Source organism: Reinekea sp. G2M2-21, from assembly GCF_015687175.1.
Taxonomy (GTDB): Bacteria; Pseudomonadota; Gammaproteobacteria; order Pseudomonadales; family Natronospirillaceae; genus Reinekea.
Map to the genome: position 1 here is coordinate 576716 of NZ_JADPQG010000002.1, position 57671 is coordinate 634386.

Consider the following 57671-nt stretch of genomic DNA (forward strand, 5'->3'; position numbering starts at 1 on the left):
TATTAACCGCTTGTTTTGACTCCAACAACGTCAAGAATTTTGATGAGGCCGAATCGCGCCTTAATGACCTTGTGGAAAATACAGTTCAGCCCAGCCGTATAGAGAATCAGTATCGGGCCAATATTAAGCTGAGCTCAACTAACCTGCTGGAACTGCTGCCCGATATTAACGAGTTTGGCATGGCCGTTGACGTTCGTGATAACAGTCAGATAGAGGCTGTGGAGATTTTTACCAGTTCGGAGAAAGCAGGTACCGGTGTTGACGGTATCTATGTGGATCTGGCAAAGCAATTTAACGCTCAGCGTATGAAGCTGCCCAACGGCAAAACCGGCCAGATTGCGGTCCGAAAAATTGCCAGCGGTGCCGCGGCATCATTCCTGTTAGCCAATCAAAATGTGCCCGATGCCTACTCACCTTCAAACCTGCTGTGGGGCCAGATGTTGGCGTCGCAAGGGGTTGCGTTGACCGAAATTGCACGTGCAACCGCGCCCAATGTCGCCGGTGTCGTTGTGCAAACCAAAAAAGTGGATGCCATTACCTCGAACGGCGAGTTGGACATTCAGAAGTTGCTGACAGCAGTAACCAGTGGCCAGTTTGCCATGGGCTACACCAACCCTTATCAGTCGTCGACCGGCCTGAATTTTCTGCTGACCGTTTTGCATGCTTTTGCGCAGGGTGAAGAGCGTCAGATGTTGGATCCGGATGTGGCCAGTGCCTTTGAAGCTTTTCAACGCGGGGTGCCGTTTGTGGCACAAAATACCTTACAAATGCGCGAAGCCACCGTTAACAGCGGTGTGTTAGACGCATTTGTCATGGAGTATCAAACCTTTGTTAATGCCAAGGGGCTCGGGGCCTACGAGTTTGTGCCGTTTGGTGTGCGTCACGATTCGCCGCTGTACGCCACGGCGGAAGCCGACGAAAATGAACGTTTGGTGCTGGAAGCGTTTGCCAAGTTTATTGAAGACAACAAAAATGTCGCGCGGGACTACGGCTTCAATCGTAATCCGAAATACAAGTCAGCCTATGAGTTATCCGAAGGTGCTGTGATTCTCAGCGCGCAACGCCTGTGGAAAGACAAAAAATCCGGTGGTCGACCTATCGCGGCTATGTTTGTTGCGGACGTATCCGGTTCAATGGATGGCGACCGTATCCGAGCCTTAAAAGTGGCCTTGAACGAATCGGCTAATTTTGTGTCATCGCGCAACAGTATTGGGTTGATCACGTTTAACGATCGGGTCAATGTGGATTTGCCGATTCGCGAGTTTGACCTGCAGCAGAAATCGCAGTTCCTGGGCTCGGTTGAGCGCATGAGCGCCGGTGGTGGTACGGCAACGAACGATGCCATCTTGGTTGCCGCGTATGAGTTGTTAAACTTTGCCAAGACACATCCAGAACACAAGTTAACCGTGTTCGTGCTGTCCGACGGTGAGACCCGCAATGGTCTGGCACTGAATGAAGTGGACAAGATAATTCAGATGCTGCAAATCCCCGTGCACAGCATTGCCTATGGATTTGAATCGGCCGATTTGAAAACCGTTTCCGGCTTGGTCGAAGCGTCCTACACCGAATCGTCTACCGGCTCGGCCGCGTACCAGATCGGCAACCTGTTAAACGCACAGATGTAATGGAGCCGCTGGTGGGTAAACTTCTGTCAATTGGACTCGCGGTTATTCTGCAGTTGGGCGGCCTGGTCGGCGCCCATCTCTATTACGATGCGAATCCGCGTGATGTTCTGATTGTGGTGGATTCCTCTTACGGACTCAGTGGGTATCAAAGCCAGATCGAAGATTGGCTCGACGATTTCAGCCGTTCGCAGCGCTACAGCGAATTGCATTTCGCCACGGATAAATCTTATTTGGGTAAAGGGGATGCGAACCGCGACAAACTGTTTCGGGTGAGCTTTGGCAAAATGGACGCCAGTTTGCTGAATCAGAACTATCCGGACAAGCAGTACGATGAACGTGTTTTGTTGACCTTTACTGGCGCGGATGCCAGTGGTTGGGAAGTGGTGTCGTTTAGTCAGTAGTATATTTACCGTTTGTGCTGCTGTGTGCGAGTGAACAGGGCGTATCAGTTTCGGCCATAAAATAGGTATAAATGGGCGCTGCTCCGAATTGCAGTAACTAAGCTTGATTTTAGTGTCCTGAGTCTGAAGTTCGTATCGCTTCAGAGCTAATGGGAAGCGCTAGTACAAGGCGCTCTTCGTAGAGAATATCGGGATCTTTTCAAGAAGAGCAACGCCGTAATAGTGTTTTTCATGAGCTCCCTTGGGGCGCGCCATTCAAGCTCTCTAGCGTTGTTCTGCCTCTTGCCAATGGAATAACCATTGACTGCGAGACACGCCTAGCTATTGAACTTGAATGGCACGCTGAATTCATGCGAACTTCTGACTCAGGACACTAGCTGTAACTATAATATCCGAGTTCAACGGCAGCCTGTTTTAACTGAGTGTCCTTTATCGTTCTTAACGAACGAATCTTTCGGCGGTTTTTTCTTTCCAAGGGGCGATCCCCTTGAACCCCCTTTGTCGCCCACTTTGGTGTTCTGCCATGCCGGACACGTTCTTCGAACGGTCGCTTAAGCGTGCTTCCCTGCACGCGCGGCGCTTGCAAGGGCATCCTGCCCTTGAATCCGTTGCGATGTGCCCGTCATCTCAGCCAAAGCAGATGCGACGAAACAGTTATTTACACCAGTCCTCGGTACATAGAATTTAAAGGTTGGTTTTATCGATCGAGACAGTAACTCTTGCCACGGTATTTCCCGTCTTTCAAACGACCACGCGGAGCGATTTTCGTCTTACAGGTTGGTCAATTAAGGATACTTGCTCAAGTAAGTCAGCCATGGATGGTGGTCACGAATGACCCTGTCAAAGACGAAAATGCCGAGAGAGAATAGTCGTTAGTGGCGGTTTGGGTTGTTAAGTAACAAGCCCGAATCTTCGGACCGTTATGACCCTTGACGGCGAAAATTGCCTAATGAAACCATCTCATTTAGTGATTCAAGTACCTCCGCAGAACGTCTTATGGTCATTGCTTTTCAACTATTCAACAAAGCCCGCAGATCACTGATGGTGTTGGCATTTTTTTCTTTATCCTGAGGCGTACTGTTGTTTTCAGCGCCGACCCAGGTGACATCTCCGGGCGGTAATTCGTCGAGGAACCGGCTCGGTGTGCAGTCGAGAAACTCTCCAAATTGCTTACGCTTGGCGGCAAAGGTCAGGGCCAGCGTTTTTTGCGCGCGCGTAATACCAACATACATCAGGCGACGCTCTTCCTCGATGTCGCCGCTTTCAATGGAGTTACGGTGCGGCAATAACTCTTCTTCGAGACCCATGACAAACACGTGGGGAAATTCCAGACCTTTTGAGGCGTGCAAGGTCATCATTTGCACCGCATCTTCTTCGCTTTCTTCTTCCTGTCGCTCCATCATGTCGCGCAACACCAGCTTGGCAATGGCTTCGCCGATCGCGAGATCGGTATCGTCATCTTCGTTGCCGCGCTCCATCATCGATTGCAAACCATCAATCAGAATGTGCACGTTGGCCAGTCGCTTCTCGGCCATTTTGTCCGTCGTGCTGTCCTGTCGTAACCAAGCTTCGTAGTTGATGTCGGTGATCATTTCGCGGATCACCATGACCGGGTTTTCCTGAGTATGCAGTTTTTCAATGGTACGGTTTAACCAGGAGGTAAACCGCTCCAGACGCTCCCCAGCTTTTGGCGTCAGGTGTTGACGCAGACCGAGCTCAGCACAAGCCGATGACAAGCTGACGCCACGTACCGCGGCATAGTCGTTGAGTTTTTCCAGCGTCGACGGACCAATCTCTCGACGCGGGGTGTTGATGATTCGCAGAAAAGCGGCGTCGTCATCCGGGTTAATCAACAGGCGTAGGTAGCTCATCACGTCTTTGATTTCCGCTTTCGCAAAGAACGACGTACCGCCGTTCATTTTGTATGGAATGCGGTTCTGTTGCAGTTTCATTTCCATGATGCGGGCCTGGTGGTTCCCGCGATACAAAATGGCAAAATCCTTGTAACTGCAGCGGCGCACCAGATGCTGGTGCAAAATTTCATTGGCGATGCGTTCAGCTTCGGCGTCATCGTTTGGCGTGCGGATAATGCGAATCTTGTCGCCTTCTTCCATTTCGCTCCACAGGGTTTTGGTAAACACGTGTGGGTTGTTGTCGATCACCGTGTTGGCCGCTTTCAGAATCAGTTTTGTCGAGCGGTAATTCTGCTCCAGCTTGACCAGTTTCAGGTGCGGGAAATCTTCTTGCAGCTTCACCAGGTTCTCGGGCCGCGCGCCCCGCCAACTGTAAATGGATTGGTCATCATCACCCACCACCGTAAAACGTGGGTCGTCACCCACCAGCAGCTTGACCAACAGGTATTGTGAAATGTTGGTGTCCTGATACTCATCGACCAACAGGTAGCGAATTCGGCGCTGCCATTTCTGCAGCACTTCGGCATGGTTCAGGAACATCAATGTGGGCAAACGGATCAGATCGTCAAAATCCACAGCGTTGTAAGCGCTGAGCATCCGGTTGTATTCCGCGTACATCTCCACGGCCAGTACATGGTTGGCGTCTTCCATTTTGCCGCGCAGATCTTCTGGTTCTTTCAGGTCGTTTTTCCACAGGCTGATCAAATTGCGGAAATAGTCGGCTTCGTCCACGGCATTGGGCGCGGTACGTAATACGATGTCTTTGATCAACGCTTTGGAGTCGTGATCGTCAAACAGCGTGAAATTGCTTTTCAGGCCAATAGCATCGGCCTCTTTGCGCAGAATGTTCAGACCGAGGTTGTGGAACGTAGAGACGATTAACCCATGCGACTGCTTACCCTTAACCAGTTTCCCGACCCGGGCTTTCATTTCCCGGGCGGCTTTATTGGTAAAGGTAACGGCCGCGATGTTATGGGCTTTGTAACCGCATTCCTGAATCAGATAGGCGATCTTTTGTGTGATTACCGATGTCTTACCGGACCCAGCACCTGCCAGCACCAGCAATGGACCGCTGATGTATTCGACAGATTCTTGTTGGCGAGGGTTTAACTTGTTGGCCATAGAGTCTCAGTTGGGTAAAACGGCCGGCGATTTTAGCAGGCTGAAGGTTCAGCCCCAAGATGTCATTTGGATCGACGGGTGTTTGTTTTTTCGCGCAATTCCCTTTCCGCTCAGAGAGCGCACCGCTATAGCGCATTTGCTGCCAAACAAGGCTTTTTCGACGTTTTTTTGGCGATTTTGAGACACAGGTAACCAAATTACGACAGAAAAATGCGTCACAGTTCCTCGGCTTTTCGCAACTTTACTGCATACTTTGTAGTCAATTGAGAATTGATATCAAAGAACTCTATGCTGAACTTCAATCGCTTTTGGAATCCGACCACTCGATTATGGCTGACCTTTAGCGGCCTCGCTCTGCTCGCGGGCTGTACACAGGATCTCACCAATCTGAATGGCGAGAATGTTTTCGCCGACGGTAAAAACCTAACGGAAAATGTCGTGGTGAATTGTACAGAGACCGATCAGGATTTTTTTGATCGTGCCGTCTGGCCGACGCTGGTGACCAGTTGTGTCGGTTGCCATGGCGAAGCGAATGCCAGTGGCAGTGACGCGCCACCTCTGGTGTATCCGGCAAATCGTTCGGACGCCTACGGTATTATCCGCGACTATGTCGAGCGTGAAGGGATCAAGTTAGCCAACAAACCGTCCATGAACGGTGAGGGCCACACCGGCGGTAAGGTTCTCACGTTAAATTCAACGGAAGTGTCCGGGTTAGCGGAGTTCGTGGTACGCGTTCAGGATGGCGGTGCGTCCTGTCTTGATAACGGCGGGCAAAGTGCCCGAGAGGCGGGTTTCAGCGATGTGATCAACATCAGCGCAGCGCGGACGGTACGAAAAGCCGCGATTTTGATGCAGGGCCGCATGCCGACCCAAAATGAGCTGTCCAGTGCGCAAAGTTCCGAGCAAGGATTAGCGGACGTCCTGATGGGCTACTTACAGGGTGACACCTTTGATACCTGGTTAATGAACAGTGCCAACGATCACCTGTTAACCCGTAAGTACGTGACCGGCCAGACCGAAGCTCAGGAAGCCTTGAGTGCGGACACCTATAACTACAGCGGCCTTTATGACCGCACCTCTGCCGCATTCGATGCCGCCGAAGCGGCGGAAGTCGCTTGCGCGGACGCGGGTGGCATGCCTGCCGCCGATGCAGCGCAACCCGAGTGTCGTGAGGCGCAAGCGCTGCGCGCCACGGCAGGCATTATTTACCGAGAGACGCAACGGGCCATCGCGGAAGAGCCTTTGCAGTTGATCCGCCATGTGGTCAGTAACGATCGGCCGTACCGGGAAATTCTGACCGCAGACTACATGATGATGAACCCCTTCACCTACGATGTACTCGACGGTGCAACCTGGTCTGCCGGGTACAATGATATGGACGCAACAGACTGGCGTCCCGGCCACATCCGCCAATACCAAGTGAATTGGAACACCACGCTGCAGGCCAAAACAGGCAAGGCTTATCTGCCGTCCGCTGGGGTGCTGAGTTCTCCGGTGTTTTTACTGCGTTACCCATCGACAGATACCAATCGGAACCGTGCGCGAGCGCGCTGGACCTATTACTACTTCCTTGGCACCGATATTGAGCGCTTGGCAGTGCGCGCCATGGATCCGGAAGAGCTGAAGAACGTGACCAACCCCGGTGCAGAAGGCAGCAGTTGTTTTGGTTGTCACAAGATCATGGACCCGGTTGCGGGGGCGTTCCAGAGTTGGGGCAATGCCAGCCAGTATCTGGTCCGCAACGGTAACGACAGCCTGCCCCAGGTCTATGTCGACGGGGATGAGTACGTGGCTGGAGACCATTGGTACCGTGGACAACTTAAACCCGGATTCAATGGCACCGATATGCCGGTTAACCGCGACTACGGCAGCAACACCACACACGACGACGGTCTGCAATGGTTAGCCGAACAGCTGGTGGCCGATGCCCGTTTTGGTACTGGAACCGCCAAGTTCTGGTTTAAAGGCGTGTTTGGTCGTGATCCGCTGTTAGCGCCCACCGCAACAGAAGACGCCGACTATGAGGCCCGCTTGCAAGCCTATTTGGATGAGCAGGACCTCATTGCCGAATGGGCAGCTGACTTCCGCGCGGCCAATGATAATTTGAAAACTCTGTTAGTGGATATGATGATGTCCCCACTGTTCCGTGGCGAAAGCACCACGGATAGCGATGCTCAACGCCTGGCGGCATTGGATCAGCTCGGCCTTGGACGCCTCTTATCGCCGGAACAACTTGCGCGCAAGCTGGTGGCCACAACGGGATTCAACTGGCGCTGGCCATGGCAGGACAACAGTCAATTGCTGGAAAGCTACTATATGTTCTACGGCGGCATTGATTCCGATGGCATCACCAAACGGCCAGAGGCACTGAACAGTCTGATGTATTCGGTCACTGAACGGATGGCGAATGAGTTGTCCTGTTCAATTGTGGCCAGTGAGTTTTGGCCCGCCATGCCGCGAACCCTGTTCACCGGGGTGGCCATTGAAACAGACCCAAACACCGTAGAAGGCGAAGCCGCCATACGTGGTGCTATCAACAATATGATGTGGCGGTTGTGGGGCGTCAGTGACAGCGATGAACTCGATGCGCTGTGGGGGCTCTACAAAGCGCTTTACGATCAGCGGATTGCCTGGCGCACCGACGACGATCAAAACGGTGGTGTTTACGTCGCTGACTACCTGAGTTATGCCGCAGAATGGGATGGTGATCGTACCGACACCGCGCAGGATGAGTTTTGCCAACTGATCAATGCCGAAGGTGACGAGTATCCGCAGGATTGGGCGGGTATCGCACCGGCGGATTGGGCGAATCCGGCCTTAGTGCGCGAGCATTTGGGCAGCAACTACAACCCCGAGCAAACACTGCGCCCTTGGGTCGGCGTTTTAACCGCCATGCTCACCGACATTCAGTTTTTAACGGAGTAACGCCATGCAACGACGGGAACTATTAAAAGCCATGGCAGCTGCCGGTTTATTGCCCAGTGCCGGCTTGCTCAGTGCGCCGGCGCACGCTGCGGTAACCCGCTACGAAGGTCCGGTGTATATCGTGCTGTTCGCAGAAGGTGGGTGGGATGTCACCAGTCTGTGCGATCCTAAAGACGGATTGATTCGCCCACCGGGCAGTAATGCGGATGTCCGCATTAATCAATGGTCGGCGACACAGTCGATTCAGAGCGCAAACGGTATTTCGTATGCACCGGTGGCCGACAACGGCAGTCTGTTTACCAATCATGGCGCGAAAATGATGGTCATTAACGGGCTGGATGCGCAAACCAACGCGCACTCCGCCAGTGTTCGCCATGTCTTTTCGGGACGTTTTGCCGATGGTTATCCGGCAGTCACGGCGCTGGCGGCTGCACAGCACGGTGCCGGGCTGCCCCTGGCGTTTCTCAGCAACGGTGGCTACCGGGAAACCGCCGGGTTAACTAATTTTTCGTTGATGCAGGACCCAAGCTCGTTGGGTAACCTGATCAATACCAACGCGACGCCGTGGGGACCGACACAATTCCAACGGCCGGAACAGCTGAGCACCGTGCAGGCGTATCGTCAGGCACGGCTCGACCGGTTGCAGGCCCGGCAGGCATTGACCGAGCGCTTAAAACAGTCGGCCCAGTTTCTGGAACAAAGTGCAGCCGGGCGAGATCAACTCAGTTCACTGAATGAATTTATGCCGGAGACGTTAGCGTCCACCACGGACATTGATGGCAACTGGTTTCCTCTGTTGCGTCAGATTCAACTGGTGTTGGTCAGTGCGGCGGCGGGTTTAACCGTTGCCGCAGATGTGGTTCATTGGGGGTTTGATACTCACGCCAATCACGATGCCGACCATGGCGTGGCGTTGCGCAACCTAGCGGCAGGTATCGACTACATCTGGACGGAAGCCGCCGCGATGGACGCCTTACACAGTACCAATCTGGTGAGTCGGCTGCGCGTGGTCGTCGCCTCTGACTTCTCACGTACACCCTGGTACAACGACGGTAACGGCAAAGACCATTGGCCTATCGGTAGTGCCATCCTGATGCAGGATGGTGGCTTTAGCCAATCAGTGGTGGGCGCGACAACAGCGACTCACGACGCATTGGGGCTTAATGCAAATTTTGAAGCACAGCCCGAAGGACAGGGCGCCATCATTACCCCGGCGCACTTTCAGCGCTTGTTACGCCATTGGAGTGGTACGGATACGGCAAACTTCTCAACGCTGTTCCCGCTGGATGACAGTGGCTTAGATTTGCGTAGCTTGGTGTGAAGAAGCAACTTACGTAGCTTAACAAATCGACACCATAACTTACCTTGGTGGTAACGGTGTCGACTACATTGAACGGAAGAATCAGCAAAAGGAGCGTCTGATGATTCCGAAAGCCCTCTATGAAATGTTACCTGGTCTTTATGCCGCTGGTGCGGTGTTAACTCTCGCGATAAACGACTCACCCTTGCGTTTTTTCCCAGCGACGCTGCTGTTGTTTACGGCGGGTCTTGTGTTTTATCTGCGTTACGATTTTCGACACCTGCCGGCGAAAGAACGCGCCCAACGTATGGCCGAGCACTACCGGCAACAGCGGCGTAAACACAGTCTATAAAACAATAGGGCACTTCTGATTAAATCAAATCACCTCAGTCGTCTATCTGAAGGATTCACTGAGGTAGATGGCAATTATTCAGCGTTGCCGCAAGCAACCCGGTGCAGAATGTGCCGGGTTTGTTGTGTCTGTCTTTTTGGAAAAATGATTCAGTCTTACGCATTTATGCATACCGTTTCATTCGCTTGCCATCTATTTTTGCCGAAAAAAGGCAAGCCGAAGAATTTGTTCTAATCTCAGGTAATGTCTTTGATTGTCTTGAACCACCCATGATTCTATTCGTCGTATGCGTGCTTTTTGTCAGCAGCGCAACGTTTGCGCTCAGCCTGCGGTTATTGGTTCGCCAAAGTCACCGTCTTTCTTGGGAAGAACAGCTGACCTCCAAGGGTGGACGTTACCTGATCGCGGCAAACATAGCCTCCGTTGTTGGCATGGTGGGCTCAATCGCTTTTTTTGCCTTGGAAGAAATTCGCTCCGACTTGGAAACCAGCGCCCGTAAATCGTTGGATACCGTCTTGGAAACCACGCATGAAGCCTTCCGGATTTGGGCAGGCGACCAGACGGTGCGCTTGCGTCAGGTCGCCAGCGACCCGGAATTTCAGGACAACGTCCAGCTGTTGATCGCTCGGCATCAACAAAATAAGGGGCAAATTGATTCGACGGCGCTCGCCTTCATTCGTCAGCAGTTTAGGGACATTTCGCAGATTGATGACAGCATCGGTTTCTTTATTATCTCGATAAACGGGATCAATATCGGCTCTATGCGAGACAGTAACCTTGGTGCCGTGAATCCAATCTTGCGGCAGCGCCCTGAATTGTTTTTACGAGTTCTAAACGGCGAGACCGTTATGGTGCACGCGATTGAATCGGATGTGCCGCTGGCCAATCACCAAAACATCAAAGACAAGAACGTGCCGCCGACTATGTTTTTTGCGACGCCGATTCACGATACAGACGGTAAGGTCATCGCGGTGTTAACCGAACGACTGAACCCTCAGGATGCCTTCTCCCGGATATTTGCTCTAGGTCGTATTGGTGACAGTGGCGAAACCTACGCGTTCAATGACAAAGCACAGTTGGTATCGGACAGTCGGTTTTCAGACCAGCTCATTGCCAACGGCACCCTTACCGAAAACGAACAGAGTATCTTATCTATCCGCTTGCTGGCACCGGTGCCGCAAGGGCAGCGTGCGAACTACACGCTCATGGCGCAGAGTGCTCTGCAGAAAGAGCGCAACTTCAATACGCGAGGGTATGCAGATTACCGCGGTGTCAAAGTTATTGGCAGTTGGCTTTGGGATGAACAATATGAGATGGGCATTGCGTCCGAGATCGACTACGACGAAGCGTATCTACCCTACGTAAAAGCCCGTCTCATGATTTTGTTGATTCTGGCCGCAACATTGGGTGTCGCGCTGTTAGGAACCTTTATTGTGTTGAGCCTTGGCATTCGTACCACACGTTTTTTACAGAAAAATTCAGCCGAACTGGAACAACGTGTGCAAGAACGATCCGCAGCGTTGTTGGTTAGCGAGCGTCGACTGCAGACGGTGCTCGACACCATTCCTGCGCTGATTTATCTGAAAGACATCGATGGTAACTACGAACTGGTGAATCGGGAATTCGAGAAAGTGTTCAATGTACGTCGGGAAGATGTCGTTGGTTATTCCATATCGGACTTCGCCATGGTCAGTGAAACCAATGATCAGAAGATCATTCATCAACGGTTAAGCACCTCATTCGAAGAAACGCTGCGCAGCCCGCTGACTCAAAATATTTCCTACTACCAGAGTTTTAAAGCACCGGTGATCAATGAGCAGGATCAGGTCACGGGTGTGGTGGCGGTTTCTGTGGATATCACGCAACGAAAAACAACGGAGCAAGCGTTAAAACGAACCCTGGATGAACTGAATTTTGTGCAATATGCGATCGATAATGCCGCCTATATGGCCTTTTGGGCGGATATTAACAGCGGTCAGCTGATGTACGGCAATATGGCGGCCGAACAGTTTTTTGGTATTCCGCGCGAAGCCTTATCAGATTACAACCTGGTCCAGTTACAGTATCAGGGTCAACACAAATCGCTGGCCGAGGTGGTTAGTGAACTGCAAGCGGGTCCGCAAACCTTTGAGACTCAGTTTGTGGGCAATGATAAGCGCCCCAGAACATTGGATGTCACCTCGCAGATAGTGCGGCTAGGGCAAGTTGAGCGGATCGTGTCTTTCGCGCGGGACATAACCGACTTCAAAGATCTTGAAAAAGAACTGGTGGAATCGAAAGTTCGCGCCGAGGAAGGCAGCCGAGCAAAAAGTGAGTTTCTCGCCAGTATGAGCCATGAAATCCGCACGCCTTTAAATGGAGTACTGGGGATGATCGGTTTAGTCATGCGAACCCACCTGAACCCGGAACAGAAAGAACGATTAAAGATTGCACAGAACAGTGCCAGTTCTTTATTGGAGATCATCAACGACTTGCTCGATTTCTCAAAAATTGAAGCGCACAAACTGGACATTGAGTCGCTCGATTTCAATTTGCGAGACCTGATTGAAGACACTATTAAAACCGTCGCCTACCGAGCGGAAGAAAAAGGTTTGACGTTGTCGGTTGATTTTTCCAAACTGAAGCAAACCAATGTGAACAGTGACCCCACGCGGATTCGGCAAATCCTGCTGAATCTGCTGAGTAATGCGATCAAGTTTACTGATAAGGGCAGCGTGAAAATAACGCCCTATCTGGAATCGAATTGGGATAAAACGTTTTTAACCTGCCACGTCGTCGATACCGGTATGGGCATTGAGCCCGACCAAATGAAATTTCTGTTCGAGAAATTTACTCAGGCCGACAGCAGCACGACTCGCCGTTTTGGTGGCACCGGTCTCGGCTTAGCGATTTGTAAAAAACTCTGTCAGTTGATGAATGGTAATATTCATGTCTCCAGTACACCTGGCGTAGGCACGGAATTTATTTTCTTCGTTGAGGTTGAACAATCTGAAGCCGTCATTCAAACCTTACCTGTGACCAGCCTGAACGATTTGCGCGTGATGATTGTGGATGATCTCGACGTCAACCGCATTATCTTCCGGGCGCAGTTGCAGCAATGGGGCATCGGCGTTACTGAAGTTGCTGAACCTGTTTCGGCGTTTGAGGCATTACGTAGGAACCCGTCCAACCAACCAGATGTGATGTTGATAGATCTGAATATGCCGGGCATGGATGGGCTGACGCTGGTAGAACAGATTCGACAACAGCCGCAGTTTGACGACATTCAAATGCTGATACTCAGTTCCACCACAGAAGTAATGCATGTTAAACGGCTGCAGTCCTTGAATATTGCAGGCTACTTTTCCAAACCGGTGAGTATCAAAGACTTGCAGGATGCCCTTAGCCTAATCAAATCTTATTCCTCGACGCTCAGAGAAAATAAAGTATTGATCAGCAGCGCGTATTTGCAGTCTTTGGACCGAACAACATCGGCCAGCACGCATGAACACTTACCCATTCGGGAAGACCTCAAAATTCTGCTGGTGGAAGACAATCACATAAACCAACTCATTGTGAAAGGGATTTTGGAAGGTGTTGGTTTGCAGTGCGAATCGGCCAGTAATGGGTTGGAAGCCATTGATCGACTCAGCGAACACAGTGCCTCGTCCCCTATCGACCTGGTGTTGATGGATTGCCAAATGCCGGTTTTAGATGGCTACCGGGCAACCGAAAATATCCGGGCCGGTCACGCGGGGGAATGGGCAAAAACGGTTCCCATTATCGCACTCACCGCGCATGCGCTCAGCGGTGATCGGGAAAAATGTATTGCCTGTGGCATGAATGATTTTCTGACTAAACCCATCGATGAATCAGCGTTTTTAAAACTACTGAGTCGCTACTCGTCGCAGAAACCCGGTAAGCCGGAAACTGGTGCCGACACCCAGCGTCAACCTGAAAAAAATAACGTTAAACAAATGAAAGGAGGTGCGTCCGCAATGATGCAATGGCCGGATGATTTACAAAGTATCGATCGGCAGTCACCGCCAGACTTTGCCAAATATGCAAAAGCGTACCTCGCCGCACTGACGATTTTTCGTGACCAGGCAGACAGTCTGGCCACAAATTTGAGAGCCGCGTTCGATGCGGAACAGTTTGAAACGATTCGCGAAAAAACGCACAGCTTGAAAGGCAGTTCGGCCAATCTGGGTTTCGTGGATCTCAGCCAGCTCAGTGCCGATGTTGAGCAGTTGATCAAGCAGGGTAAGCCCTGTTCTGGCGAGCAGATCGACGCAATCTGCCGTGATCTCGGCACAGGTAAGCAGGATGCCGAGCGCATTTTGCAGTTGAATGCCTCCGACGCACCGGCCAGTACTCGTCACTGGCGTGATGTCGCACAGGAAATCCTCACACTGCTCAATGAAAATGCCGTGGTCAGTATCGAACTGGTCGATGAATTAAAAAACAGCCAAGACGACAGCGGGCAACCGGAACAGATGGCAAAAGTGGTGGATCAACTGATGAGTTTTGAATACGACGAAGCACAGAATATTCTAACGAAACTGCTGTAACCGCAGTTGTGTTAGCGTAACCGAGGCTGCAAGCGTTTCTATAATTGGCACCCTTTGGCTTGCGCTCGGCCAGCCTCTTTGGCGAGGTAAAGCTGTTGGTCGGTGGTGTTGATAAAGGTTTCCAGGTCGCACCGTTCAGGTTTCACGCAGCACAGCCCGGTACTGAAAGACACGGTCGGTTTTACCTGTGAGAACTCGTGTACAAGCCCGAGAGACTCAAGCTCTGTTTGAGCGCGTGCGAACAAGGCTTCCGCGTCAGCCAGGTTGGTTTCTGGCAATAACACCGCAAACTCCTCACCGCCATAGCGGGCCACAAAGTCGGCACTGCGGCGGAAGAATCCGCTAAGAAACTGGGCCACGTCGTGCAGGCATTTATCGCCGGCGGGATGACCATAGTGGTCGTTGTACAGCTTAAAATGATCAATATCGATCATCGCCAGCGTCAGCAATTTGTGCTCACGTTTGGCTCTGCGCCACTCATCGTTGATTTGCTGATCAAACGCGCGTCGGTTGGGAATCTCGGTTAAACCATCTACTCGCGCGAGATTCGCAAGCAGTTCGTTGCGGCGGATCAGTTGCGCTTGCAAGCGGACACGGGCCAGCAGGACCGATTGCACAATGGGTTTGTGAATATAATCCGCCGCACCCAGGTTCAGCCCGCGCACTTCATCCGCTGCACTGGTCAAGCCTGTCATGAAGATGACTTTTAAGTCGCCATACTGATCCGCGTTGGAAAAAAGCTCATGGCAGAAGTCCATACCGCTGCCATCTGGAAGCTGTACGTCTAACAGAATGATGTCGAACGGATGCTGCTGAATTAATTCACGCGCTTTAGCCAACGTTTTTGCCACCGATACACGGTAAGTATCGCGTAAGCTGGCAGCAATGAGGTGAAGGTTGGCCGGATCGTCTTCAACGGCCAGGATATGAAAAGTGCGTTGTTCGGTCATGAAAGCAGCAGTCTAACGTTTCTGTCAGTATAGCAGTTCTGTTAAAAACGCCAGATATGCGATCAAAGCAGGGCTGGTGACTGCCTGCTAACGCTCTGATTCGCTCAAAGACACAATACGGTCCGACTCCAACTGGATTTTCTTCAGTTTCAGCAGACGGCCAATCGCCTTTTTGAAGTTGCCCTTACTCACCTGGAACATATCGTATATGTCATCGGGCGATGATTTGTCGGACAGATTCAGCAAACCGTTATTGCGCGCCAGTTCATTGAGTATGCGATCCGCAATATCCACGCGGGCCTCATGCCCTTGCAACTGAATAGACAGGTCGATCTTATTATCTTCCCGGATCTGCTTGATATAACCCTGAATCCTTTGCCCGGGTTTCATCGGCTTCAGCACATCTTCGTTAAAGATCATGCCCAGGTACAGCGAATCGACAATGGCCTGATAGCCAAGATTGGTGCGCTTCACAATCATTAGATCGACGCGGTCGTTTTTCTCGTAGTTCGACGTTTCTTCGCGCAAAAAATTGCTCAGCTTCGCCGACCCGGTAATTCGCTGTGTATGCTCATCCACATACAGATACACCACATGCCGTTCACCCACTTCCATGGGCTTACGTTGCTGATTAAAAGGCACCAGCAAGTCTTTCGGCAAACCCCAATCCAAAAATGCGCCAAAGCTGGTCACTTCCTTTACCGTTAACGCCGCACATTGACCGACCTCAACATAAGGTTTCAAACGCGTGGCAATTAACCGGTCTTCCGAATCCAGATAGATAAAGACATTGATGAAATCGCCAATCTCGACCTTTTCCGGGCACTGTTTCGAGGGTAGCAGGATGGTGTCGAGGTTTTCACCGTCCAAATAGACACCAAAATCCATTTTAGAGACAACTTCGAGAGTATTGTGTTTGCCGATTTGGGCCATGAGAGCAGAGGTCCGGATGAGTAAAGTGCGCAGTATAGGTTATTTACCGGGTAATCGTGAAATGCCAATGATGCGGTGGTTGTCGTTGCGGTGAGTAGACTGTTTTGTCGAAAGCCGATCGAAAGTGTCGATAAACCTTACAAATGCTTACATTGATGTGACATTCGTCAGGTTTTTGTCAGTCAATTGGCAATAATGGTTGTAAATTTGCATCAGTAACCGTAATTTACCGCACGCTAAGGAAGATAGCGTAGATGTTGAAACATGGACACATGGCACCCCTGCCTCTGAACGGCAGCTCTGGGTGACTCCATTTATTGCCCTTTCTGCTGCACCCATCTTTTGTCAGATAAAGGGAATGAAATGTTTCAGAAGCTCGCCGTTTCTCTACTCAGCCTCATCAGCGTTACTGTGTTTGCCAACACGAACTTCAATGTTGACTCGTATGACATCTACGAATACAACATAACAGGTGACACAACTACCGAAATCATATTCATCGCGAAAGAAAAAATCCTACTGATCGCAGGCGACGTTTCCATTCCAATCAAGTACAAAGATGGTGACGACTTCTATCTAACCGGTAATACCATCGTTGCCGGCCGTGGCGGCTTTAATCCAAGCGGCAAAACCAAAACAACCCGGTTCAGTATCATTATTTCCGATGCCAATGGCGATGGCATCAATGACATGTTGCTCAAGCCAACTTCAGGTACATTGGTTCAAGTAAACGGCGGCACCACCAAGCTACCTTCCAGTGCCAGTTCCAGCAGCACGTTCGCAGGCTTTGAAAACGATGGCAATACCACCTTTACACCGGTTTCAACACCGAGTGGGCAGGCTTACAAAGTGGCACGCAACGGGGTCACCTTTTTTGTAGACAGTGAAGGCAACCCGTATAACATCTCCAAAACATTAGCCTCCGCAACCGCCGTTGGTAATTTAAAAGGCAACTTCACCGTGTCGCAGGGCGGCGCGGCAACCTATTCTCTGCCGATTGATCTGGTCCCAGGACCTGCCGGTATTCGACCGAATGTATCGGTAAGTTACTATTCGCAAGGTGGTAACGGGCTACTTGGTAAAGGTTGGAGCTTGTCGGCTACCGAGAGCATCACTCGTTGTAAAGCACCTGGCCGTAGCAAATCGGTACCAAGCTACTCAACGACAGATACGTTTTGTTTGAATGGTGATCCATTGGTTGCTTTTACTGCTGACGGCCAGAAGTTATACCGAAAGCGTATTGACGACGGAACGTTGTTGAAGTTTAACTATGCAGCAAACCAGTTCTCTGCGGTTTTAGAAAACGGCACAAAGAGGTTATTTAGTTCACATCTCAACCGCAACGCGAGCGGAACCAATACCAAATCTTGGTACTTGACGAGAGAAACACAGTTAGGCGGAGCATATTCTACTTATGATTACTCGTTTGATCATTCCAACGGAGAAGCCCTACTTACAAGCATACAATATGGCTCTCATAGCGTTTCTTTCTATTATGAAGAGCGACCAGACAGGTCTTTTGCCTTTGATAGTAACGGATCAAAAGTAAATCGAACGAAACGATTATCTTCGATCAGTACCAATGGTACGGGAGAGAATATAGCCACTTATTCGTTCAAATACGGATACAACAGTCGGCTTGATCAATCCTTCTTAACTGACATTCAAAAATGTGTGGGATCCAGCTGTTACGAGGAACTCACATTTGCGTGGAATCAACCGAGCAACACCATCTTCGAATCCACAGAGCATTCAGAAACCTTAGATAATAACTACGACACGAGAATTAGTTTTGGTGATATTGATGGTAATGGAACTACTGACATTATTGGCTTTGAAAAAAATAGTGATTGGAAACACAGAATTAAGGTATTTAAATCGAAATTATTGGTAAGTGATATCGATATAGATGGCGGTACTCGTCTGGATGAAGTTGTTAATGCCCCTCAGTCTGCGGATTATCAACTGATGATTTCTGATCTCGATGGCGACGGAATAGATGATATATTCTGGTACAACGGGAACAGGATTCAAACTTACAATAGTAACGGAAAGTTTGGTTTTGGTAATGCCAACCAGACTAGAGATACATGGGATTATGACGATTCAACATTAATTGATGTAAATGGCGATGGACTCACAGACTTAGTACACTCGTCAGGTGCCATGAATGCAGCCGGTCAATTGGTCAAGTCAGAAACGTTTGCAGTATATCTTGGTGATGGTTCAGGCTCCTTTACCGGTTCACCGAAGTTTGCAAAACGAAATGATGAAACGCATTTTGCGTTTGCAGATATAAATGGCGACAACAAGGCAGACGTTATCATGTTGCATGATGACGGCACTCTTGAGTACCGATATTCCACGAGTTCGCAAACGTCAGTTTCTTTTTCAAATGGCGGTACTCGTTCATTTACAAGTGATAACAAGAAAAATTTCAGTCTGACCACCGCAGACATTAATGGAGATGGCCTGGCTGACGTAGTTATCTCAAACAAACTCGGGTATGTCTCAGTGTATCTTTCCAATGGTAACTCGTTGAGTTCGGCTCCGCTTAAATTGAGGGAGCCGTGGACCTATGATGAGGATGAAGCCACAACAGCGTCTAACAAACCATTTTCACCACAGTTTCAGGATATAAATGGTGATGGCCGAACGGATATGGTCATAGATAATGACTATCGACCAGGGCAGATCGATGGGTTATTTGGTCCGCGCAGAAGCATAAACTTACCAGCAGTAGATCTAAGAAATGGTTTGCTAACATTTGTTGACATCAATGGTGATGGAGCTAAAGATGCGGTGGCAGCGATTACCAATAGATCATCATTCGCAGACAATAAAGTAAAAATTAGGAAGGGAACTTCGCCTGATCTAAGTATTGCTAGAATCAATGACAGTTACGAAAACCAAACGTCTATTGACTACAAAAATATGACGGATGCACAAGTCTATCAAAGATCGACACCAGCTTGGTTTAGAGATGGGATTTCTATCAGTTTGAATCCAGCCACTAAATTGGTTTACAAGACCAATACGTCAGAAGGCGATACCTATTTTAAATATGGTGGTGCTCAGTCAAGTCTTGATGAAGGTTACTTAGGCTTTCAACTTTTTTCATCTGTGACCGGGCGGGAATCTCAGGACGCTGAAGGGGCCCCACATACCAAGTCGATTATTGCGGTAACCTATTTAGACCAAAGAGACTATCTCGTTGGAAAACCTCGCCAAGTGTATAAGCGCGTGAAGAATGGCTCATCGGAATCTGTTTTTGCACAACTCAAATTTGAGGATAAAGAGGGTACTGTTGTTGCGGCGTATGGCGCTAGCAATGTGGCGCTGTTGGATACGCGGGCTCTATCGCCACGTAACGGTATTACCGGTTCGACTGGTGTTGGTGTTGGAGAAGGCGCGTCAACGTTCATTAGTGAGTGGACGGTTAAAACCTTAACCACAGGAATAGTTCGGCCAGTTTTGGCATCAACCGCCAATACCTACTTTGACCCTGAAGATGGTAACACTATTCTTGCTCGCACCATTACCTCCAATGATTGGGAAGTGGTAGGACCTGCCTTGGTGACGAGACCGACATACAGCGAAACGACCGAGGGTCTCGACAAAACAGTAAAGTCAGTTCGCCGTGATTTCGAAGTCTATGATTCAGTAACCGGCAGCAATAACCCGGACTACCTTATCAATGCCTTACACGTTGTTAAAGAGAAAGTAACAACAACAGCACTGGGCGACTGGAAAGATGAACTGGTAAACAATTCTTTGGCAACGACAGACTTCTATTACGTGAATAGAAGTTATGGCAGCAACAACCTGCTCTACAGCCAATACATTAGTGATCGTGAAGACGATTGGCTAAATACGACATTCTTCTATGACACCCGTGGTCAACTAACTAAGCAAATTGTGTCAAACAAAACAACGCCGACCTTCCCTCAGCATATCAGTCGAGTTTCTGAGTGGAAATATGATGCCGACACCGGCTTCCTGCTTTGGGAGAAAAACGCCGCTGGGCACTATACGGTATACGAAAATTACGACAAATATGGCAACCCGGGGAAAGTCACAGTCGGCGTTGGTTCGCCTGAGTCGTTAACCCAGGCGCTGAGTACGGTATATACCTACGATAAATTTGGTCGACAAACTAAAGTGACTTCGTCAGCAGGCCAAGTGGCTGAGACCAGTTACCACAATTGCGCTATTTCATTAAGTGGATGTATAGATGGTAAACACAAAACGTTAATAAAAACAAAGAACTACCCGGGCACCGAAACGTATCAGTATTATGACAAACGTGGCCTTAATACTAAGACCATTACATCCCATTTCAAATCGGATTCCGACGAATCTACTACAGATTACGTTGTAACTACTACGGAATACGACAAACATCAGCGTGTCGTTTCGACAACCGCACCGCGAGTTATTTCGTTCTTGGATGACAAAAGCGAAGGCGAAGCACGCAAACAGTATTACGATGTTTTTGATCAAAGTGTGCGAGTAGAAGACGGCGCTGGCGGCATTACAAAGACCATTTGGGATTATCAGGGCAACGGCGTAAACCAGCGCACAGTCAAAGTGTTAGTCGACGGTACCAGTAACTACCGAGATACCGTTGAAACCTATAACGCCCTGAACCAACTGGTGAAGGTGAAAGCACCCAATGGGTCTTACACACAATTTCTGTACGACCTGAACGGCAACGTAGTACGCCAATGGTATTCAAAGGCGAATTACTCGGTGACCACACCAGAAGCGAATACGGGAATCGATAAAAACCAAAGTCATGTCATCGTAAAAACCTATGACAAACGCAGCCGGTTGTTATCTGAAATAGACCCCGACAAAGGCGAAACTGTTTACGAGTACACACCGTTTGGAGAAGTGAAAACCGTAAAAACACCGCGTGCTATTGCTGGGGCTATCAGCGCGCAAACCTTTGCTTACGACCTGCTCGGCCGTCAGACGCGTACCACCAATAACGATGGCTCCGCGTGTTATTTCTACGACGAAAGCAGCAATGGCCCGTCGGTGGGTCAGCTAACCGAAACGCGTTATTACAAAGGCAGCAGTGTCACCTGTAACCCAAGTGCCAAAGTCGAAGGTTACTACGCGCAGCAGGTATACAAATACGACAGCAAAGGTCGCCTGCTTGATCACGACCAGTTTATTTCCGGCGCCGGCAGTTTCGACGCCACCTACACCTATACCGCAACGGGCCAGCCTTTAACAAAAGCCTGGACCGGAGGCAACGGCGGTTCGCTGACCGTCACCTACGGTTACGACAGTCATACTGGCATTCTAAAAACGGTAAAAGATGGCAGTAAAACCCACTGGACACTCACCGATGTTGATGCGTTGGGTAATGCCACCGGTGTGACATTGGGCAGTGGTAACAAGGTGATTAAAAACTACAATGCCAACACCGGCAGAATGGCCGATGTAGCCGTAACGTCCAATACGGGCACCTACGCGTCGTACCTAAACTATACCTATAACAAAGCCGGCTTTGTCACCAATATGACGGAAAGCGCGTTTTTGTATAACAGCACGTACAGCGAAACCTATCATTACGATGACATCGCGCACCGTCAGCTGACGTCTGTGGATGTCACAACCGGCGGTTCCACTAACGCTGGTGCGTTCGTTTACCAGTACGATGCCCTGGGGAACATCCGTTCCAGCAAACAGATGGGGGCTTACGCATACACAGATGCAACCGCACCGCATCGAGTTACAACGGTCAACGGTAAAACCTACGTTTATGGCAATAACGACGGCAATGTCACCAACGATGGTCGCCGTTCATTAATCTATGGTCACAACCATCTACCGACCCGTATCAGCCAGGGCAGTGGCAGTAGTTTGCGCCAATCCGAATACGTCTATGGCGCCGATAACGGCTTGCTGTACCGAAAAGATTCGGTAGGTACAACCGTATCGCAGGAAAACTGGTACTTCGGTGACATGCAGTTGACCAAAAAAGCGGGGCTGACTGAAAAGGTGTACACCATCGCCGAAGGCGTCACCCTGGTGATTGACGCCGGTAGCGGTGCGCAAAAAGAAGCGCAATACAGCGTGACCAATAACATTGGCTCGACGCATATCGTGCTGGATGAAAACGGCTTCACCAAGCAACGCATCATGTACGACCCGTTCGGTAAACCGAACAAGTTCTACACATCGAGCGCCAGCACTTCCATTCAAGATTGGAGCGGCTTCGCCAGCAAAGAGGGTTTCACCGGCCACGAACACATGTACGAACTTGACCTCATTCACATGAAAGGCCGCGTGTACGACCCAACCATCGGTCGATTCCTGCAAGCCGATTTGGTGGTGCAGGCACCAGGGCAGATTTTGAGTTACAACCGCTATGCCTATGTTTGGAATAACCCAGGGGCGTATACGGATCCGAGTGGGTATGTGTGCGGTTGTCCTGCGGATAGAAGTGAAACCGGTGGCGCCTATGATTCAACGAGTGACAACGCAACCGTTAATCCAGCAGGGCAACCGAAAGACACTAATGCAAAGAAGAAAGATGATAATGTTGGGAAAGCATTGAATAGTACTTCCGACATTCTTGGGGTTGCTGCGATTAGTCCTTTGGAAGAGGTTTATTTACTTTACTCTAGAGGGACCTTGGATTTACATATGAATGGCATGTTCTACTTACCACCAAGTGGGTCCATCTCCTCTATAAATAGATCTGCAAGTGTTTACTTTGGCCCAGCTCCCTTGGACTATACGGGTAGTCGAGCAACGGGTCATCCCGCTCCTTGGGTATCATTTATAAAAGATAATCACTATAAAACGGTCAGCCGTATAGAGTCTACCGCAAACCTATTGGGCTCCCTTCCTGGAGTTCTAGATGCATCCGCTTTAATGCTAGATACCTATTCCTGGCAAACAGGTAATATGACTGGTGGAGATTTTGCTACCTCACTTACTTCAACTGCTTTAACGGTTTTGGTTCCTGAAATCACATTACCCTCGTTAATTCTCGACCATGTAGTAGTACCCGCTGCTGAGTCTGGTGCTGCCGTTGTTGGAGCAGAGGTTAATAAATATTATGTAGAACGAACTACAGAAAAGCGCTCAGTAGTAGACAATGTTTGGTCGTTTTTTCCTGCCATGTTTCAATAGAATCAAAGAGGTTAGGAATCAGGCTCAAAGCGGGGGAATTATTAATTTCTAATAATGACTCCTAAACCTTTGATTAGATTTTAGAGTAAGGAATTAAAGGTTTAAAAAGAATGCGTTTGGTAAATCGTGTTTTCAAGATAAAAAAGTAAGAATCAAACATTGTTGATGCTGCCTCCGAAGCCAGTAAAGAAACGTCAGCGCTAAGTTATTAGGGTGCTGAGAGGTTGACCCTTAAGGCTCACAGTTTTTGTGTCGCTAATGATATGAAATACAACAGGATAGGTATGAAAGGAAAAGTTTTTAAAGCGATGATGACCGCGACTTTGTTTTTGGTCGCGCATGTAGCGATGGCTGCGCCCGGTTATGTTCATGTTACGAACGTCAGTAAATTGCACTACCAGGTATTTGCAGGAGGCACTGTGTTCTTTCGCAACCTAAACGAATTTGACGCTGCCGTGACCGGTTGTTGCTATGCCTTCGCGTTAGATACAACGACAGCAGGCGGAAGTGTCATGTGGTCGACGATCCTCATGAAAATGGCATCCGGTGGCGATCTTTATTTATACGTCAGTGAAAGAAACCCGCCAACCAGTGGCAATGCCGCGACCATTCAACACCTGGGGAATTGGTAACATAAGTGGCTTTTTTAGAAAGGTGGCGAGACGATGGATTATCGCCCATTAATTTGGTGCTGATCAAGCAAACGAACACACTGATACTTGCTGATAACAACATGATGGAAATATTTTAAAGGAGATTAAAGTGAAGAAATTAGTCATCGGTTTAACGGTCTTAGTAATGCTTAGCCTGAAGGCTTACGCTTGGGACGGTGTCGTAACCAACACGATTGCGAAAATTGATGTCGTTGTAGACGGCGAAAACTACGGTTTCCGAGTCTACCTTAATGGCTCCCCTGCTTTATGCGGTACCACGAGTGACTGGGCATACGTCAATAAGAGTAGCAGTAACTACGATGCTATCGTGAGTTCCCTTCTGGCAGCTCACATGGCTGGACGACGCGTAACCCTTTATACGAACAAGATGGCCTCTGGTTACTGTCACATCGGGTATTTGTCCGTGCATTAAACATTAGTTATCAAATGCTAAAAAGTGAGCCAAGAAAGGGCAGACTGATGCTGTCTGTAAGCGCAAGAATCAAAAGAAAGAATCAATAGGGGTCAGAGTCATTGATTTTTAACAATGAACCAAAAGCCTTTAAATGTAAAAAGAATATACGCGGAAGTATTGAACAGGTGGCGATTCTTACTGAACAGATGCATATAGATGTTGTGTTAAAAGCACAAGCTTGAATAAGCTGAAATGGGAGAATGTGTTTGAAAGGCGTCACCTTTCGAAAACTAAGGAGTGTTTATGAATAATTGGAGACTATTCTGTTGCTTTATTTGCATTGGTTTTTCCCAAGCAGCAGATGAATTAATTCTTACGGAACATCGAGAAGCTTTTATAACGTATGAAAATCCTTACGGTTTTTTTGAAGCAAATGTGATGAAGCAGGAAACCGGTGATTTTATTGACTTCACTTGGGTAACTCATATGGACACAGATCGACCATTTATCAACAAATGGGCGACAAAAGGACAGAATTGTGTGTTATTGCATGAGCACCCGATAACTGAACGAGATAAAATTACTGGCGATAGTAGTGTCTGTAGCGACCATGATGAAGATAATCCATTCTACTCTGAAGATATCGGTGCAGACGATAAGTGGGGGCAAGGTTGGTATAATGCATGTAAAGTGCACGACCAGTGCTATGCGACGGTTGGAAAAAGACGAGAAGACTGCGATCGCGAATTTAAAACGGATTTGATAAATGCGTGTAAACAGTCATCAAACATTGTTACCTGTACTTTTGATGCCAACGCCTATTACTTGGCTGTAGCATTTGCTGGTAAAAAGTCATTTGATGAAACACAAACAGCGGTAATAGCCTACTTAAAAAACCTGAAGAAGGGCTATGAAGCCGGTACCTGCCAATATAACGCAGAAACATCCAACGCTCTCTATTTAGAAACTGAAGAAGCTCGCCGCGATGTATATTCATGGTTGGGTTTCTATCTGCACGACAAAAATTTTTCCAAGCACAAACTCAACGTTCTATATGAGAGCCCCTGGGGAGCCTGGGCCGGGTCATGGTGGCATGACTACGATGGTTTCTCCTATCAACCAAATAAAAGCCTGCTGCACATCAATGAAGCCAAATTTAATGAGTTGAAGTTTACCAGTAACGGTCTTTTTGACTATGTCAATTGGTACAAAAGTCAGGACATCTGGGAAGTTAACTTGGACCAATCGTCTTATTCTGTATATTTAGGCGACTCCGTTACGTTCAACGGCTCCTCGTCACATGGTCCTAATGGGTTGAGTGATTATAGTTCCTTTGCGTGGAATTTCGGCGATGGTCAAGCAACCGTGTCGCAACCAACAGCGGGAAGTCTGTCCCACAGGTACTCTGCGCGCGGCCACTACCAATTGTCACTCACTGCAACAGACCCTAGCAATCGATTTAGCCGTACGACCAGTGCTTCTGTAACCGTGTATAATTTTATTGATGTGTTACCAGCCATACTGCATGGGCTGTAACTCGACTAGTAGATTTGTGACGCAATAGCAGAAAGAGCTTCCAGTAGATTCGTTCTTCAGGAACCGACACCCTGTTTCATTGATGTCAGATTTGATTTCTTACTTGAGCTATATCGGCGAATTGAATGCCAATGCTCATTAGCCAAAAAGGATATCTTGCAGTGGTATCGATTGTTTTTTTAAAAGGATACAAAACATCGCATCGTTGAGGCTGAGTGTTGCGTGGCTTGCTAGCGGTGCATTTTCCGAAACTATAGACGATGTAAAAGTAGTGAATTTGTACACGCAAAGTCTACCAGCTAGCGGGTGCGTCATTTAATGCCATGCACAACCGGTACACCACCATGGGTGGTAAGTGGTCACTCCAAGGCCAACTGTAAATTAATTTCTGTGAACTATTAGAATGTGTAAAAGGAAAAATTATGATGAAAAAGCTCTTGCTCGCTCTGTTAATCGCTCTACCACTTAAAGGTTTTTCCGCCTACTGGATTGACTCTGCCGGTACCGTTAACAGCATAACAACCTACTCCGGTTCGGACACCATCTTGGTCAGTCTTTCTGTCAGTGGCACAAATGTCGCCCAATGTACTGATAAAACCGTGTTTGCCATCAGTGCTGATATGCCAGAAGAGCGCCGCGCCAGAATGTATTCCATGCTATTGGCGGCCCAAGCGTCTGGCCGTGTTGTTACGGTTTCTTACGTGAACGAGGGCGGCTGCGAACCGTGGGGTTCTAATGTTAATGCCTATCGCAAAATAACCCGGCTCCGTTAACACACTGGCGGCAGTTCTTGTCCTCATGCCTCATGTATGTCGTGCGACAAACGGAGGCATCGGAGTTTGATATAGACAATTAAATTCTTGGAAATAATTTTTAGGTTTACCAATGACAAATTTCATCAAGTTATTCGCTCGGACAGCCCTCGCAGGTGTACTGATAGCGCAATCGTATGCGGCAAATACAGTGTACTCTGGTCAACTGGTACAGTTATATTCTGATCCGTCTGATATCGTGTTCCGTCTGTCCACCAACAATGACTGCGGCAATAATTACTACTATTTAAAACGCACTAACACCAACTTCGATCAGATGTATGCGTTGCTTCTTTCCGCAGGTGTATCTGGAAAGACGGTTAGGATTGAGGTGTCCGGTTGCGTCTCTGGGAAGGCTATTGTGAGTCATGGAAGTATCATTTTCTAACCGACATAACTTTGGCTCAAGTGATTCAGCGCTACAAAGTATGTACATCAGCTGTGTTGGTGATGGGCGTGTGTTTGGCGCTGTTAAATGAGCACATGCCGGTAATCATTAGACATCGATCCGGTACAGATGGTCGGTCATAATTTAGGTCGCCTTAACCATAGCGCATGATACAAATGGATGGCTGTGACCGTGGTCTTAATACAATTTAAAAACTGAATAAAAGGAAAGTTGTCAGTGAAATTAATGAATTTTAAATCGGTGAGCATCGGATCTGTTCTTCGAAACTTGTTAGCCTGTTCACTGTCAGTTGGCATAGCGACAACGGCCGTTGCTGCCACTCAAGATTGTGGCTCCGTATATGTTGAGCAGATACTAACCGGCCCTAGGCATCAATCCATGTTGAAAGTATCTAATCGAGAATGTGGTTTGAGAGGATATGTCTGCATCGATCCAACAGGTGAATATACAGACCCAAGAATTGCGGATTACATGTTTTCATTCGTGCTCGCACAACAGGCCATGGGGAAGCCAATGAACGTGACTGTGAATACGGGGGATGGCTTTAAAGGGTGCGGATACGATGCTCCTTATATCGAGGACATCAGAAATTAGTGCAAAAAGACCCCTGGAGTATTTAAGTCATATTTTTTTATGCTGTGCATACTAAACGCTAAAAGTAATTAAGGACGTCAAACTAAATGAAACCCATCTTATCTTTCTTCGTCGTAATTTTCTTAAACATAAGCGTCTGCTTTGGCGCGCCAGGCTCATGGATGCCAACGGCAAAGCCTATTTCGGACATCATTATAGATTTTGATAACTCAGGCAAAGTCCTCGTGCTTATCTCAGGAGGGGTTCCTGGCGACTACCTTCCTTCTGGCTGTCAGAATAAATACAACACATTGCTGCTAGATTCAGAAAAAGGCCAAGCCATGTATGCGATGGCTTTAAGTGCCTACATGGCTGGCAAGCCAGTTAAGTTAGTGTTGAGCCCGAATTGTGACGGTGGTCGGCCACTGATTACACACATGTGGTTTTAATGAGTCCTTTCCTACGGCATTGCTGATAAAACAAGGTAACCCATTTGCCTCCTTTATCAGCACATTCAGTTTTTATTAATTTCTAAGGACAGCTCTATGTCTCTAACCTTCGGCACATTGAAAAATTCTGTTTTCGTTGCGGTATTGTTCGCCAGTTGTCATGTCATGGCAGGCGGCTGGGCAACAGCCGCGATACCAACGCGCATTGATATCGAGCGGGGAAATGGTTTTATGATATATGGTTCTTTCGGCAATGCGGGAGGGTGTAGTCAAAGTAACAAGGTATTCGTGAAGATTGATCATCCACAGTACGACGCCATCTACTCCACTGTTTTGGCAGCTTATATGGCGGGCAAAAAAGTACAGCCATATATCCATACGTGCGAACCGGTCACATGGTATGCGGTACCAACAACGACATTCAATATCTTGTCCTCAAGTGGGGCGCTTAATTTGCTGTAGCGTCGGTATGACACTTACGGTGAATATTGCTTAATGCACTTAACCAATTTGAATAAATCATTGCACAGGGAAAAATCATGACCAAGAAATTGATTGCTTTAGCATTGCTTACAACCATCAACTCATATGTATTTGCCGAACGGTTTGTAACAATATCCGCGAGTCAAATGGCTGAAGTGAAAGTACACACCACTCATCACAATGTACCTTCTGCTCGAAACTATGCCGTCATTAAAATAGCGGGTTTACAGGAGGGATGTACCACCGGTGTTTACCTTAAAGTAAACGATAACCCTGTCGCTATGTCCATGGTTATTTCCGCGCAGCTGGCTGGTACTGGTGTGAAGGTAGGGTACGAGCCTCTTTTCAAAAGCCCATGGGGCGACTCAACAATATGCGCATTAACTAACTTTATTCTGCTCTGAAAAGCACGCCGTTAATGGATTAACCTTTCAAGGAACTTTTTATGAAATACACACTGCTGAAAATTCTGGCTTTTAGTGTGATGAGCCTGGCGTCAGTGGCGGCATACTCAGCAAACTTAAATTGTTATGACCTGACCGTGGACGATGTCATCGTACTCGACAATAAACTGGTGGTTACTTTTAGCAGTGCTTCGGGCAACTATGGAGACTGTCGCGCTGCATACAAGTACGCGAGTAATGGCAACTTCGAAAGCTATCTTTCGGTCTTTCTTACGGCCAAAGCGACAGGTAAACGGATACACTTTAACCACAAAGGTGGAACGTCATTACGGGGGTTAGTTGGGACTACTTTCCCCGACTATTGGGCGCGTGAAATTAATTTCTTAAAGCTGGATTAACTTTCTGCTTTTCGTTAATCATCAGCAAGCTAAAAAGCTTGCTGATGACTGAAAGTAAATTGGTTTATTACCGCATGTATAAGGACGGTTTTGTACATTGTGCTTGTTGCACTAATGACAGGGAGACTATTACGAATGCTGTTTCATCGATTCATATTAAAGTATACAACGGCATTGCTGGCTTTATGCTGCGTGCCGATGGCCAGCCAAGCTGTGCTTTTATCGGAGTTGGCAAACCAAACGGGATCTGTATTGGATTGTGGCGATGCAACATGGGTCGAAAAACTTGCCTGTGAAGAAGTTAAAAAAAGTATCGATAACATGGCAAGCCAGAATTTAACGAATATCACACTGCATAATGGTGACTTGGTTTATCGGATTACGCATCAGGACAACCATCCTGACATCGGTTTCATTACTGGCAAAATCGATGGGAACTGTACTACTCGCTTGGTAGGTAAAGGAGGCTTTTTTGAAGCTCGCGCCAATAATGTATTGGGTACTGAAATTACCGGCAATATGGTGTTAGAGCCCTTAATATTGGCTGCGATGATCCCCGTATCGGTTAAGTACAATCAAGATTTAGCTTTGATTGGAGGTTCTGCTAAGCCAGGCCCCGGCTGCTGGGATTGGTGGACAGATAACTTCGATTACATTGGCGAAGCAATGGCTTCAATCGTATTCAGAGGCGTTATTTCATTGGAGCCTACAGTCAGCTATAACCAGACGTATAACAGCTCAACGGGTTTACCAGAATTTGTTGTTAGCGTGACCTTAAATCCAATTGTAGAATTTGAGGGCAGCTTCCTGGAAGATTTGAATTTCAGTTTTCGTGAAGAAGGTCGCAATAATTCCTTTGGTCAAGTTGTGTGGTCAGTTTTTTCCACGGCGTTTAATAGTGTGTCCGGCATATTGGCTTTACCGTTTAATGGCTTTGATATAGATGGCTACTTTGAAGTTTACCATGAGGGCATAAGAGGCATTTTCTTTAACGTTCTCGGCAGTGATTTATTAGTATTCTCGAAAAATGAGTTTGTCGCGGAAGATCGGTTTTGGGAAATGGTCACGGAACTGGCTAATAAGCATTTCGACGCGAAAGACGAGTTTGAAGACTATTTCAAAGACGCAGAGGCGAATTTCTATAAAGACCTCGCAACTGCTCTGGGTCTGAACAGCGAAGGGTCCGTAACTTATACCTATCGCCTAGAAGATTTGCAAAACAAGGCAACAGCAATGCTAATTCCTATTATTAGTCTGGTGTATTAGTTGAGTGAATATTGCCAGCTTCATATAACAAGGCGAGTTAAATGAAAAAGATTGTGATGGTGACAGTTTTTGTTGCGGGGCTTTCTTTTCTTTTTATTGTATTTTCGAAATGGAATTATCAATCGGGTATTTCCGTTATAGACGTAACAATGAAAGAAGCTGTTGTTGAAAGTAATTCAATAAGCTCCGTAGATTTCGTTGAGGATTCGGCGTCGACACAGATTTCAACAGCAGTTGCAGAAAATTCTGATGGCTTAGCAGTCGCTGATCAGATTATTGTTGATGATGTCGACAGCGAGTTCTCTTCTTTGTTTAGTCACGAAGAAAATGACCATGAAGTATTGCTCGAAAATGTCACCGTTCGCATGCCGGAAGATACACGTTTGTTTGAATCAACACTCGTGAACCATGGGATGTTGGTCAGTGGGAACTTAGGCGAGCTAATGAGCTTACCAATGGATTCGGTAGTCTGGGTTAATGTTCAGGGGGAGCGCATTAAAGGTACTTTGCAAGTATCGAAACCTTCAGGGTTGAAGCAGGCGCTGTACCAGAAAGTAGCCTTTTCTGAAGCCGGAGAGTATATGACTGTTTATCACGGTGAAAATTTAATAAAGGGAAAGATTTACACTAAGCAAGGGGCATACATGTATGAACTTCATGATAGTGTCGGCTACATGATCTCTATCTACGAATACAAAAAACAAAACAATGCTCTTTTTTCGGATTAAGGATATAAAATGAAAAAATTCATTCTTCTCTTTTCACTATTTTTCTCGATTGCACAATCTGCATTTTCAGAGCAACTGGGCGTTTACTTCGTCGTTGATCGTGCGCTCGTCAGTTCATTTGAAGACAATGACTACTGGATTGAGTTTATTGATCAGATGGTTCTCGAATCCAATGAAATATACACTGATAGCAAAGTCGATATTCAGCTGCGTGTGGCGGATTTTTCATTCAGGACATTTTCCTTCACAGATCCGACCCAACTACTGGCAAACATACAGCAAGAATCAGGCGCATTTTCGGGTTTGTTGGCGCTGGCAGATCGTGTTGGCGCAGACTATATTGTCACGCTAACAGAATTGGCGCCCTACGAGCTCTGCGGTAAGGCAGTCGACGTTAATAGAAATCTACAGTCCATTTCCAAGACGAAAAAATCAATTGCTTTATCCGACCCCGATTGTGGACAAGATACCTTAGTCCATGAAATCGGCCACTTAATGGGGCTAGCTCACGGTTCTCAGGTGGCTACTGCAAGAAATAATAGTGGGCATAATAATGGATTGACATCCTACTCTAAAGGATGGGGACGAATTGTGAGCTTAATGAACGCGGATGATGACTATACGAACGAAACGTTTGAAACAGGCGAATATGGCACGTTGATGGTGGGTAACCATGTGGCTTATTGGACCGGCTTTGCCAACCACAACAATAAGTTGCCGTTGTTTTCGAGTCCAACAGTCTATACGAATGCTATGTGCGCGGGTCCATGTGGTCGTGCGGGTCAAGCGGATTCTGTACGTGCATTGAATGAGTTCAAGAGTATCTATGCTTCACACGAAGAAGCAGATGTCGACTTTCTAACCTATAGCGATAGTAATCTTGCAGGGTGCATTCGTGATTATCACCAAGGGCAGGAAATAGTCGATGTTGTTAGTTTAAGGTGCGTACAGTCCGACATTGGCTCAATTGGCGGGTTAGAACAATTGACATCAGCGAAGAATATCGATTTATCGAATAATCGAATCGGTGTGGTGTACTATTTGGAAACTTTGCTAGCGGGTAATCTGCAAAGCGTTAATCTCTATGGTAATGACACTGCGATTTGTGAACAGCTCAATAGTCTAGAGGCGAAATACCCAGGCAAGATAATCCGACCCTCAAGATGTCTGAATCTGGGAGCGTTGATGGCAGCGTTGACGGTCATATAGAACGTGATTGAAGAACGGTTCTGAAGTTTAGGTGAGATTTAAACAGTTGTAGTTTTTGGAAGTGGCCCGGAATTCGTAAAAGGCGTTTTGCATTCTGTATGGCATTTTATGCAAACATCGAACGGGATGTGTTGCTTAACCATCGCAAGCATGCAGCGTATTTTTGATTTTAAAATTAGGATTATCATGTTAAAAAATCTTATTGTGCTTCTATTAATGTCGTTTTAAGTAACAGCTTTTGCTGGGCAAGATGTGCCAGCAGGCACAGTGAGTGTGGTTCATATTTATGAAGGGCGTACCGGCATCCTGATAAAGCATTCGAGTATGGGATTAGCGAATGAGTGCCCACGAAATGACTATCTGATTTTGCCTTCAAACCATTCACGTTACGAAGAGGCTTATTCCTTATTTCTTGCAGCGAGCCTAGCAAAGGCCTAGGTTTGGGTTTATGTGGAGGGGTGTATGCAGTCCATACCCGAGATAGAGCATATAAGCATTCAAAATTGAAATGACAAACTGTGCAGTTGTTTGACATTCATTTCCAGTCAATGAATAGAACCAATCATTGACTTGAATATCTACTGGGGCGGGACGACGAAAAAAGTTTAGTCGAAACATTACCTCAGACTTGAATGTTTTGAATTATGACAACTATAGTGGGCTGTAGTCGAATTTTAGTACTGAATATCGCGAAACATTTCTTTCGTGATTTCATTGCATCTTCGGTACATCCGCTGACGCTAATGGTTACATTAAGTTCAATAGAAGCCATCAAAACTACGATGCGGTTTATTCGCTCTTGTTAACCGCACACATCACGCAAAGTGTGGTTTGGGTCAGAACCAATGATGCGGATACCTGCGAAATTGTTTACGTTGTGTCGGATAAATAAATGAAAAAATTATTACTAGGGATATTCGCATGCGCGCTGCTTGTCGGTTGCAGTGCATTATCGGTGAAAGAACCGTCTGTTGAGGTACAGCCTGGTGCCCAGTTCAGCTATTCGGGCCGAGGCGCTGGCGCCGGTGTTGCTCTTATGTCAACGATGGGGCCAGTCGGTATTGCCGTAGGTGTTGCCATTGACGAGGGCATTCGAAAGGATCTGGAGAAATCCGCTCAAATGGCTGGATTCGATATAGTCGCCTTGGTAAATAGCGCCTACAAAGAGAATTGGGTTGAGTATTTAAAGGGTGATGTCGTTACGATCGTTGAATATGGTATGCAGGATGTTCGAGGATCTGACGATATCATGAGTCCTTATTTGGTTATTGCGAGCTCAGATCCTGAAATGATGGAACCGACTGAGATTAATTATTTGATGTTGACTGAGAATGAAATAACTCTGTTGTCGTCTCTCAATGACTATAAAGAAGACGGAAGCAAGATTGTTGATGCGTTTCGTATGCTGCTTAGTTCGTTTGATATCGCAGCAACGACAAAATGATGAGTCTCTCCCTTACCTTGTTAAATATTTCGACAATTATTTAGCCGTGCAATACATGATAACATTCTTTGTGAACAAGAGATTATTGTTAATATGGATTGATTCATCCAGAGGGATTATATGAAAATTGGTGAACTAATTAGCGGCGTAGCTTTGCTTGCATTAATGGGAGCCGCAGAAGCGACGGAAATTCGTGGGTCAGAAGCTTTGTTAATAGACGGTTATGACGCCTTTGTTAACGGTTATGAAAATAGCTCTATCTCAGTAGTAGAAGGAGCAGATATTTCATTTTTAAGCTTATATGATCAATCTTCTGTAGATGTGGAAGGTGGAGAAATTTCCTGGCTGCATTTGTATGACGATAGTTCAGCTAATCTGTATTATATCAACCAAATCAGTTGGTTATTGATGGACGAAAGCACAACAGTGAATCTATATGGTTCCGATTTTAGTTATACAAGTGGTCATATATCTGGTTTGTGGGCAAATGGAGAGGCGTTTTCATTCTGGGCGTTGAATCATGATGATTTAGAAAGCGGTAATATTACCAATATAATGCCCGGTAGTTTGGTACTTCATTCCGTACCTGAAACGTCGACGGTAGCATTGATGTTTGTTGGGTTGATTGGTCTATTTTTTAGTCGACGTCAGCGCAGTGCTTCGGTCCGCTAAACTAATAGAATTTCCAAAAAGGGTCCTGAGGGATTTGTATCTATGAGTTAAAGGGCATACGTTTGGTATGCCCTTTTACATTTCTTATAATAGAGTTACATCATTGGATCGATCGGACCATACGCTTGCTCAACCAGCATGCGTAATTCAGTTGGGTAAGTTTCTTGACGCTGACCGGATTCATCCGCGTAAACAATTCGCAGTGTTTCCATGTCTCCCTCCGGTCCAGGGATTGTTTCTACCATAATTGCAATTGTTTTTGAAAAAGGTGAGACAGGGCTGTTATCAATAACAAGTTGCCGTTCTCCATTACCCATCCAATTGGCATTTAAAATTATTCCATAGCGCATGCCTTGCGATTCAAGTTCAACTTCCCCTGAGTGCTTTAACAGCTCCAATGTTAACGGCTTACCATTCAAGGTTGTTGTGTAAACGTCTGTGACTGGATTCGGAGTTACATCAATGCTATGAATCGTACCTTCAGCCAACATGAAGCCAGGCAAAGATGGCGTCTCAGAGTCATAGGCCTCGTATGTTTTCGCTGAAATGGTGTAATTGGCATCCAGAAACGGCATTGGTCCATACCCTTGTGGGCAAAGCGTCAGCTCGACTTCTCGGAACAGCCATTGGTCTTTAACGCTGCCATTATAAACATCACCATACGAACCGTAGCCGTTGCACTGCTTTGATCCGTCCGTAACTTTGCTTAAGCGAGCCACGGTTAAAGTCGGAGCGTTCTCAAATTCCAATGTGACGTTTTCGATATATTCTATTGGTTGTGCCATGCTTTCAACGACACTTAGTGACCCGCCTGTAATATTAGTCAGGTCGAGAACCGGAATGGGAGAGCCTGACATGTTATCGCCCATTTCAATGGTGTAAATGCGCGTAATCGTTGTGTCGGCGTACGCTGCGCTAACCGAGAAAACTGCTGCGAACAGACTGGAAACTATTGGAGTAACTGCTTTCATTATTTGTCCTTTTTGATTGGGATTGCGTTTTTAAGGCGCACTTGATTTTACGGACAAGCCGTCTTCGTACCTGTCAAATCGATCACAATTTTCAGATAAAAACTGCAATTTGTTATATGTGGTACGTAAAGTATTTCTGCGCTTTTAATGTTCGTATCTTACCAAAACGAACATTAAACGAAAAGTTGTTGCTTAAAACGAACACGACGACCAGACTATTTAAAAACGATTTCAAGGAGCTGGTCATGGCCACTTTATCTTCTACACAAGCCTGGTCCCGGGCGGAGCAACTCAACCAAATTGCCGATCAGTCGGTCGATGTGCTGGTAATAGGCGGCGGTGCGTCGGGTGCCGGCGTCTTTCTGGATGCGCTGAGTCGTGGTCTGTCCTGTGCCCTGATCGAAAAACAGGATTTCACGGCCGGTACCTCTAGTCGCTCGACCAAACTGGTACATGGAGGGGTTCGCTATTTGGAACAAGCCGTGAAACAGTTGGACCTGGACAAATACCAATTGGTGAAAGAGGCGTTGGCTGAACGTCGACGCATGCTCGAAATGGCACCGCACTTGGCTTGGCCATTGAATCTGGTGACACCCGTGAAAAGCGCGATCGGGTTGCCTTATTTTCGGATTGGTCTGGGCGTGTATGATTTTCTGTCCGGCTCACAGCAGATTGGCGATTCGAAAATCGAAAGCAAGCGCACACTGAAGCAGATCTGCCCGGATATTAACGTTAAGCAACTGACCGGCGGCGTGAGTTACTTCGACGGCCAGTTTGACGATGCGCGTTTTGGTGTGTCGATGGTTCGTACCGGTTTGGAAATGGGTGGCCATGCGTTGAACTACACCGAAGTGAATGATTTGTTGAAAACCGAGGGTCAGGTCACCGGGGCGCAATGTACCGATTTACTGTCGGGCATGTCGTTCAACATAAGGGCTAAAGCGGTGATCAACTGCACTGGCCCGTGGACAGATAAGATCCGCGCTATGGCTAACCCGGACTTCAAACCCATGATGACGGTCTCCAGCGGTGTGCATTTGCTGATTAACCGTAACCTGTTGCCTGAAGGTCGCGGCATTCTGATTCCAGAAACCGAAGATGGCCGCGTTCTGTTTATGTTGCCATGGTTGGGCAAAACGCTGGTGGGTACCACAGATGACCCTGCGGAATTGTCCGAAGAGCCAGGCGTATCCAATGATGAAATTGACTATATTCTGCGTACCTGCAACAGCTGGTTGGATCGTCCGATTCTGCGCGATGAAGTGTCCGCCAGTTGGTCGGGTTTGCGTCCATTGGTCGCCGACCCAGACGCGCAAACGACGGCCTCTTTAACCCGGGATCATGTGGTACTCGACGATAATGGTCTGACCAGCCTAACCGGTGGTAAATGGACCACTTGGCGTCGAATGGCCGAAGACTGTGTAGACCATGTGCTGAAAGTGAAAGGCATTAAAGCCGGTAAATGTGACACACATGACATTCACTTAGTGGGTGCTCGTGGCGATTCGTTAGCCGCAAAACACGCTATCGCACATTTGCCGCAGGATATTCGTGATCATCTGTGGCAAGCCTATGGCGACCGTGCACCTCAGGTATTGGCCTGTGGTAGCGAAGCCCGGTTGGTTGCTGATGAGCCCTATATCGAAGCCGAATTGGATTGGATTATTCAGTTTGAAGGCGCCTGTACCGCAGAAGATGTCCTGAACCGTCGATTGCGGGTTGGTATGTTGGATGACGCCGTGGCCGAAAAAATACGCCGCGTTGTTGCCGCGAAACTCGGCAAGGAATCCGTCGCTGCCTGATGCCAAGCGCCTTGCGCCTACAGCAATGCTTTAACGGCGTTGGCCAATTCAGAAACATGGGTGTCTTCGGCGCCCATGGTTTTTAATGCGTCATCCAGGTTCAAGAGATAGTCGCTGTTGCGTCCACTGGGGCCTTCGCTGGTCGCAATTTGTCGCGCCATAACCTCAATGGGCGCAGGTCCCAGAAACGCCGCGTTATCGGGTCCGGCCACGTAAACTAACGCTTCGGCTGGTGCATGGTCTGGTGCGTCGGTGAAGGTAAGCGGCGCAAAAAAGCGCAGGTAACCGTTCTTTTCCCGATGATCGAGATGAGCAAAGGTATCTGGTGTGACGCGATACGCCATGCCCTGACATTGGCAACCGGCCTGTTCAATCAGGGTTACCACACGACCGGGCTGGTCCGGTGTGCCGCGGTGGTCATGCGATCCTTGCCAGAACCGACGCGCCCAACCCATGATGCTGGCCGGCCTTCGCTCCAGAAACGGGAAATCCACTTTGAAGATCAACGAGCCATAGCCGAACAGCCAGACATCGTCGAGGTGATCCAACGATTGTTGTTGATTTCGTTTAACGGTGTTTATCATGGTGGCTCCACTGATGTTGCGCCCGCATGGTAACGTGAATGAAGGGTGGCGGCTAATATCGAGCGCTTGGTTTTGCGGTGTGGATTGTGTTTCACTGTTCGAAAGTGCTTAGAGGACGCAGGATGAATTTTTTTGACTTCGAAACCGCGGCACAACGTTACGCCCAGGCGCGACCTTACTTCCAGCCGGATGTCATCGAAATGATCCGAAGCCGATTGCCGTTTCCAGCGAAAGTCGACGCCGCGTTGGATGTTGCCTGTGGCACCGGCCATTCAACGATGGCCTTGTTGGGCATTGCGAATACGATTGTCGGCACCGATTTATCTAATGCAATGATTGCGCAAGCTACGCGCCATCCCGCCATTTCTTTTCAGCAAGCCCCGGCAGAACGTTTGCCCTTTCCAGATGCGAGTTTTGATCTGATTACCGTTTGTATGGCCTACCATTGGTTTGATCAGCCACGCTTTTTAGCTGAGGCTAAACGCTTGTTAACGCCTAATGGCGCGCTGGTGGTTTATAACAGTTATTTTCCTGGCGTCATGGCAGGGAATGACCGATATCAGCAGGCGCACGCGAACTACACCAGTCAATTTCCAACGCCTGCGCGCAGCAATAAACACCCCACTCAAGCTGACGCCGGCAATGTCGGTTTGGCAGGCACAACAGAGCCTTTTGAGTTTTGGGTGGAATGGAATGTGGCGCAATTGGTGGATTACCTGTGTTCGCAATCAAACGTGATCGGTCAGGTTGAATGTGGCCACCGAGATCTCGGCAGCATCAAGACGGAATTGCGGGCGCAGTTTGGTGATTGTTTTAATCAACCACTGGAACGGTTTCTGTTTCGCGGTGACGTATCGATATGGCAATAATCGATTTATCGGTTCTAGGGCAACTCTGAATAATTCAAATCACCTCAGTCCTATCTGATCGAAGGATGAGCGAGGCGTGTGTTGCAGGAAATGGCGAGTCCTTTTCAAAACACACAACAAAGCTCAGTCGTCGATCTGAAGAACCCTGAGGGCGGGCTTCAATGGCCAATTTCGTTGTAAAGTCCTTTGCCAAGATAGTGAATATTGCCTGCAGAACTTGCCTCGAACTTTGCGCATTTCTTCACCCGATGAGGTAGATAGCAATTATTCAGAGTTGCTCTGGAACTAAGTTGCGGATGTTAATTATGTCGACGCTCTGAAAAGCGTCGACATATATCTGTGCAACAAGTGGCGATCGAGGATATTAAAACTTGTACCCCAGGCTGAAATGAATGGGAAAGGCTTCTGCTGTTGCGCCATAAGGGCTTGCAAAAATATAGTTGCCGTCACTATTTTGGAGAATGTCGAAACTTTCAAAATCTGAATAGGAATCTCGTAATTCCATCGAGATTTCTGCCGAGACGTTCTTGAATCTCAAACCGAGTCCTACTGGAATCGTTGGCGAACCCAGCTTTGCATTGTCGTTGAATTCCCAGTAATACCGCACCCCAGTATAGATATAGATCCCGTCTTTGTTCAAATTATACCCGGTCAGCAAATCGATACTGGTACCTAGTATTGCGTTGCTTATTGAACAGGATGCGCCGTAATCATTATCCTGCATTTCGCAACTGCTGATGATATAAGCTGAAGTTCCGATGGAAGTGAACGGGCTGTAAATATAATGAGCTGTAATGCCGTAACCCTTTAAAGAAAATTGAAGGGAATCCTGAGACGTTGCGAGCCCGTCGTTCTTTACCAGCTCTGCAAAACCATCATAGGTTGATTGTCGAATGTTTACCTGAAAATCTGCGCCCTTTACGCTGAAGTCTGCGAAAGACGCAGACGCGGCGAATGCTGCGCTCAGGCAGAAAATGCTTTTAATCATCAAAATTTCCTTATTTTCAGAACTGGTATTTCACGGATATCGAAGAAGAGAAGTCTTCTAAGTCCAACGACGTTTGTATTTGAGGTAGAACGCTAAGAGCTGAGTTAACGCCAATCTGCCAGGTCGCAATAAAAACAACATCCTGGGCATAGGCATTTATTGAACTAATTCGGTAGGCAATAGTCGCATTGGTGGCATTGCGATCACTAATGACTGAATACAAAGACATTCCTATGAGGCCGGACTGATCAAAGTAACTGCTGTTGGAAGTATGTTCGATTCTTTCCCATTCCAGTGACAGCGTTGCTAATGTTGAGATCGTGTTGGCACCTGCGGTTAGCAGGTCATACTTTAAAGTGCTATCAGCAATGTGGGTTATCGAATCGCCGTAATCCCTAAGCCCAAATCGGTAGCCGGTGTTTAGATATTTGTAATCTAAGGACAGACTTAAGGGCTCAAGTACAACGTTCCGAAATTGTACTCTTGTACTAAGTCCCCTGGGATAGTATTTGAAGTCTTCGCTTCCTTTGTATCCTTTGATGTAATAACCCACACTCATTGAATCCAAAGAGGTGGCCTGACTGAACGCACTGGTTCCCAACAGGAACGTCGTTGCCAAGATTGATGTCGTTATTTTTTTCACGTTTAAAAAGATCCTTTTTAATTTGCAGGCAAGCCGTCTAGTATACAGGAATGAATTACCTGGCGGATACTCAAACTATCCATGCCACCTAAAAAGGAATCTAATATGTTCAGTCGTTTGCTTGAGTTGTTGGAACTGAAAGAAGTCGTCGATCAGGCCAAATCGGAAGCCATTATTTCCTTAACCACATTGCTGTATCAGGCCGATGGCAAAGTGAAAATGGAAGAGCAGGATCTGTTCCAGCGTTTGATTGATGAGTTGCCATGGGACAACCATTACATTTCCAAAGAAGCATATCACCGGGAAATGGTGGCAAAGAGTTTACGAGCGTTGAAAGAGAATCATCTGGCGGAATATATGGAAGGGATTGTCCCGGCGTTGAAATCTGACCCGCATGTTCTGGCGATGTTACGTGAGCTGGCGATCAGCGACGGTAACCTGGACCCGCGTGAGGCAGAAATTTTGACCGTCGTCTCCAACCTTATGGTCTAGTGGGCCATGCGGAAAATAAGGTGGCAAATCGCTTCGCCATCTTACCGACGCCTGCGTTGGAAAAGTTTGACAGAGCACCACCATGCTTTCACTTTTCCGCCTTGCCTTCGGGCGCGACATTCAAGCTCTCTAGCGTTGTTCTGTCTCTTGTCAATGGAACAACCATTAACTGCGAGACACGCCTAGCTTTAAAGATTGAATGACACGCTGAATTCATGCGAATTTCCGACTCAGGACACTAGCGGCGAAATTTCACTCTATCGCTTAAAATAACTGTCTATTCCAGAGCTGGTATGACATTAAGAAAAATGGAATTTAATACCAGAACTTAACCGCGAACCCGTAGAAGTTATAGCCATTGTTTGGTTTTACGATATCGCCATTACTGACGTGTTGAAATCGCAACCCAGCCTGGATACTTCTCACCCGAACACCAACACCCAGAATTTCACTAAATTGCCAATGAGTCGACAATTGTCTGCCTTGGTTTTCGGTGCGGGTCAGGTAGTGAGCGCCGAGCCCGGTTTCGATCAATGGCGCCCATTGACCGAGGGGCAATTGCCATTCCAAAACGGGCGTCAGTCCGAACGATACATCCTGCGGGCTGGGCTGCGTTTGGCCGAATGCAAATTCATAGTGCCCTTGCAGTGTCACCGGTCCCCATTGCCCAATGGGTTCTGCGATTCGCCAAAGCCATAACATGCGGGTTCGATCAAAGTCTTCGTCAACACCAAAGTCAAGCCCGAAGCCGTCTAGTTTCATGGGGTTCCACACCAGCAAGCTACCTACTGAAAAGGCAATGGCCGATTCTCGATTGAACGCGAATACGGGTTGGATAAGGCTGGCAGTTAACAAGAACAGTATGAACGGTTTATGTTGCATGAATTTTCATCGCAGGGCTGAGCATATGAGTATAGCGATCGCATTCGCAGGTGCGAAGGGTTTGACAGCGAACCGGGCTGAGCTTTTCGGGTGATGACTGCGTATACTCATGGTTAAATCGTTATCGAGAGTGATTCGTGTTTACGACGCGTTATGTAAAAGAACTGCCGGGTCTGTACAGCAAAGTCATGCCGACGCCACTGGCCGATACCTATTGGGTGGGCTGGAATAATCGTTTAGCTGAGCAACTGGGCTTGCCGGTAGAGCCGGACGATGCGCTGAAATCGGTGTTGTCTGGCGCTGGGTTATTCCAAGGCCATGAACCGATTGCGCAAAAATACGCCGGTCATCAGTTTGGTGGCTGGAACCCTGGCCTTGGCGACGGGCGCGGGCTGCTGCTGGGTGAATGGACCGACTCGCAGCGACAGGTGTGGGAGATGCATTTGAAAGGCGCTGGAAAAACGCCTTACAGTCGCTTTGGCGACGGTCGGGCCGTGTTGCGCAGTTCGATACGGGAGTTTCTCGGTTCAGAAGCAATGCACGCGTTGGGTGTAGCAACGACGCGGGCGCTTGCTTTGGTCGGCAGCAGCGAGCGGGTTTATCGGGAGACGGTAGAACCAGGGGCCACACTGTTGCGCCTGACCCACAGCCATGTGCGCTTCGGTCACTTTGAGTGGCTGGCGTTTTCCAATCAGCCGGACCAGTTACAGGTTTTGGTCGACTATGTCATCCGTCATCATTATCCGCAGTGTGCGGACGCCGACGATCCGGTTGTTGCGTTGCTGGAGCAGGTCGTGGCGAACACCGCCACCCTGATTGCTGGCTGGCAGGCCTATGGGTTTATCCATGGGGTGATGAACACCGACAACATGAGCATCTTGGGTGAAACCTTCGACTATGGTCCTTATGCCTTTATGGACGCCACGAAAATGAACGCTGTGTTCAATCACACGGACGAAACAGGTCGCTATGCGTTCAACCAACAGCCGGCTGTCGGGCTGTGGAACTTGCAGCGGTTGGCGCAAGCTCTTTCGGTACTGACCGATCCCCACGCCTTGGCAGCACCCTTGCGGGAGTACGCTGATATACAACGCGACGCCTACCATGGATTGCTGAATCGACGTTTAGGAGGCTCCAACGAGGCTCCATTGGACGGCGTACTGTTGGATGAATGGATTTCCCTGTTGGCGGCGGAACAGAAAGATTTTCATTTGTTTTTCCGAGCGTTGGCGGACAGGCCATTGTCGGAATGGGTAGCCTTGGGCGATGAGTTTGTTGATCGGGCGCGCTTCCTGACCTGGTGTGAGGCTGTTAGCTCGCGAGTGATTCAGGACGACACTGCGCGCCAACACCAAATGCAACAGACAAACCCGGTCACTGTTGCGCGCACACATCACCTGCAAGCGGTAATCGAAGCTGCTCACCAAGGTGATTTTAAGCCGTTTGAATCGTTGTTCGCCGCGCTTCAGTCTCCCTTTGAGGTTCGTCCTGAGTGGGCAACCTGGGCGCAGCCACCGGATGATCCTCACGCGCACGTTGAACTAAGCTGCAGCAGTTAACCTGCCCGGAGCCATTCGACCGTCCCGTTTATCAGCGATGTTAAGGCCGGTGCATCCAATCGCAGCATCACCACATAGGAGGGCTGGATGCCGATAGTCTGCGGGTCAAAGGCGGCATCACTGACCACATAGGTGTGGTGCCCGATTTCCACAGTGCTCAATTGTTGTACCCGATTCAGAAAAGAAACCAGTTCTTCACAACTGACCTGACAACCTAACTGGTCAAAGATGGAAAGCACATTTGCTTTCAGCGATATTAATAAGCCAGGTGGCAACATACAGGAACCTCACGCACAACAATGTCTGAGCCGGAAAGTCCGCTCAACTTACGGTGGGTGGATGACAGCCTGATGAACGGCACCAAAAAATCTGATCAGCTCTTTAGGGAGGATAAGGCCCCGCTCCAGGAGCAAGGCCGATAAAGTGATACCTGAGGTGTGATTAATGCAGTTTTAATCGCGGCCGGATGACTTTGTTGATGCTATCTGACAACATGCGTAGCCCGGTTTTAAACCAGCCGTGCAGCGCCAGCTGATGCATTCGGTACAACGACACATACATGAAGCGGGCAATACGGCCTTCGATAATCATGCTCCCCCGGGTCAGGTTACCCATCAAACTGCCGACGGTTGAGTACCGGCTTAGGTTCACCAGCGAGCCGTAATCGACGTATTGATAGTCGGTTAAATCCGTTCGCCCGGCCATCTGCTTGCAGATGTTTTTATAGGCATGTGTGGCCATCTGGTGCGCCGATTGCGCGCGTGGCGGAACCTGCTTGCCATCGGGCATCTGACAGGCACAGCAATCACCGATGGCATAGATCGTATCGTCGACCGTTGTCTGCAACGTGCCTTTGACTTGCCACTGATTAATACGGTTGGTTTCCAGATCTGCCATGCCTTTGAAGCTGTCAGGCACCTTGATTCCGGCCGCCCAGACTAAAATGTCGGCTTCGATCACTTCGCCTTCTTTGGTAATGAACTGGTTTGGTTTGGATTCTGCCACCAACGTGTTGGTGCGGACTTGAACACCCAGTTCGACAAGCTCTTTATGCGCTGAACCGGAAATCCGTTCTGGCAAGGCCGGTAGAATGCGTGGGCCGGCCTCGATCAAGCTGATCTTCAACTGCTCGGATTTCAATTCACTCAGGCCATAGGCTTTCATAGTATTAAAGGTATTGTGCAATTCTGCGGACAGTTCCACGCCAGTGGCACCACCACCGACAATGGCAATGCTGTATCCGGCGTCGGCGTTGGTCAGCGCGCTGCGGTTTAACTTCAACAGACCATTCAGCAGTCGTCGGTGGAATTTTTCGGCTTGCTTCGGGGCATCCAGGAATATGGCATTTTCGCGTACACCTTTGGTTCCGAAGTCATTGGTGACGCTGCCGAGGGCCAGCACCAGAATATCGTAGGGCAAATGTCGTTCCGGCAGGACTTCTTTGCCGTCTTCGTCGGCCAACGGCGCCAGTGTGATTTCTTTTTTCTCACGGTCGACATTGCTTAATGTGCCGAGTTTGAATTTGAAATGGTGATTATAGGCGTGCGCTCGATAACTGAGTGAATCGACGCCCATGTCCAGGCTACCGCTGGCAACTTCGTGTAACAGTGGTTTCCAGAGGTGCGTATTGTTGCGGTCAATCAGGGTGATATTGGCCTTTTTGCGCTTGCCGAATTTGTGCCCCAGTCGGGTCGCCAACTCCGCACCGCCGGCGCCACCGCCTACAATGACTATATCCATGAAAAGCTCCAAAAGCAGGTTAAGAAAGGTAAGTGAGACGCATTATAAGTCAAAATGTCGAATATAAATCTCATCAATAGTGCGGATTTGGCAGCAAACTATGCTTAAAGTTGCAAAAACGGCAGGCTTGAGACGGGTTGTGGTTTTATCGGAGGATTTTTCTTTCCAAGGGGAGGCCCCCTTGATCCGGCCTTCACCAGAGGTGAAGTCGTTAAAATCGAATCGAAGCCCATTAGGGCTTCGCTTTTAACCCCCCTTTTGTCGCCAGCTTTGGTGTTCTTCCTTCATTGCCATTTCGTTCGAACGGTCGCTTGAGCGTGCATCGCTGCACGCGGGGCGCTTACAAGGGCATCCATGCCCTTGAATCCGTTGCGACGTGCCAATTAAGTCAGCCAAAGCAGATGCGACGATTGGGTTATTTACACCTGATCGGGCTAAATAGAGTGTGCTGTTTCGTATTCGTTATCGAGAAGGTGGCGCTCGCCGTTCTCCCACCCTTCATACAACCAAGGATTGTTGAAGACGAAACTAATGGGAGTGAATAGTCGTTTGAGGCGGTAGTTGAGATTGTTATGGACCGAGCTGAATTGTCGGACAGGTGTAGCCTTCAACGGCAAAAATCTTTTATCAATGCCGTGAACGATGTAAGTGTCGCAAATATAATGCAAGTAAGCTTAAGCAAGTACCATTCGGGGATCTCCCCTTGGAAAGAAAAACCTCCGAGAGTTTCGTCTTAACGCAAAGCCCTAATCGTCAGACCAGTGCGCGCCAGAACAGAGAAAATCTCCCAACTAAACTAAGAAAGCGACTGATGCAAATGCTAAAGATATACACCAAAGACGCTTAACTGTAGGCGAAACGGGGTTATCCGCGTTGGGTGATGTGGGCAAGTTTCCGCAGAAATTGCTCGGTATCGCGGCTGTTATTACTGTTCAGTTCAAAGCGATTGTGGAAGTAAATGTGCAAGGTAACGCGCCCATCACCGAGGTGTAGTGTATAGCCGTCATAGTCACTTTCGGCGTGCAAACCCTCAAAGTGAAAGGTTGTATCGACTCTTTCTCCCTGTTCGACAACCGTTTGAAACGCCGCTAAGGCCTGCGTGACGTCGACTTTTATGTCCATACCAGTGTCCCTTGCTGTGATGGTGGGTTGAAAAAGTATTCGCTCATTTCTGCGAACCCTGAAAATTGGTGGTTTGGCGGTTTTTTGTTGTCTGGATACGTGCAGCGATGGATGAGGCAGGAGACCATGTTGGCGTTGTGCGCAGCTTCGATATCGTATTGGTAGTCGCCCACCATCATGACTTGAGACTTTGCCAGCCCAAATGATGCCGCCAGTTCCAGTAACGCTGTCGGATCGGGTTTTGGTGGGGAATCTTCACGGGTTTTCAGCTGGTTAATCGGGATTTTATTGTTACGGATTTTAATCAGCGACGACTGCATGGAGTTGCGGGTGACGATAGCAAGCGCAATATTATCGGCCAGGCAGCGGTGCACAAATTCTTGTGCGCCCGGCATCCATTGGGCGGACAACGCGTCATTCATTTCATGACGGTGGATCACCTGCAGTGCCGCCGTTCTTAATTCTGGCGAAGGTAGATGGTGGATGTACTTGAGTGCGTCTTCGTGCTCAGGGCAGCCAATTTCGCTTTTGATCGCCCGGAAGTCGAGCGACGAGGTGACCAATGTGCCATCCAGATCAAAAATAATGCCTTTGATGTTGTTCACGACAATCATGACTGCCTTTGTGTTCAGGTTCTGTCTTATACGCAGCGATTGGCAAACAGATCTGCTGGCGGATTAATCCCAGAAAACAGGCTATGCTGGATATCACGGCGAGAACGGTGTCCGTCATCAGGCCAGAACAGGCTGCCATGGAGAGCAAAATGATGGAAGCACCCGGCGTCAACGATATCCTTCAAACCGAGCAAGCTTCGTCCTTGCGTCGTTTCTTTTCTGTTGTAGTTCGCGGTTTTGCCCGTCTTAAACATCAAGCGATCCCGATTCTGCTGATGTTGGTACTGGTAGCGGTTGGCTTTGCCGTACAGTGGACCGCGGTCTTGTCCCACCAACCCCTGACGTATTGGCCCTCACAATGGTTTGATGCCGAGGTCTGGCGAGCACCTGTGGAAACAGGTGTGCAGCAGAAACGCTTTACCCAGTGGGGGGCACTGACCGATATTCACTGGCATGGTGATTATTGGCTGGCCACGACCTCAGCGGGTCAGGTGATGGCCAGTACTGATCTGCGCTTGTGGAATGAACGGCAGTTGCTCGCAGAGCCACTAACCGCGATAGCGCTGGATGCACAACACGACGAACTGATTGCCACCGGTGCGGGCGGTTTCTATATCAGCTATGACACGGGTAACAGCTGGGAACCTATGTCCGTCAGCGCTGAAGCCCAGATTCAAGGTCTTCGTGCGATTGCATACGGTGGTGGATATTGGGTCGCCGTGTTGCGCGACACCGTGCTCAACAGTGACGATGGTTGGACCTGGACTCGAGCCGTGCTGCAATCGCGCGTGGAGTCCATCGATATCAAACAACAACTGAGCGTCAGCAAGTCTGCAAGTGGTGACGAGCAGGCGTTTACCGAGAACACCGTGCCCTTTGCCGTTGCGTATGGACCATCGGGTTGGCGGGCGATAGGTGGTCAACGGTTATTGCAGAGTGTCGATGGCCAACGTTGGGCCGAAGTTGCTTTGCCCGCAGACATGGCCAAAGGTGAGCCGGTGGCGATAGCCGCAAGTGATGCTGTCTGGCTTCTTTGGCACTCACTGGGTTTGTGGATCAGCCGAGACGGCCTGCAATGGCAATTTGTGGAAGCAAACCTGCCCGGGGCCCCGCAAGAAAATGCCAGCCTGCAATTCGCCAACGGACAATGGGTGGCGAGTGACGGAAATGACATATATGTCAGTGACGATGCTCAACAATGGCAGTTATTAGATCGGGAACAACAGGCGGTTCCGATCGCTGGCAATGACGATTTTCAGCAAGCGCAGCGACAATACTCGAGGTGGTTGCCACCCTTATCACTGCTGCTGTATGCCTTGGCGTTGACGGTTTTTTTGCGCCAAATGTGGATTCAGGTGCGCGCAAGAACAGCGTCGACCGACGAAGAGGTGCCGCGCAAAGCGGCTTATGTGTCGCTCAATAAAAATAGTCCTGTTCACGGCATAAAGCCGAGCAATGAATTCAGCAGTGACAAACCCGTTACGGCCATGGCAGAGGATCTGCTGAATCGACAACCAATCGCCAAAGCGTTGAGTCAGTTTATCCGCAATCGTTCCAGCTCTAAACCCTTTACCTTAGGCATCAGCGGTGATTGGGGTTCCGGCAAGAGTTCACTGATGTACATGATCGCCGACGATCTGAAAAGAACCGGTGTCATGCCGGTTTGGTTTAATGGTTGGCATCATCAGGACACTGATTTGCTGAGTGGATTAATGGTCGCGCTGCAACAGCAGGGGCTGCCCAAGTTATGGCATTTGAAAGGTATTTTGTTTCGCGGTTTGTTGTTGGTGCGGCGGTTGCAATTTCGTGCGTTGATGTTGCTCGGTCTGCTGATCTGGAGTTGTTTGTTTCTGAGCCAGCAGAGCTTTGTCATTGATACGCTGGTGGATTCGCGCCTGAACAAACCTTTTTATTTCAGCAGTGATTACTTCAGCCTGGATGTCACCTTTGACCTTAACCGAGTCAGTGCGCATGAGCGCATTTATTTTCCACCCAACGATGAACAATGCCGATGGAAGGAATTTAACGGACGCACCTTTACCAATCGTCAGCAGTTGTTTGCTCCGGTTACGCTGTCGGATGATCAGCCGACGTTTTTGTTACCACCGGACTGTCAGAATTACTTGCGACAGCAGTTTGCTCGGGAACTGGGCAGTGGTCTGACGTTGTTGTATTTCGCAGCCAACAGTTACGTGTTGCCGGCGTTATTGTTTATGACCGGTTTTGTTGCCGCTCTCAGTAATTTACTTGGTACTTTCGGCTTCAACGTTCGAGGGCGTTCCAACATCAAAGCCGCCGCTGGTAATGACCCGAATGCGGTCGCGGCTGTGAAGCAGCGACTGCGTGAAATTAATTGGGCGCTGCACTGGGCGGGCAATCAATCGTTAGTCTTCTTTATCGACGATTTGGATCGCATGGACAGTGAAAAACTCCACGAACTGATGGAGATTTTGAACATGTTGGTCAGCGACAATCGCGAAGCTTTTTTTGTCTTGGGGATGGATTACGAACGGGTGGTCAATCATCTGGACAGCCAGCTGCAAAAGCAGCAAGGCACCGCCGGAACCGCGGCGCTTTACTTGCACAAAATGGTCAATGTGGTGTTCACGCCGGAGGCTGTTAAGGATTATCAGGCCTTGATCGCGGCTCAGGCGGTTAAACGTGAAACGACAGGCAAAGAGGCAAAACGCGAGCGGTTTACCAACTTATTGCACAAGGGAAGCCGTTGGGCGGATCAGGGGTTCGGTATGGCCGCTTGGGGAGTCTGCGCGGTGTTGCTGGCATTGTCACTCCGGCAGGACGTGGCACTACCGCTTTATTATGAGGTTACCGATGCCGGAGCCTCGGCCATTGCAACGCCGTTGCAAAATGTGAATGTGCAAATGTTGGTTGCTGAGAATACATCATCCAATATCACCAATTCTGGCGTGGCAAACGGAGCCACGACGACGAATTTGGCGGTAACGGCGGATGAAGTGGTTGTGGTCGCCAACCGCTCTTATATTAATGCCGCGAATATAACGTTATTGCTGGTGATGATGGCCATTGTGTTACTCGCTATTTTTGGAGTGGAAAACCGGAAACAACCCGACGACTCTATTGAGTTGAAAACCATTTTGAAAGCCTTTGCGGGGTCTTTTTCGGGTATCACCAATACACCCCGTCAGGCGAAACGTTCAACCAATTTAATTCGCATGGTGGCGCTGTATCAGCAAAGCATGAATCATAGATCGCCGGTATCCGATCTGCAGGCCATGACCGACATGGTGGTCATTTTTTTGATGCGGAATCTGGGTCTCATACAACCGGATGCGCAAGCTGAGTTTATCCGCTTATTATCTCAACTCGACGTGGAACCGACGCCCGAGCAGCTGGCACCCTTGCAGACCTGCTTGGCCGATCATTCTGTTTTAAAGGATAACCTTCTGTTTCAACAACGCCTGGGTTTTGTGCTGCAGCGTTTCGTGACCGAGTACCTGACCTGGCTAAACCAGCAGCAGGAGTGCCGAGCACTGGATCAACTCGTTATTGAACACAGTGGCTTGAACGAGATCTTGCAAGCCTTCCACTGAGGTGCGCGCTCATTCAAAACGTTGACTGGTAGGGTTGAAGCGCAATCGGTCCAGATTCGCCAATGTCCAGGCCAGTCCGTCTTCGGTATCCGCAGGCAGATTCACCAAGCGCAGAGCTATGCGTTTCACATTCAGATCCGCTCCCGCGTTTGCGAAAGTGTCTGGGTGTTGCAACACAAATTGCAGTGCCGACTTGCGTCCGGTCTGGGCGCATATTAATCCCGCCAGCAGTTGCTGATCCGGTTCCATACCCGGCAGCTTTTCAGTCAATCGATCCAGGGTTGGTTGCAGATCAATCGAGGCATTGCGTTTCAGTGCCTGATAAATGCGATAGCGCATGGGATGAAATTCCACAAAGGCAGCCAGTTGCGCATAGGTTTCCGGCAGATCCAGAGCCAAAACCCGCATGACGATATCAATATCGAAACTCAGGTCCCCAGGGTCGGCTGCCATAAACAGCGATACCCATTCGTGAGCGCCGATGTCGGCTGTCCAATGCGCTTGAGTCAGGTAAAAATACATCGAGGTATCACCTTGTGCGAGCCCCGTCACCATGGACTGGCGTAACCCATCCGCAATATTTTCGTAGCCACCGCTTTCGCCCAGCAGAATCCAAGCCGACGGCGATACCGGTACGCCCTCGTTAAGGGCCTGGCTGATGACCTGGTTCGTGTTGGGATATTCCCACATCAGAAAATTGAAAAAGAGATCTTCCTCGGGTTGGTCGTTACTGGGTAGGGCCAGGTAGAAATCGAGGGTGGACTTGGGCGCCAAAGACAATGCGGTGATTAACGTTTGCAACTCAAGGTTGTCGATCTGATCGATGCGTTGTGCTTGTTCAAACTGCCGCGTAAACGTAGCCGAATGGATGTATATCGAGTGCTCTGTGCCTAAGACGTGTTGATGCAGTTGCATCAGATATGCGCTCAATTGCGCTTCGGTCAGCTGCGCCAGCTCGCGGATATCGAGAATCCGGAATTGGGTCTGGTCTTTAAGATCGTTTGCCAACACGGATGGAACTGGTTCAACGTCTGCGGCAACATACGTTTTCTGCGCCTGGGTTTCCTGAGCAACGACGGACTTGTCTGCTTGCATTGACGATGGTTTGTGAGCGGTTGCTAACAGCGCAACCATGGTCAGTAGAGCTGCGCTGACGATTAAGCTGAGGGTGAGTAGTGTATTCCGCACGGCGCTGATCCTTGTTGACGTGTCGATTCTCAGAATCGCGATCATAAAACGGTTATCGAACAGGTTTCAGACGGAATTAGACTTCGGGCGGAAACTAAATATTAGCTTGCCTTTATATAAGTGTTTGCTAATATTTTGGTATTCCAGTTTCCAGAGGGCACGCTCATGTCGACCATCACCATCACCGAAAGCAACTTTGAATCGACCATACAAGGCGACAAAATAGTCATACTCGATTTCTGGGCCAGTTGGTGTGGTCCTTGTAAAACCTTTGGACCGATTTTTGAAAAGGCCAGTACTGCGAATGAAGACGTTATTTTCGGTAAAGTGGATACGGAAGCCGAACAGGCATTGGCTGGTTCTTTGGGAATTCGCTCCATCCCAACCACGATGATCTTCCGTGAGGGTGTGCTGCTGTTTAATCAAGCCGGTGTATTGCCCGGCGCCGGTATCGATGAAATTCTGCAAAAAGCCCGTGAACTGGATATGGATCAGGTTCGCGCTGAGATCGCCGCAAAACAAAAAGCCGGATAAGCTTCCCGTCGCACTGCGTTGCTCTCGTGTTAAACTGCCGGGAACTTAACTCGGCAGATTTTCGTCATGAACGAATTGTGGCAAGACATGATTCAACTCGCTGCGACCGCGCAACGCAGTGGTCATTTGGTATCGATTCCTTGTGATATCGAGATTATCGAAGAACAGGGTGTTCCCTTTGTCGTGCGCTACGCACCGGGTTTGATTGAGAAAATCCGCGCCAGTCAATCACCAAAAAAAGACAATCCATTCTTTCCGCCGGAACCTGAGTTGCTGGTAGGCCCTATTGGTCACCATCATCAATTGGTACTCAATAAATTCAATGTTCTGCCCGTTCATGGTTTGATTATCACCAACGCATTTGTGGCGCAAACGGATCAACTGCAGCTGAACGACTTTGCGGCAGTTCATCGTGTGTTGGCACAAGCCGACGGACTGGTTTTCTATAACGGAGGCGAAGTCGCCGGGGCTTCGCAGCGACACCGTCACTTTCAAATTGTTCCCCGCGACATGGGCGCCGGCTGTCTGCCCATTCAGACCATCATCGATGCGTGCCAACAGCATCAGCATGGGCAGATTTTCCCTTTTGAACATCGGCTTTACTGGTTGCCGGATTATGAACCGGAAACGTTGCTTGACGCTTGGTTGAAGCTGGAGTTTGCCTGGCAGCCTTATAACTTGCTGATGACCCGACAGTGGATGCTGGTCATCCCGAGAAAGCAGGAATCGGCACACGAGATTTCGGTGAACAGTCTGGGCTTTGCCGGTGCGTTGTTAGCCAAAAATGAAACTGAGCGACGTGTCATCCGGGAATTGGGGCCTATGCAGATATTGCAGCAAGTCTGTTTTGCGCCATAGCGTCAGCTGTTCACGACCCTGCACGTTGACCGCAGTGCCTACCTCGCGATTCAGTGAAGTTTGGTCGCAAAGTGTCACTGAAGTCTATTTATCTGAATTTCATGCCTGTACTGGGATGCAATGATATTTAGAGCGACATGGTGAAATTTCCGGACTAGACTCAATTTCAAACTATCTCCGGTTCGCAGGTGACCCTATGACCATTACCGCTCGTCAGAAAATGTTGGTACAGCAGAGTTTCGAGAAAGTACTGCCCATCGCCGACACCGCCGCAGACATTTTTTACAAGAAACTCTTTGAATACGATCCAGCGTTGAAAGGGCTGTTTAAAAAACCGATGGTTGAGCAGGGCAAGGTGTTAATGGCCACTTTAAAAGTGGCGGTGAAAAGTCTGGATGATATCGATGGCTTGGTTGGCGTACTGCAAAAACTTGCCGAACGCCACAAGGGCTATGGCGTAAAAATCGACGATTACACGCCCGTCGGTAATGCGTTGTTGTACACCTTGAAAACAGGCTTGGGTGATGCCTTTACGCCCGAACTGAAACAGGCGTGGATAGCGGTGTATAAAACCATTGCTGATGTCATGCGCAGTCATGCTTACAGTAATTTCGATGCGAGCACTTATAAGAATACTCGTCACTATCAACGCTCATGAATCAAGCCAATGCTCGTTTGTTTTTTGCATTGCCGCTCCCCGATCATGCAAAAAATTTCATTCATCAGTGGCGGCTAGATCAACTTCCCGACCACGGGGCAGCATGGGTAGTACCTGAAAATTTTCATGTCACGCTGGCGTTTATCGGACCCAAGCCGCGACAGGACATTCCGGACATCATTGAATACGCCAGTGAGCAAATGGATTTGGGACTATTGCCATTTCAGTGGCAAATCAATCGGGTCAGTCATTTTCGCGCTGGGGTGTTGTATCTCAGTGGCTGGAACACACCTTATGAAATGACGCATCTGGCCAATTCTCTTGAGTTTTTTATTCCCAGTTCGGCGCGTCACCCTAACTTCATTCCGCACATTACGTTAGCAAGAAATTGCCCGCATCATTTGTCGGGTGATATTGAACTCATTGTGACATTTAGCGACGTTGTGTTGTTGGAATCGCTGGTAGACGATGACGGCGTTCGGTATCACGCCGTGCATCGTTGGGCGACTAAAACCCATTAACCGATTCTCAACCGGCGTCAATAGAACGCAAATGAGCCGAAGCCTCGGACGTTGTCCTTTCTGCCGTTTTTATCCGCCGAGGTGGTGAGGCTCAAACACTTTGAGTCGAGTTGTTTCGATTTCGCCAGCGTCAGAAAACCATTCAGAGCACTGTAACCACAGGCTTGATCGTACTTGAATTCCGGTACGCACTTGCGAATCTGTTCTGCCGATGTAGCATCCTGAGCGACAGCTTGGTCGTATGGTAATTTGCGGCTTAAACCGGTACTGATCACAAACAGTGTTTCATCGCTGCCCCAGAGTGCAGTTAAGACATCGGCTAACGCTTTCGGATCGCAGTTGCCGACAATCAATGGAACCAGGGTAAAGTTTTCCAGCGCGGTTTGCAGGAAAGGCAGTTGCACTTCGATACTGTGTTCCAGGCGATGAGTTTCCGGTAATTCATGTACTAATTGGTTTTTTAACAGAATCTGTACGGAGTGGGCATCGACTTTGACGTCACCTAAGGGCGTGCGGAAGACATCGGTACCGGGGAGCGCAATGCCTTCAAAGCTCTCTCGGTGCGAGGTACCGAGAAGCACGACCCGATGAATGGTGTCATAAACCGGCTCCAGTAAGCGAAACGCACTGGCCGCGGTTTCGCCGGAATAGTGGTATCCCGAATGCGGCACAATCAACGCTTTCGGAGGTTTGGGAATAATTTTGCCAGCCGGATTTTCAAGCCAGGACTCAACTTGGGCAAGCAGACGTTGAGTGTCGGCGTCGTATAAAGTGCCGGCAACGGCAGGGGGCCGAATAATCATAGGTAGTCTCTTTACCGGGGAACGTCAGCAAAGCCTATGCGTAGTGGCAACTCACAATATTGCCTCAGGTCAAACAATAATCAGCCGGGTTATTAGCCTTTTGTTGTAGATCAGACTTTGTACCTCTTTCGTGATGCAAGGCACTTAACGGCGGTTGCGCCAGAGTTGCTTCGACACCCGATACCCGACATAAACCGCAACACCGACAGGTCCGGCCGCCCAGCGAGCTGCAGATTTTAAACCCCAATCCACGGCAAGGTCACGGGCGATGTCGTTGATGACTTTGCGTTTTTGCAGGGTTGATGTGTGACGCGGTTGACGGACCGTGCTCAGTCCTTTACTGGCCGCTTCGAGCCCAGGGTGAATAGCGCCGAGCAAGGTATCAACCCATTCAACCTGTTTTGAGCGGTGGTCGCCCATAATGGCCCAATGACACAGATGTTCGCAGTTGTTAGTGTGCACATCGTATTCTTCTTCGCCCAGTCGGTTCAGGACTCTGAGCACGCTGTCTTCTCGGGAGTACTGACGATCGGGGTAGTCCCGGACATGGATGGTTTTACCGCCGCTAAACAGGTCCAGATCGGTAATTTCTAACGGCCCACCTTCAAAACGGTCGACCCAGCCGGCGTAGTGAGCCACTAAAGGCTCTCCCTGGTCATTTTCACCCAGATACAGACCATGGTGTGTGTAGCCGCGTTTGTGGACCCACAGGTGGTCTCCAGGCAGCGGTAATTCGTCGCTGTTGAGTCGATATGAGGCCATTGGACGATCCCGTTCAGAACTTCGTCCCTGTAATGTAGTCTGTAATGAGCATAAACGCATAGGTCAGTCGTCATGAAAACAGATAGCCGGTTCATTTACGTACACGATCCCATGTGCAGCTGGTGCTGGGGGCATCGCCCGGTTTGGCGGCTGTTTGAAGCCGAATTAGCGAAACGGGTTCCAGTTGAATATCGGGTCGGTGGGCTGGCCCCGGACAGCGATGAACCGATGCCTGTGGCGCAGCAAGAGGCTATCCGCGGCTATTGGCAAGAGATTCATAGCCTGCTGGGTGTGCCCTTTAACTTCGATTTCTGGACTCTGAACACGCCGCGCCGATCGACCTATCCGGCATGTAGAGCCGTGCTTGCCGCGCGCTGGCAGCAGGCCGAACGGCCGATGATAGACGCGATTCAAGAAGGCTATTACCTGCGGGCATTGAACCCATCGGATGTCTCTACGTTGGTTCAACTGGCGGAAGAAATCGGACTGGATGCCAGGAAATTTACCGATGACCTGGTATCAGCAGCACTAAACAAAGCCTTTGAGCAGGAGATTGATTTCGCTCGCCGGTTACCGATACAGGGTTTCCCTTCCATGGTGCTGGTGCACGAGCAAACCGCGTACGAAATCTCGCTGGATTACAAAGACTACCGGGGCGCTTTGCGGCAGGTCGATAGCATTCTCGGGTTGCCAGAAGTCACTATTTAAAAGGGCTGTATTGAAGTTAGTAGGTTTGGCTGCATATCCTTTGCGTCGTCCATATCCCGTTACAGGAACCTCTCATGCGTCCCATTTTAGAAACAGAACACATTCACCCAGCCATTCATGACAAGTTAGGTGGAGACCAAACATTGGTTAACGAAGTGAAAAAAGCCATCGCGGAACATCCAGTTGTGGTGGTGGGCATGCGCCAGAACCCTGTAGTTAAGGCTGCCCGGAAACTGCTCGATGAAAAAGGCGTCGCTTACGAATATCTGGAATATGGCAGTTATTTTTCAATGTGGCGTGAACGGTTGGCGATTAAAATGTGGACAGGACTTCAAACCTTCCCACAGATCTTTGTCGCAGGAACCCTGGTTGGTGGACACAGTGATTTAAAGGCTTTGTTTGATAGTGGTGATGCGTCAAGCCTGCACGATGCGTTAGCAGCGCAAGGCTAAACCGCACGAAAAAAGCGACGGCCCGTGGCTAAAACAGGCCGTTGCGCGCGAAATTAAACCCAATCCCGGTTGGTCAGGTAATAGTCTGTCAGCTTCGCTTCTGCGGTGCCGGGTTCCGGTTGGTAGTTGTACTTCCATTGCACGTGCGGCGGTAAACTCATCAGGATCGATTCTGTGCGGCCGCCAGATTGCAGTCCAAAGATTGTGCCCCGGTCGAACACCAGATTGAATTCGACATAGCGTCCACGCCGGTATTCCTGCCAATCCCGGTTGGCCTGCGTCCAGGGCAGAGCGCGCCGTTTTTCGACAATCGGCAGATAGGCAGGCAAGTAGGAGTTTCCGATGCTTTGCATGAAGCCAAAGCTGGTATCAAAGTCCCATTTATTCAGATCGTCATAAAAAATGCCGCCTACACCACGCGGTTCATCCCGGTGTTTTAAGTAAAAATATTCGTCGCACCATTGTTTGTAATCCCGGTAGACGGTCTCACCAAACGGGTCACACGCTTGCTTCGCGGTTTGATGCCAGTGAACGCAATCTTCATCAAAGCCATAATAGGGTGTCAGATCATAGCCACCACCAAACCACCAGACTGGATCCATGCCCTCTTTTTCGGCCACAAATAAACGTACATTCATGTGTGAGGTTGGTACAAAAGGGTTTTCCGGGTGC

General features: G+C 48.8%; 48 protein-coding genes (2 of these 48 running past the window's edge). 32 read left to right on the top strand and 16 right to left on the bottom strand.

Annotated features, from left to right (window positions below; all coding sequences use genetic code 11):
• Together IYN85_RS11230 and IYN85_RS11235 are read left to right on the top strand one after the other, a co-directional pair.
• On the top strand, positions 1-1625 hold the 3' portion of the coding sequence (locus IYN85_RS11230; RefSeq protein WP_196158971.1) for a VWA domain-containing protein. 37 nt of this gene lie to the left of the window's left edge; only the last 1625 of its 1662 coding nucleotides appear in the window; the start codon falls outside the window, past its left edge; it ends in the stop codon at positions 1623-1625.
• 11 nt (positions 1626-1636) lie between these two features.
• Positions 1637-2026 carry a hypothetical protein gene (locus IYN85_RS11235; RefSeq protein WP_196158972.1) on the top strand — a complete coding sequence of 130 codons (390 nt, stop codon included), beginning with the start codon at positions 1637-1639 and terminating at the stop codon, positions 2024-2026.
• A 1010-nt stretch (positions 2027-3036) separates the two neighbouring features.
• On the opposite strand, the gene rep is transcribed toward IYN85_RS11235, so the two are convergent.
• Complete coding sequence (gene rep / locus IYN85_RS11240) at positions 3037-5061, bottom strand: DNA helicase Rep (protein WP_196158973.1); 2025 nt, start codon at positions 5059-5061, stop codon at positions 3037-3039.
• Positions 5062-5349: 288 nt separating this feature from the next.
• Between rep and IYN85_RS11245 the strand changes: the two genes are divergently transcribed.
• From IYN85_RS11245 to IYN85_RS11260, 4 genes are all read left to right on the top strand, one after another.
• Positions 5350-7986, top strand: coding sequence for a hypothetical protein (locus IYN85_RS11245; protein ID WP_196158974.1), 2637 nt, complete (start codon positions 5350-5352; stop codon positions 7984-7986).
• Between the two features lie 4 nt (positions 7987-7990).
• A complete protein-coding gene (locus tag IYN85_RS11250; protein WP_196158975.1) occupies positions 7991-9307 on the top strand; it encodes a DUF1501 domain-containing protein in 1317 nt (438 codons plus the stop codon).
• A gap of 100 nt (positions 9308-9407) precedes the next feature.
• Positions 9408-9638 carry a hypothetical protein gene (locus IYN85_RS11255; protein ID WP_196158976.1) on the top strand — a complete coding sequence of 77 codons (231 nt, stop codon included), beginning with the start codon at positions 9408-9410 and terminating at the stop codon, positions 9636-9638.
• 269 nt (positions 9639-9907) lie between these two features.
• A complete protein-coding gene (locus IYN85_RS11260) occupies positions 9908-14188 on the top strand; it encodes a response regulator (protein WP_196158977.1) in 4281 nt (1426 codons plus the stop codon).
• Between the two features lie 38 nt (positions 14189-14226).
• Here the strand turns inward: IYN85_RS11260 and IYN85_RS11265 are convergent, their stop codons facing one another.
• Together IYN85_RS11265 and IYN85_RS11270 are read right to left on the bottom strand one after the other, a co-directional pair.
• Positions 14227-15138: a diguanylate cyclase domain-containing protein gene (locus tag IYN85_RS11265; protein ID WP_196158978.1), complete on the bottom strand. Its 912-nt coding sequence runs from the start codon at positions 15136-15138 to the stop codon at positions 14227-14229.
• An 87-nt stretch (positions 15139-15225) separates the two neighbouring features.
• Positions 15226-16071, bottom strand: coding sequence for a S1 RNA-binding domain-containing protein (locus tag IYN85_RS11270; RefSeq protein WP_196158979.1), 846 nt, complete (start codon positions 16069-16071; stop codon positions 15226-15228).
• A gap of 363 nt (positions 16072-16434) precedes the next feature.
• Here IYN85_RS11270 and IYN85_RS11275 point away from each other — a divergent pair, with 363 nt between their 5' ends.
• The 15 genes from IYN85_RS11275 to IYN85_RS11345 all read left to right on the top strand — a co-directional run bounded on the left by IYN85_RS11275 (position 16435) and on the right by IYN85_RS11345 (position 34677).
• Entirely contained in the window at positions 16435-23226 is a 6792-nt protein-coding gene (locus IYN85_RS11275) for an FG-GAP-like repeat-containing protein (protein WP_196158980.1), read from the top strand.
• A gap of 284 nt (positions 23227-23510) precedes the next feature.
• Positions 23511-23858 carry a hypothetical protein gene (locus IYN85_RS11280; protein ID WP_196158981.1) on the top strand — a complete coding sequence of 116 codons (348 nt, stop codon included), beginning with the start codon at positions 23511-23513 and terminating at the stop codon, positions 23856-23858.
• Positions 23859-23988: 130 nt separating this feature from the next.
• Complete coding sequence (locus IYN85_RS11285; RefSeq protein WP_196158982.1) at positions 23989-24312, top strand: hypothetical protein; 324 nt, start codon at positions 23989-23991, stop codon at positions 24310-24312.
• 285 nt (positions 24313-24597) lie between these two features.
• Positions 24598-25830, top strand: coding sequence for a PKD domain-containing protein (locus tag IYN85_RS11290; protein WP_196158983.1), 1233 nt, complete (start codon positions 24598-24600; stop codon positions 25828-25830).
• A 422-nt stretch (positions 25831-26252) separates the two neighbouring features.
• Positions 26253-26603, top strand: a complete 351-nt coding sequence (locus tag IYN85_RS11295; RefSeq protein ID WP_230390677.1) for a hypothetical protein — start codon at positions 26253-26255, stop codon at positions 26601-26603.
• 673 nt (positions 26604-27276) lie between these two features.
• On the top strand, positions 27277-27645 hold the full coding sequence (locus IYN85_RS11300; protein WP_196158984.1) for a hypothetical protein: 369 nt from the start codon (positions 27277-27279) through the stop codon (positions 27643-27645).
• A gap of 86 nt (positions 27646-27731) precedes the next feature.
• The gene (locus IYN85_RS11305; RefSeq protein ID WP_196158985.1) at positions 27732-28073 is read left to right on the top strand and encodes a hypothetical protein; all 342 of its coding nucleotides are present in this window, start codon (positions 27732-27734) and stop codon (positions 28071-28073) included.
• A 96-nt stretch (positions 28074-28169) separates the two neighbouring features.
• Positions 28170-28535 carry a hypothetical protein gene (locus IYN85_RS11310; RefSeq protein WP_230390678.1) on the top strand — a complete coding sequence of 122 codons (366 nt, stop codon included), beginning with the start codon at positions 28170-28172 and terminating at the stop codon, positions 28533-28535.
• Positions 28536-28612: 77 nt separating this feature from the next.
• Positions 28613-28960, top strand: a complete 348-nt coding sequence (locus IYN85_RS11315; RefSeq protein WP_196158986.1) for a hypothetical protein — start codon at positions 28613-28615, stop codon at positions 28958-28960.
• Positions 28961-29001: 41 nt separating this feature from the next.
• Positions 29002-29358, top strand: coding sequence for a hypothetical protein (locus IYN85_RS11320; protein ID WP_196158987.1), 357 nt, complete (start codon positions 29002-29004; stop codon positions 29356-29358).
• Between the two features lie 135 nt (positions 29359-29493).
• Entirely contained in the window at positions 29494-30624 is a 1131-nt protein-coding gene (locus IYN85_RS11325) for a hypothetical protein (RefSeq protein ID WP_196158988.1), read from the top strand.
• Positions 30625-30665: 41 nt separating this feature from the next.
• A complete protein-coding gene (locus IYN85_RS11330; RefSeq protein WP_196158989.1) occupies positions 30666-31352 on the top strand; it encodes a hypothetical protein in 687 nt (228 codons plus the stop codon).
• A 9-nt stretch (positions 31353-31361) separates the two neighbouring features.
• A complete protein-coding gene (locus IYN85_RS11335; protein WP_196158990.1) occupies positions 31362-32561 on the top strand; it encodes a reprolysin-like metallopeptidase in 1200 nt (399 codons plus the stop codon).
• A gap of 892 nt (positions 32562-33453) precedes the next feature.
• Complete coding sequence (locus IYN85_RS11340; RefSeq protein WP_196158991.1) at positions 33454-34005, top strand: hypothetical protein; 552 nt, start codon at positions 33454-33456, stop codon at positions 34003-34005.
• 120 nt (positions 34006-34125) lie between these two features.
• Positions 34126-34677, top strand: a complete 552-nt coding sequence (locus IYN85_RS11345; RefSeq protein ID WP_196158992.1) for a PEP-CTERM sorting domain-containing protein — start codon at positions 34126-34128, stop codon at positions 34675-34677.
• A 95-nt stretch (positions 34678-34772) separates the two neighbouring features.
• On the opposite strand, the gene IYN85_RS11350 is transcribed toward IYN85_RS11345, so the two are convergent.
• On the bottom strand, positions 34773-35648 hold the full coding sequence (locus IYN85_RS11350) for a hypothetical protein (RefSeq protein WP_196158993.1): 876 nt from the start codon (positions 35646-35648) through the stop codon (positions 34773-34775).
• Positions 35649-35893: 245 nt separating this feature from the next.
• Between IYN85_RS11350 and IYN85_RS11355 the strand changes: the two genes are divergently transcribed.
• Positions 35894-37450 (top strand): glycerol-3-phosphate dehydrogenase/oxidase, encoded by a 1557-nt coding sequence (locus IYN85_RS11355; protein ID WP_196158994.1) that lies wholly within the window; start codon positions 35894-35896, stop codon positions 37448-37450.
• A gap of 17 nt (positions 37451-37467) precedes the next feature.
• Here IYN85_RS11355 and IYN85_RS11360 read toward each other — a convergent pair whose 3' ends face one another.
• Positions 37468-38034, bottom strand: a complete 567-nt coding sequence (locus IYN85_RS11360) for a gamma-glutamylcyclotransferase (protein ID WP_196158995.1) — start codon at positions 38032-38034, stop codon at positions 37468-37470.
• A gap of 122 nt (positions 38035-38156) precedes the next feature.
• Here IYN85_RS11360 and IYN85_RS11365 point away from each other — a divergent pair, with 122 nt between their 5' ends.
• The gene (locus IYN85_RS11365; RefSeq protein WP_196158996.1) at positions 38157-38903 is read left to right on the top strand and encodes a class I SAM-dependent methyltransferase; all 747 of its coding nucleotides are present in this window, start codon (positions 38157-38159) and stop codon (positions 38901-38903) included.
• A 364-nt stretch (positions 38904-39267) separates the two neighbouring features.
• On the opposite strand, the gene IYN85_RS11370 is transcribed toward IYN85_RS11365, so the two are convergent.
• Together IYN85_RS11370 and IYN85_RS11375 are read right to left on the bottom strand one after the other, a co-directional pair.
• Positions 39268-39891, bottom strand: a complete 624-nt coding sequence (locus tag IYN85_RS11370) for a hypothetical protein (RefSeq protein WP_196158997.1) — start codon at positions 39889-39891, stop codon at positions 39268-39270.
• Positions 39892-39907: 16 nt separating this feature from the next.
• Entirely contained in the window at positions 39908-40534 is a 627-nt protein-coding gene (locus IYN85_RS11375) for a hypothetical protein (RefSeq protein ID WP_196158998.1), read from the bottom strand.
• 105 nt (positions 40535-40639) lie between these two features.
• Here IYN85_RS11375 and IYN85_RS11380 point away from each other — a divergent pair, with 105 nt between their 5' ends.
• Complete coding sequence (locus IYN85_RS11380; protein ID WP_196158999.1) at positions 40640-41026, top strand: TerB family tellurite resistance protein; 387 nt, start codon at positions 40640-40642, stop codon at positions 41024-41026.
• A 315-nt stretch (positions 41027-41341) separates the two neighbouring features.
• Here the strand turns inward: IYN85_RS11380 and IYN85_RS11385 are convergent, their stop codons facing one another.
• Positions 41342-41908, bottom strand: coding sequence for an acyloxyacyl hydrolase (locus IYN85_RS11385; RefSeq protein WP_196159000.1), 567 nt, complete (start codon positions 41906-41908; stop codon positions 41342-41344).
• A 137-nt stretch (positions 41909-42045) separates the two neighbouring features.
• On the opposite strand from IYN85_RS11385, the gene IYN85_RS11390 reads away from it, so the two are divergent.
• Positions 42046-43467: a protein adenylyltransferase SelO gene (locus IYN85_RS11390; protein ID WP_196159001.1), complete on the top strand. Its 1422-nt coding sequence runs from the start codon at positions 42046-42048 to the stop codon at positions 43465-43467.
• On the opposite strand, the gene IYN85_RS11395 is transcribed toward IYN85_RS11390, so the two are convergent.
• The 4 genes from IYN85_RS11395 to IYN85_RS11410 form a co-directional block, all read right to left on the bottom strand.
• Positions 43464-43745 (bottom strand): hypothetical protein, encoded by a 282-nt coding sequence (locus IYN85_RS11395; RefSeq protein ID WP_196159002.1) that lies wholly within the window; start codon positions 43743-43745, stop codon positions 43464-43466. The two genes, IYN85_RS11390 and IYN85_RS11395, sit on opposite strands and share 4 nt — an antisense overlap.
• A gap of 163 nt (positions 43746-43908) precedes the next feature.
• Positions 43909-45207, bottom strand: coding sequence for an NAD(P)/FAD-dependent oxidoreductase (locus tag IYN85_RS11400; protein ID WP_196159003.1), 1299 nt, complete (start codon positions 45205-45207; stop codon positions 43909-43911).
• An 864-nt stretch (positions 45208-46071) separates the two neighbouring features.
• On the bottom strand, positions 46072-46329 hold the full coding sequence (locus tag IYN85_RS11405; protein WP_196159004.1) for a DUF3081 family protein: 258 nt from the start codon (positions 46327-46329) through the stop codon (positions 46072-46074).
• Positions 46320-46943, bottom strand: a complete 624-nt coding sequence (locus IYN85_RS11410) for an HAD family hydrolase (RefSeq protein WP_196159005.1) — start codon at positions 46941-46943, stop codon at positions 46320-46322. The genes IYN85_RS11405 and IYN85_RS11410 overlap by 10 nt, the downstream gene beginning before the upstream one ends.
• An 83-nt stretch (positions 46944-47026) precedes the next feature.
• Between IYN85_RS11410 and IYN85_RS11415 the strand changes: the two genes are divergently transcribed.
• The gene (locus tag IYN85_RS11415) at positions 47027-50515 is read left to right on the top strand and encodes a P-loop NTPase fold protein (RefSeq protein ID WP_196159006.1); all 3489 of its coding nucleotides are present in this window, start codon (positions 47027-47029) and stop codon (positions 50513-50515) included.
• Between the two features lie 9 nt (positions 50516-50524).
• On the opposite strand, the gene IYN85_RS11420 is transcribed toward IYN85_RS11415, so the two are convergent.
• Complete coding sequence (locus IYN85_RS11420; protein WP_196159007.1) at positions 50525-51703, bottom strand: hypothetical protein; 1179 nt, start codon at positions 51701-51703, stop codon at positions 50525-50527.
• A gap of 165 nt (positions 51704-51868) precedes the next feature.
• Here IYN85_RS11420 and trxA point away from each other — a divergent pair, with 165 nt between their 5' ends.
• The 4 genes from trxA (at position 51869) to IYN85_RS11440 (ending at position 54274) form a co-directional block, all read left to right on the top strand.
• Positions 51869-52237 carry a thioredoxin gene (gene trxA, locus IYN85_RS11425; RefSeq protein WP_196159008.1) on the top strand — a complete coding sequence of 123 codons (369 nt, stop codon included), beginning with the start codon at positions 51869-51871 and terminating at the stop codon, positions 52235-52237.
• A gap of 66 nt (positions 52238-52303) precedes the next feature.
• Positions 52304-53095 (top strand): DUF4922 domain-containing protein, encoded by a 792-nt coding sequence (locus IYN85_RS11430; protein WP_196159009.1) that lies wholly within the window; start codon positions 52304-52306, stop codon positions 53093-53095.
• A gap of 196 nt (positions 53096-53291) precedes the next feature.
• Entirely contained in the window at positions 53292-53753 is a 462-nt protein-coding gene (locus IYN85_RS11435) for a globin family protein (RefSeq protein ID WP_196159010.1), read from the top strand.
• The gene (locus IYN85_RS11440) at positions 53750-54274 is read left to right on the top strand and encodes a 2'-5' RNA ligase family protein (RefSeq protein WP_196159011.1); all 525 of its coding nucleotides are present in this window, start codon (positions 53750-53752) and stop codon (positions 54272-54274) included. The genes IYN85_RS11435 and IYN85_RS11440 overlap by 4 nt, the downstream gene beginning before the upstream one ends.
• Before the next feature lie 17 nt (positions 54275-54291).
• On the opposite strand, the gene amrB is transcribed toward IYN85_RS11440, so the two are convergent.
• A complete protein-coding gene (amrB, locus tag IYN85_RS11445; RefSeq protein ID WP_196159012.1) occupies positions 54292-55077 on the bottom strand; it encodes an AmmeMemoRadiSam system protein B in 786 nt (261 codons plus the stop codon).
• 144 nt (positions 55078-55221) lie between these two features.
• The gene (locus tag IYN85_RS11450) at positions 55222-55839 is read right to left on the bottom strand and encodes a lecithin retinol acyltransferase family protein (protein WP_196159013.1); all 618 of its coding nucleotides are present in this window, start codon (positions 55837-55839) and stop codon (positions 55222-55224) included.
• Between the two features lie 72 nt (positions 55840-55911).
• On the opposite strand from IYN85_RS11450, the gene IYN85_RS11455 reads away from it, so the two are divergent.
• Both IYN85_RS11455 and IYN85_RS11460 read left to right on the top strand, forming a co-directional pair.
• A complete protein-coding gene (locus IYN85_RS11455; protein ID WP_230390679.1) occupies positions 55912-56547 on the top strand; it encodes a DsbA family protein in 636 nt (211 codons plus the stop codon).
• Between the two features lie 74 nt (positions 56548-56621).
• Positions 56622-56999 (top strand): glutaredoxin domain-containing protein, encoded by a 378-nt coding sequence (locus tag IYN85_RS11460; protein ID WP_196159014.1) that lies wholly within the window; start codon positions 56622-56624, stop codon positions 56997-56999.
• A 53-nt stretch (positions 57000-57052) separates the two neighbouring features.
• Here IYN85_RS11460 and hemF read toward each other — a convergent pair whose 3' ends face one another.
• On the bottom strand, positions 57053-57671 hold the 3' portion of the coding sequence (hemF, locus tag IYN85_RS11465; RefSeq protein WP_196159015.1) for an oxygen-dependent coproporphyrinogen oxidase. Its footprint extends 296 nt past the window's final position; 619 of the gene's 915 nt are visible here — the last part of the coding sequence; its start codon lies off the right edge, out of view; the stop codon is at positions 57053-57055.

Bases quoted from the DNA above. Each gene is read 5' to 3' on its own strand.
- IYN85_RS11365 (WP_196158996.1), top strand. From the start codon at position 38,157: ATGAATTTTTTTGACTTCGAAACCGCGGCACAACGTTACGCCCAGGCG.
- IYN85_RS11395 (WP_196159002.1), bottom strand. From the start codon at position 43,745: ATGTTGCCACCTGGCTTATTAATATCGCTGAAAGCAAATGTGCTTTCC.
- IYN85_RS11310 (WP_230390678.1), top strand. From the start codon at position 28,170: ATGTCTCTAACCTTCGGCACATTGAAAAATTCTGTTTTCGTTGCGGTA.
- IYN85_RS11360 (WP_196158995.1), bottom strand. From the start codon at position 38,034: ATGATAAACACCGTTAAACGAAATCAACAACAATCGTTGGATCACCTC.
- IYN85_RS11280 (WP_196158981.1), top strand. From the start codon at position 23,511: ATGAAAGGAAAAGTTTTTAAAGCGATGATGACCGCGACTTTGTTTTTG.
- IYN85_RS11355 (WP_196158994.1), top strand. From the start codon at position 35,894: ATGGCCACTTTATCTTCTACACAAGCCTGGTCCCGGGCGGAGCAACTC.
- IYN85_RS11405 (WP_196159004.1), bottom strand. From the start codon at position 46,329: ATGGACATAAAAGTCGACGTCACGCAGGCCTTAGCGGCGTTTCAAACG.
- IYN85_RS11385 (WP_196159000.1), bottom strand. From the start codon at position 41,908: ATGCAACATAAACCGTTCATACTGTTCTTGTTAACTGCCAGCCTTATC.
- IYN85_RS11275 (WP_196158980.1), top strand. From the start codon at position 16,435: ATGTTTCAGAAGCTCGCCGTTTCTCTACTCAGCCTCATCAGCGTTACT.
- IYN85_RS11265 (WP_196158978.1), bottom strand. From the start codon at position 15,138: ATGACCGAACAACGCACTTTTCATATCCTGGCCGTTGAAGACGATCCG.
- IYN85_RS11300 (WP_196158984.1), top strand. From the start codon at position 27,277: ATGAATTTTAAATCGGTGAGCATCGGATCTGTTCTTCGAAACTTGTTA.
- IYN85_RS11345 (WP_196158992.1), top strand. From the start codon at position 34,126: ATGAAAATTGGTGAACTAATTAGCGGCGTAGCTTTGCTTGCATTAATG.
- IYN85_RS11435 (WP_196159010.1), top strand. From the start codon at position 53,292: ATGACCATTACCGCTCGTCAGAAAATGTTGGTACAGCAGAGTTTCGAG.
- IYN85_RS11460 (WP_196159014.1), top strand. From the start codon at position 56,622: ATGCGTCCCATTTTAGAAACAGAACACATTCACCCAGCCATTCATGAC.
- IYN85_RS11330 (WP_196158989.1), top strand. From the start codon at position 30,666: ATGAAAAAGATTGTGATGGTGACAGTTTTTGTTGCGGGGCTTTCTTTT.
- IYN85_RS11290 (WP_196158983.1), top strand. From the start codon at position 24,598: ATGAATAATTGGAGACTATTCTGTTGCTTTATTTGCATTGGTTTTTCC.
- IYN85_RS11295 (WP_230390677.1), top strand. From the start codon at position 26,253: ATGATGAAAAAGCTCTTGCTCGCTCTGTTAATCGCTCTACCACTTAAA.
- IYN85_RS11255 (WP_196158976.1), top strand. From the start codon at position 9,408: ATGATTCCGAAAGCCCTCTATGAAATGTTACCTGGTCTTTATGCCGCT.
- IYN85_RS11410 (WP_196159005.1), bottom strand. From the start codon at position 46,943: ATGATTGTCGTGAACAACATCAAAGGCATTATTTTTGATCTGGATGGC.
- IYN85_RS11315 (WP_196158986.1), top strand. From the start codon at position 28,613: ATGACCAAGAAATTGATTGCTTTAGCATTGCTTACAACCATCAACTCA.
- IYN85_RS11325 (WP_196158988.1), top strand. From the start codon at position 29,494: ATGCTGTTTCATCGATTCATATTAAAGTATACAACGGCATTGCTGGCT.
- IYN85_RS11250 (WP_196158975.1), top strand. From the start codon at position 7,991: ATGCAACGACGGGAACTATTAAAAGCCATGGCAGCTGCCGGTTTATTG.
- IYN85_RS11370 (WP_196158997.1), bottom strand. From the start codon at position 39,891: ATGATTAAAAGCATTTTCTGCCTGAGCGCAGCATTCGCCGCGTCTGCG.
- IYN85_RS11335 (WP_196158990.1), top strand. From the start codon at position 31,362: ATGAAAAAATTCATTCTTCTCTTTTCACTATTTTTCTCGATTGCACAA.
- IYN85_RS11260 (WP_196158977.1), top strand. From the start codon at position 9,908: ATGATTCTATTCGTCGTATGCGTGCTTTTTGTCAGCAGCGCAACGTTT.
- IYN85_RS11245 (WP_196158974.1), top strand. From the start codon at position 5,350: ATGCTGAACTTCAATCGCTTTTGGAATCCGACCACTCGATTATGGCTG.
- IYN85_RS11400 (WP_196159003.1), bottom strand. From the start codon at position 45,207: ATGGATATAGTCATTGTAGGCGGTGGCGCCGGCGGTGCGGAGTTGGCG.
- IYN85_RS11350 (WP_196158993.1), bottom strand. From the start codon at position 35,648: ATGAAAGCAGTTACTCCAATAGTTTCCAGTCTGTTCGCAGCAGTTTTC.
- IYN85_RS11440 (WP_196159011.1), top strand. From the start codon at position 53,750: ATGAATCAAGCCAATGCTCGTTTGTTTTTTGCATTGCCGCTCCCCGAT.
- trxA (WP_196159008.1), top strand. From the start codon at position 51,869: ATGTCGACCATCACCATCACCGAAAGCAACTTTGAATCGACCATACAA.
- IYN85_RS11305 (WP_196158985.1), top strand. From the start codon at position 27,732: ATGAAACCCATCTTATCTTTCTTCGTCGTAATTTTCTTAAACATAAGC.
- IYN85_RS11270 (WP_196158979.1), bottom strand. From the start codon at position 16,071: ATGGCCCAAATCGGCAAACACAATACTCTCGAAGTTGTCTCTAAAATG.
- IYN85_RS11415 (WP_196159006.1), top strand. From the start codon at position 47,027: ATGCTGGATATCACGGCGAGAACGGTGTCCGTCATCAGGCCAGAACAG.
- IYN85_RS11450 (WP_196159013.1), bottom strand. From the start codon at position 55,839: ATGGCCTCATATCGACTCAACAGCGACGAATTACCGCTGCCTGGAGAC.
- rep (WP_196158973.1), bottom strand. From the start codon at position 5,061: ATGGCCAACAAGTTAAACCCTCGCCAACAAGAATCTGTCGAATACATC.
- IYN85_RS11455 (WP_230390679.1), top strand. From the start codon at position 55,912: ATGAAAACAGATAGCCGGTTCATTTACGTACACGATCCCATGTGCAGC.
- IYN85_RS11430 (WP_196159009.1), top strand. From the start codon at position 52,304: ATGAACGAATTGTGGCAAGACATGATTCAACTCGCTGCGACCGCGCAA.
- IYN85_RS11320 (WP_196158987.1), top strand. From the start codon at position 29,002: ATGAAATACACACTGCTGAAAATTCTGGCTTTTAGTGTGATGAGCCTG.
- IYN85_RS11340 (WP_196158991.1), top strand. From the start codon at position 33,454: ATGAAAAAATTATTACTAGGGATATTCGCATGCGCGCTGCTTGTCGGT.
- amrB (WP_196159012.1), bottom strand. From the start codon at position 55,077: ATGATTATTCGGCCCCCTGCCGTTGCCGGCACTTTATACGACGCCGAC.
- IYN85_RS11380 (WP_196158999.1), top strand. From the start codon at position 40,640: ATGTTCAGTCGTTTGCTTGAGTTGTTGGAACTGAAAGAAGTCGTCGAT.